We start from the raw sequence: 56,423 nt of genomic DNA, 5'->3' as shown, positions 1-56,423 counted from the left end.
CGCCACCGGCGATCGCACCCGTCCGACCCGCGCTGCCGCAGAACGCGGTGGTCGGCATCTGGTTCGGCTTCAACGGCGATGTGCTCGCGCTGAACGGTCGGACGGGCGACGGGAGTTGCGTCGGCGGGGCACCGGGCGGCCAGCCCTTCGGCCAGTTCGCCTACTGCAACGCGCCGGCCTTCTTCACCGCCGCCAACACCGCCGAGCAGGCCGGGAAGCTCACCGTCCCGCCGCTCGGCACCGGCAAGGACGGCCAACCCTGCCTCACCACCCGGGACTTCGGTCTGGTCGACCAGGACCAGAGCGACAACGTCACCGCCGAGTACCTGGCCACCCCGCAGGGGCGGACCGCCCAGAAGACCAAGCGGAACGCCGCCCGGCTCGGCCGCACCCGGACCATGGGCAACACCACCGCGCTGCTGAACGGCAGCGACAACCTGCTGCTGGACAACTTCGAGGACCCGGCGCTCGGTTGCACCCCCTGGACGGCCCCCGACCTGGCCGACCCCGGCAGCAGCGTCACCGCGCTGGCCCTCAACGAGCTGCAGGCGGCCAAGGACCAGGCCGCCCCGGTCGCGGTGGTGCCGCTGAACGACCCCATGGTGCTGGAGAACGGCAGGCAGAGCCGCAGCAAGACCAACCTCTACCGGGTCGGAGTGGACCAACCGCAGCTCGGCGCGGGCGCCAACGGGGACCCGAGGGCCTACTGCGCCGCCATCGCCACCGTGGGGGCCAGGCGCATCGCGTTGGACCGGCCGTTCACCGCCACCGCCGCCTCGCCGCAGGCGGGTCAGAGCCTGTTCGACTTCCTCAGCCAGCGGCTGGCCGCCTCGCTCACCAACCTGGGCTGCCCGCAGGCCGGTTCGCCACCGAAGGGACAGTAGTGCGGGTTTCCTAGTGCCGCGTCAGGCAACCTTCGCCCCGTCGCGACGCCCGGCACGCCCTCTCGCCGCACCGGCCGAAAGCCCAAGTACGTCCAGTACGAGGACTTCCGGCCGGCACGCCGACAGCACGCACCGGGCGCCGCTCCTTGACGGGCAAAGGCTGCCTGACCCGGCACTAGGGCGGTCCAGGCGGCGGAGTCAGCAGACCATGAACCAACCCTTAGCGGAACCGAAAATCGCCTGAGACCGCTGGCCCCCCCACCCGACCGCGGCCTACGCTCGTCGCTACCCGGCCGGCGGAGCCCCTCCTCGTGCCGCGTTCCCACTGCGGCCCTTCTGATCGACAACTTCCAACAGAGAGTGGACCGTTATGCCCGATGACATCGAGACCGCTGCGATCGCCGAGAGCTCCCCGCAGTCCCCGGGCGCCCAGCCCCTGGTCACCACCCGCCGTGTCGTGCTGTGCGGAGCGGGTGGTGCGGCCGCGCTGGCGCTGGCCGGGTGCTCCTCCTCCGGATCGACGGCCTCCGGCTCGTCGGCCGCCTCCGCCGGGACGATGACCTCGGGCGCGGGAACGGGTGCCGACCCGGGCTCGGGAATGGCCTCCGGCGCCGGCTCGGGCGCCGGCTCCAGCTCGAGCTCCGATGCGGGCTCCGGCTCGGGCGCGGGCACCGTGCTGGGCAAGGCCGCCGACGTCCCGGTCGGCGGCGGCACCGTCTTCGCCGCCGCCAAGGTGGTCGTCACGCAGTCGACGGCGGGCCAGTACAAGGGCTTCAGTGCGGTCTGCACGCACCGCGGGTGCACCGTCTCCCAGGTGGCCGACGGGGTGATCATCTGCCCGTGCCACGGCAGTCAGTTCAGGGCCGAGGACGGCTCGGTGGCCAAGGGCCCGGCGACCTCCGCGCTGGCCCCGGTCCCGGTCAAGGTGCAGAACGGCACGCTGGTCGCCGGCGCCTGACCCCCACAGCGACCGACCGGCGCACCCCACTGCGCCGGTCGGTTCCCCCCCGCCGTGCCCAACTCCCGCCCCGTGTCCCCCTGGAAGGCAGACCCGTGACGACCCCTCGCCCCGTGGACGGCACCGCCGCCCGCCTCCTCCGGCGCCGCCGCCCCGCCGCCCGCGTGGCCACCGCCCTCCTGCCCAGGTTCCTCGCCGCCCGCCCCGACGTCGCCTACCCGCGGTTGCGCGGCGACGAGCCGTGCCGGCGCCGCGACGTCAACCCCGACGTCTTCTGGCCCAAGGGCGCGGACGCCCTCGCCCGGACGGCCACCGCCAAGCGCCTGTGCTGGGCGTGCCGGCCCACCACCCGCGCCGAGTGCCTGCGCTGGGCGCTCGCCAACCCGGTCCTGGCGGGCGAGGCGATCTGGGCCGGCCTGACCGAGCCGGAGCGCCGCGCGGAGGCGTCGGCCGCGCCGGCCACGTCGACCGCCCCGACGATCTGACGAGCTGACGCAGCGTGGGCAGGGGAGGGGAATCAGCGCTCTTCGCGGAAGAGGGTGTGCTTGCGGGCGACGGGGTCGTACTTGCGCAGGACGAGCCGGTCGGGGTCGTTGCGGCGGTTCTTGCGGGTGACGTAGGTGTACCCGGTGCCCTCGGTCGAGCGGAGCTTGATGATCGGGCGCAGTTCGTTGCGGGCCATGCGGTGTCCCTTCCAGGGCGTGGTGGGTCGGTGTGGAGCCCACCATAGCGTAATGGTTTTCGTTTTCATCTAGGGTAGTGTCAGGTCAACGCCGGCGGCAGCCACGGCATTCCCCGCTGCCGCCGTTCTCCTCACGCTGCTCGGAGTCACCATGTCCGCACACTGCCAACTGACCGGTCGCAAGCCCGGCTTCGGCAACGCGATCTCGCACTCGCACCGCCGCACCAGGCGCCGCTTCGACCCGAACATCCAGTCCAAGCGCTACTGGCTGCCGAGCGAGGGCCGCTTCGTGCGCCTGACGCTCAGCGCCAAGGGCATCAGGACCGTCGACAGGCTCGGCATCGAGAAGGCCGTCGTCGTCGTGCGCGCCCGGGGCGGGCGGGTCTGATGGCCAAGCGCAGCAAGATCGCCAGGAACGACCAGCGCCGGGCCGTCGTCGCCCGGTACGCCGAGCGCCGCGCCGAGCTCAAGCGCGTGATCGCCGGCCCCGCCACCTCGCCCGAGGAGCGCCGGGCCGCCTTGGACGAGCTGCAGCGCCAGCCCCGCGACGCCAGCCCCACCCGGGTGCGCAACCGCGACGCGGTCGACGGCCGCCCGCGCGGCTACCTGCGCGCCTTCGGGCTCTCCCGGATCGGGGTGCGTCAGCAGGCGCATGCCGGGTTCCTGCCCGGTGTCCGCAAGGCCAGCTGGTAGCGCCCACGAAGCCGGCCGCGTCCCGCGTCGCCGCGTTGGCTCTCCCGGTCCGCGCGACCCGGGGCGCGGCCCCGAACCTGCTGAACACCCGATCCCGAGGAGGGAAGAACCGGTGCCCGAATCCGGTCTGTTGCCCGTGGTGGTGGTCGGCGGCCTGCACGAGGCCGCGCGCCGCCAGGCGGTCCTGGAACTGCTCGAAAGCCGCGAGGGCGCTGTCGTCCTGCACCACGACCTGGCCTCGGCCGCGCACGGCCGCGTGCACCGCCGGGTCCGCGACGCCGCGGGCTCGCTGAACGAGACCCACGTGCCGCTCACCAACGACTGCCCGTGCTGCGCCCTGCGCGAGGACCTGCTGCCCGAGCTGCTGCGGATCGCGGACGCGGGCCGCCACCGGTTCGCCGTGGTGGAGCTCTGGGGCGGCAGCGACCCGCATCCGCTGGTGGAGGTGATGGCGGGCGGTGAGGTCGGCGACCGCTGCATGCACGAGGCGGTGGAGGTGATCGCGGTGGTGACCGCCGTGGATCCGCTGCGGATCGTCCCGCAACTGTCGGTGGCCGACCAGCTCCTGGAGCACGGCCTGCACACCTGCGCCGAGGACGAGCGGACCCTGGCCGAGGCCCTCTCCCACCAGATCGAGTACGCGGGCGTGCTCGCCGTCGCACCCGCCCAGGAGGCGGCCGGCAGCGCCGAGGTGCAGGCCGGACTGGCGATGCTGCGCCAGCTCCACCCGACCGCCCGCCTCGTGGGCCTCGGCTCTGGAGCGCTCGCGGGCGCGGTGCTCGCGGGCTTCGACGTGGCGGCCGCCCGGGACCGCGTCAACCCGGCGCTGGCGCTGCTGCCGCAGTGCGCCGACGAGGCGGGCGTGGCCACGCTGGTCTGGGAGCGGCGCCGGCCGCTGCACCCCGGGCGGCTGTACGAGGCGCTCGACGAGCTGGTTCCGGCCGCCCAGCGCAGCCGGGGGCGCTTCTGGCTGGCCAACCGCCCCGAGCTGATGCTGGCCTGGGACGCGGCGGGGGCCAGCCTGGCGGTGGAGGAGTGCGGCCCCTGGCTGGCCACCCTCCCGGACGCGGTCTGGGAGCTCTACCCGCCCTCCCGCCGGGCCGCCGCGGCGCTCGACTGGGACGTCGAGCACGGCGACCGGGTGCAGCAACTCATCTTCACCGCCGAGGGGCTGGACGCGGACGGGATCACCGGGCTGCTCGACTCCTGCCTGCTCACCGACGCGGAGCTCGCGGGCGGCGAGTCGAGCTGGAGGTCGCTGCCGGACGCTTTCGAGGAGCTCCTCGACCCGGTCGCCTGACGATCCCCGCCGACTCCACCGAACGACCGAACGACCGAACGACGCTGAACGTCGTCGAGCGACGTCGAGCGACGTCGAGCGACGTCGAGCGACGTCGAGCGACGAAGGACAGCAAGGACAGAAGGACGCCATGACCAAGATCGCCGCGGCCCGCCGGGACCGCAAGCCGCGCCCCAACCCTCCCCCAGCCTTCGGCCGGGGGCGCCCCCATCACGAGGCACGGATCACGTACATCGACTACAAGGACACCAACCTCCTGCGGAAGTTCATCTCCGACCGAGGCAAGATCAGGAGCCGCCGGGTCACCAGGCTCACCGTCCAGCAGCAGCGCGCGATGGCCCGGGCGATCAAGAACGCCCGCGAGATGGCCTTGCTGCCCTACGTCTCCGGCGCCACGTCCGCCGCGAAGGCGGGCCGGTGAGCGGGCGGCTCCCGGTCACGGTGCTCTCCGGGTTCCTCGGCGCCGGCAAGACCACGTTGCTCAACCACCTGCTGAACAACCGGGACGGGCTGCGGGTCGCGGTGATCGTCAATGACATGAGCGAGGTCAACATCGACGCGGCCCTGGTCCGCGAGGGCGGCGGAGCGCTCTCCCGGACCGAGGAGCGGCTGGTCGAGATGACCAACGGCTGCATCTGCTGCACGCTGCGCGACGACCTGTTGGAGGAGGTCGACCGCCTCGCCCGCGAAGGCCGCTTCGACTACCTGCTGATCGAGTCCAGCGGCATCTCCGAGCCGATGCCGGTCGCGGCCACCTTCGCCTTCGCCCGCGACGACGGTGCCACGCTCGGCGACCTCGCCCGGCTGGACACCATGGTCACGGTGGTGGACGCGGCCAACTTCCTGCCCGAGCTGCGCGGTGGGGACGAGCTGGCGGCCCGCGGGCTCGACCAGTACCAGGACGACGAACGCACGGTCAGCGACCTGCTGATGGACCAGGTGGAGTTCGCCGACGTCCTGGTCCTCAACAAGACCGACCTGGTCACCGCCGCGGAGGCGGACCGCCTGGCCGCCGCGCTCGGCCGCCTCAACCCCGCCGCCCGGATCGTGCGGGCGACCGGCGGCCGGGTCGCGCCCGCCGAACTGCTGGGCACCTGGCTCTTCGACCTGACCAAGGCCCAGCAGGCCCCCGGCTGGGTGGCCGAACTCAACGGTGACCACGTGCCGGAGACCGAGGAGTACGGCATCAGCAGCCTGGTCTTCCGCGCCGAACGGCCCTTCCACCCGGGCCGGCTCTGGGAGTTGGTGAGCAGGCGGCTCGACGCGGGGGAGTTCGGCACGGTGCTGCGCTCGAAGGGCTTCTTCTGGCTCGCCTCCCGGCCGGCCGTCACCGGGCTGTGGTCGCAGGCCGGTTCGGTCGCCCGCTTCGAGCCCGCGGGCCTGCGCGCCGCCCTGACCGCTGCTCCGGTGCCGGTCGACGTCCTGTGGCCGTTCGCTCCGACCGACGCCTCGCTCCTGACCGGCGTCGGCCGGCAGGACGTGCAGAACGGTCAGGAACTGGTCTTCATCGGTACCGGCCTGCGCGAGGCCGAACTGCGCGCCGCGCTCACCGGCTGCCTGCTCGACGACGCCGAGCAGGCAGCCGGCCCGGGCGGCTGGACGGCCTTCGCCGACCCCTTCCCGGAGTGGGACGAGTCCGCGCTCCAGGACGACCTCCACACCCACACCCACACGCACGCCCACACGCACGCCCACGCCCACGCATAGTCCCGCACCGAACAGCAGGAGAGCCCCGCCATGGCCGTACCCAAGCGCAAGACCTCCCGCAGCAACACCCGGCACCGCCGCGCCCAGTGGAAGGCGAGCGCGCCCCAGCTGGTCCCGATCACGGTCGAGGGCCGCGAGCACCTGGTGCCGCGCAACCTGGTCCGCGCCTACGAACGCGGCCTGCTGACGCCGGCCCCGTAGGTCCCCGCGCCCGAGCTCCCCGTACCCGGGCAGTGCCGCCGGGTGCCCCGCAGTCGTGCGGGGCGCCCGGCGGCACTGGCGTTCCCCGGGACTGACGCCTGGTCAGGCGCGCCGCGAGGCCGGGTCAAGATTCGGCAATGATTTTCATCTCGGCGACGATCGGGGTGGTTTTGAAAATCATTTCCGACTAACGTGCTGCCCGTCCAACCGAGGCGGAGCCCTGTCACAGGGCTCCGCAGCTCTCAGAGGAGTACCCGCACCATGCGCTCCGTCCTTCCCCGCACCGTCCGCAGGCACCCCGCCCGCCTCGTGCTGAGCACGGCGGCCGTCGCCGCACTCGCGCTCACCAGTGCCTGCTCCACCGCCTCGACGACGAAGACCGGCTCGGCCGGCTCGGCGGCCGGCTCCAAGGTGATCCAGGTGGTGGCCGCGGAGAACTTCTGGGGCAGCATCGCCGCCCAACTCGGCGGCGCCCACGTGAAGGTGACGAGCATCATCACCAACCCGGACACCGACCCGCACGCCTACGAGCCGACCGCGGCGGACGGCCGGACGATCGCGGGCGCGGACTACGTGATCACCAACGGCATCGGCTACGACGCCTGGTCGGACAAGCTGCTGGCGGCCAACCCGGCGCCGAGCCGCACCGCGCTGAAGGTCGGCGACCTGGTGGGGCTGAAGGAGGGCGACAACCCGCACCAGTGGTACTCGCACGACAGTGTGGACAAGGTGATCGACCGGATCACCGCCGACTACAAGAAAATAGACCCGGCCGACGCGGCCTCCTTCGACGCCCAGAAGCAGACCTTCCTGATGCAGACGCTGGCGCCGTACAACCAGTTGGAGTCGGACATCAAGGCGAAGTACGCGGGCACGCCGATCGGGGCCTCGGAGTCGATCGTGACGCCGCTGGCCGAGAGCGTGGGCCTGAAGATGCTCACCCCGGAGAGCTTCCTGGACGCGGAGAGCGAGGGCACCGACCCGACCGCCGCCGACAAGTCGACCATCGACCAGCAGATCGCCGGCAAGCAGATCAAGATCTACGTCTTCAACACCCAGAACTCCGACCCCGACGTGATGGCCCAGGTCAGCGCGGCCAAGGCGCAGGGCATCCCGGTGGCCCAGGTCACCGAGACCCTCGCGCCGGCCGGTGCCACCTTCCAGGACTGGCAGGTCAAGGAGTTGCAGGGCATCGAGGACGCGCTGAAGCAGGCGACCGGCAAGTGAGGGCCCGCCCGACGGGATGACGGGACGCCCGGCGGGCTGCTATTCAAAACGGTTGTCGTTTCCATGTGGCCGCTACGATGGGGAGCCGGAAGAATCGGGTCCGGCGACTTGAGGAGTGGTGCATGGCTGTGGGAACGGCACTGGCGGACACCTGGGTGCGGCGCTGGGAGCGCCAGCAGGAGCGGTACGCGGTGGACCGCGAGGAGCGCTTCACGGTGATCGCCGACGTGGTCGAGTCGGTGACCGGGGGACAGCAGGCGCCGCTGGTCGTGGACCTCGGCAGCGGCCCCGGCTCGCTCGCACGGCGGATCGCCGCCCGGCTGCCGCAGGCACGGATCCTCGCGGTGGACGTCGATCCGCTGCTGCTGGAGCTCGGCCGCAGCCACGCGCCGGACGCCGCCCGCTACGTCGAGGTGCTGATCGGCGAGGACGGCTGGCTGGCCGAACTGGAGCTGGAGCTGGACGGGCCGGTGGACGCGGTCGTCTCCACCACAGCTCTGCACTACCCGGCGCCGGAGCGGCTGCGCGAGATCTACCGCGAGCTGGCCGCCGTGCTCCGGCCGGGCGGCGTGCTGGTCAACGGCGACCACCTCGCGCCCGCCGACCCGGCTCTGGCCCGCCTCACCGCCGCCGTCGGCCGCGCCCGCGCGCAGCGCCAGGGCACCGGCGGCGGTGAGGACTGGGGACGCTGGTGGGCCGAGGTGCGCCTGGTGCCCGAGTTCGCCGAACTGCTGGCGGCCCGCGAGCTGCGGCCGGCCCCCGCGAGCGGCGACGGCAACGGTCTCTCGGCGCGGGAGCACGAGGAACTGCTGCGCGAGGCCGGGTTCCGGGAGGTCGGCCCGGTGTGGCAGTGCGGCGACAGCTGCGTCCTGGTGGCGGTGCGCTGACGCGTGGCGCCTGCGGGGCGTGGCACGGGCAGCCGGACGGCCTGACGTTCGGACGGCTGGACGGTTCTGGCTCGACGATCCGACGGGCTCCGGCGCGCCCTCCAGCGCCTACGCTGGAGGGGGAGCGTCCGAGCAGTCGGGAGCAGAGCTCATGAAGGTCGTCGGCGCCGTCATCCTGATCGGCTGGGCCGCGTTCTGGCTTTACTGGCTGCTGGCGTCCTTCGGTGTGAAGCGGGGGGCCGGTGGCGGGTGGCGCCGCGGGGCGGCCGTCCGCCTGCTGGTCCTGCTCCTCGCCGCCGTCCTGCTGCGCACCCGCGCGCTGCGCGGCCTGGGAGTCGACCGCGATCCGTGGCTGGCGGGCGTCGGCCTGGTCGTGTTCCTGCTGGGGCTGGCGCTCGCCGTGTGGGCCAGGGTGCACATCGGCCGCAACTGGGGGATGCCCATGACGCACAAGGCCGAACCGGAGCTGGTGACCACCGGTCCCTACCGGACCATCCGTCATCCCATCTACTCCGGGGTCCTCCTCGCCCTGATCGGTACGGCGATCGCGATCAGCCTGTACTGGCTGGTGCCGGCCGCGCTGCTCGGCGGGTACTTCGTCTACAGCGCCGTGATGGAGGAGCGCTACCTGACGGAGCGTTTCCCCGACGCCTACCCGGAGTACAAGCGGTCGACCAGGATGCTGATCCCGTTCATCCTCTGACATGATCGCCTGCGATATGTGCAGTGGTGACTTCGGCCGACCCCGCCGCCGCCGACCTGGCGCTGCCGAGGAGCGCCGCACCGCGTCCTCCCCCGATCGGAACACGCTGTAACCGGAGCCGGGAGCGGGCGTTCATCGGCCGGGAGGAGGAACTCGGCCGTTTCGCCGGGGGCAATCCGCTGGCTGCGGGACCTTCCCTTCATGGAGTCCGCACTGCGCGGGTTCTCTCCCCACGACGCCGCGCGCAAGACGCTCGCCCCAGCGAGGCGGTCTTCGCCCGCCGCCGGAGCCACCCGCGAGGACGACGGCTACCCGCTCACCGTTCAGGCTTGTCGGCCGGTCGGCCGGTCGGCCGGTCCGTCGGTCCGTCGGTCGTCCGGGCGGTCCGTCGACGAGCTGCGCGGATCACACCGCGGCGAGCAGTGCGCGGCGCAGGTCGGCGGCGTGCCGGAAGCCGCTCCCGGGCTGCTCGGCGAGCGCGTGGTCGATCACCTCGGCGAGCGGGCCGGGCAGCTGCGGCGCCCGCTCGCGGATCGGCACCGCGGGGGACTGCAGCACGGCCAGCCAGGGGTCCTGCTTCGGCGGGAAGTCGCGCGGGACCAGGCCGGTCAGCGTCCAGTAGAGGCTGGCCGCCATGGACCACAGGTCCATGGCGGGGGTGGCCTCGCGGAAGTCGACGACCTGCAGGCGCGGGACGAAGCTGGGTTTGCCGGCGGTGGCGCCGGTGAGGGTCAGCCCGCTGAGGCCGGCCAGGTCGAAGGCCTTGGCGATGCCGAAGTCGCTGATCTTCGGGGTCAGGGCGCCGTCGGCCGCCCGGTGCAGCAGGATGTTGGACGGGCTCAGGTCACGGTGGACGACGGAGCGCTCGTGCGCGTGGGCCAGGCCCTCCAGCGCCGCGGCGAACAGCCGGACCGCCTCGTCGACGGGCAGCCGGCCGCCGCGGCGGGCCACCAGCTGGTCCAGGCTGCCGTCCGGGCAGTACTCGGTGGTGAGGTAGAACGTCCCGCCGGCGAAGCCCGCGTCGTGCAGGGTGGCGATGTTGGGGTGCCGCAGCTCCTGGGTGATGACCACCTCGCGCAGGAAGCGGCCCCGGGCGACCTGGTTGGTGGCGACCTTCGGCAGCATCACCTTCAGTGCCACCTCGCGGCCGGTGACCTGCTGGCGCGCCAGGTAGACGGCGCCCATGCCGCCGCGGCCGAGCTCCCGCAGCAGGGTGTAGCCGGTGATCCCCGCGAGCGCGGGGTCCGACGAGCGCGCGAGGTCGAGCAGCAGCTCCGCCGCGGCCTGCGGATCGGTGCGGCAGCTCGCGCAGAGGTGGTCGCCCGCGCGGGCGTTGAGCTCCGCGCTGTCCTCGCGGCCGCACTTGACGCAGCGCAGCACCGACGGGCTGCCCTGCTCGGCCGTGATGGTCACCCGGAAGACCGTGTTGCCGATCCTGATCTCGTCGCCGTCCCCGAGCACGTGCTCGGGGAACGCGGTGGCGGCGCCCTCCTCCGGCGTCTGGCCCTGCTCGCGCTGCCCGATCTTGCGGTCGTTCAGGAAGGTGCCGTTGCGGCTGCCGAAGTCCCGCACGCAGGCGTCGGGCGGGTTGATGTCCAGCAGGCAGTGGTGGCGGGAGACGGTCTGGTGGTCGGTGTCGCCAGGCAGCTTGGGGTGGCAGTCGCGGGACCGGCCGATCACGCAGGTGGTGCGCTCGTCGAAGACGAACTCGGCAGGCTCCAGCGGCCCTTGGATCACGGTGAGCGTCACGCTGGCCGGTCGGGTCATCGGGCGGCCCTCTCCTCGTCCGTTCCGATCGCCGCCGCGGGTGCGACGGTGAAGGTCAGCGCCTCGCCCGCCGTCCCGACCCGGACGGTCGCTCCCCGGGCGAGCCGCTCGTCGGCCAGCAGCATGCGGCCCAGTGGCTGGACCAGCAGCCGGTCGACGGCCTGTTCGAGACCGCGTGCGCCCGCTCGGCCGACCTCGCGGCCACGGCGCAGCAGCAGCTCGCGGGCGGCGGGGGAGAGCTCCAGCGTGAGGGCCCGGTCGGTGAGCCGGGCCTGCACCTGGCCGATGATCTTGTCGAGGATCCGGCCCGTCGCCGCGTCGTCGAGCGGCTCGAAGACGACGACCTGCCGGATGCGGCCCAGCAGTTCGGGCCGCAGCCGCTCGCGCAGCGCCGCCATCACCCGCTCGTGCGCCGCCGGATCCCGCGGGGGCGCCGCCGCAGGGGCGAAGCCGAGGGTGCGCCGGTCGGGTTCGCGGGGCGCGGCGCCGAGATTGGAGGTGAGGATGACGACGGCGTCGTTGAACGGCACCCGGCGCCCGTGGGAGTCGGTGAGGGTGCCCTCGTCGAAGATCTGCAGGAACAGGTCGAGGACCTCCGGGTGCGCCTTCTCCACCTCGTCGAACAGCACCACGCTGTGCGGGTGGTCGCGCAGCGGGCCGCTCAGCTGGCCGTCGCGGTCGTGGCCGATGTAGCCGGGCGGCGCGCCGAGCAGCCGGGAGACCGTGTACCGGTCCTTGTACTCGGACATGTCGATGCGGATCAGCCGCCGCTCGGTCCCGAACAGGAACTCCGCCAGGGCCTTGGCCAGTTCGGTCTTGCCCGTGCCGGTGGGACCGGCGAAGAGGAACACACCGAGCGGGCGCCGCGGATCGGCGAGCCCGCTGCGGGCGGTGCGCACCGCGGCAGCGACGGCGGCCACGGCGGCCTCCTGGCCGATGACCCGGGCGCGCAGCAGCTCCTCCATCCGGAGCAGCCGCTGCGCCTCGTCGGCGCCGACCTGCTCCAGGGGCAGCTTCGCCCGCCGGGCGACCACCGCGCTCACCTGGGCGGGGCCCACCCGTGACGCACCGTCAGAGGCGGAGTGGCCAGCAGACCGGTCGGCGGAGGCCTCGGGGGGCTGCGTCCGGATCCGCACCGCGGCACAGGCCTGGTCCAGCACGTCGATCGCCTTGTCGGGCAGGCGCTGCTCGGGCAGGTACCGGATGGTGAGGTCGACGGCGGCCGTCACGGCCGCCGGATCGATGGTGACGCCGTGATGGCCGGCGAGCGAGCGCGCGGCCCCGCGCACGATGGCGATCGCCTCCGAGCGGGTGGGCTCCTCCAGCCAGACCACCTCGAAACGGCGCTGCAGGGCCGGGTCGGTCTCGATGCTCCGCCGGTACTCGGCCGGAGTCGTCGCGCCGATGCAGCGCAGGTCGCCGCGGGCCAGCGCGGGTTTGAGGATGTTGGCCGCGTCGCTGGCGCCGTGGCCCCCGGCGCCGAGCACCGTGTGGACCTCGTCGACGAAGAGGACCACCTCGGTGCCGCAGGCCTCCGCCAGGACACCCTGCAGGCGTTCCTCGAACTCGCCCCGGTACTTGGTGCCCGCGACCAGCGCCGCCATCGGGAGCTCCACCACCCGCACCCCGGCCAGGCCGGCCGGTGCCTCGGGGGAGGACAGCCACCGGGCGAGCTCCTCCACGAGGCTGGTCTTGCCGACTCCGGCCTCGCCGACCAGGACGCAGTTGGGCTTGTGCCGGCGGATCAGGGTCCGCGCCATCGTGCGGAGCTGCTCCTCGCGGCCGATGAGCTCCGGCAGCTCTCCGGCCAGCGCGAGCGCGGTCAGGTCGCGGCCGAACTTGTCCAGCAGCGGTGTCGGGCGGGCGGCCTCGTTCCTCGCTGCGGCGGCGTTCTTCGCTCCGACGGCTCCCTTCGCACCGCGGGCGGGGGCCTCGGCCCGGGAGGCGGGCGGCTGCTCCTTGCCCTCGGGAGCCTCCGGAGCCTGCGGGAAGAGCGCCGCGAGCGGGTCCTCGACGCCGAACTCCGCGAACAGCGCACGGGTGGCCGAGCTGGTCCGCTCCAGGACCGCCTGCAGCAGGTGCACCGCGGTGACGCCCGCGCTCCCGGCCGGTTCGGCGCCGTCGGCGAGTTCGGCCGCGCGAGTGAAGACCGCCCGTGCTGCCGGCGTGCGGCGCGGCGTGGCCGCTGCGGGCCCGGCGACCCGCTCGCCGAGGCCCAGCAGGGCACGCAGCCGGCGGCGGAACCGGCGCGGATCCACGCCGGCGAGCAGGAAGTGCCGCTGCGTCAGCAGCAGGTCGAGCGCCAGCGCCTTCCGTGCTTCGGGGGCCAGCCTCTGCCGGTCGAGCAGCTCCGTGAGGTCGGAGCGGGACAGGACGGCCAGCCCCAGCAGCAGGTGGTCCGGCCCCACCTGGGCGGCGCCGCCCGCCCGCGCCTCCTGCCGTGCCACGGCCAGCGCCAGCACGGCGCTGTCGGCGTAGTCGGTCACGGCCGCTGCTCCCCCCTGGTTGCCTGTGCGCGTTCCCTGCTCCACTGTAGGCAAGCTCCGGTCGCGGGGGTAGATCGTTTGCCAGCTTCTCGCCCCCCGCTCCTGACGCCCCGCTTCTGACGCCCCGCGATCAGCGGCCGATGTGCTCCAGGCGGCGGAACCTCGCGGCGCTCCACGCCTGGTCGACGGAGACGAGGCTCACCCCGTGCCAGCCGATGCCGGTCAGGGCCGGCATCAGGGCATCGCGGCTCAGGTCCGAGACGCCCTTCTTGCGGTAGACGATCCACACCTTGGTGGCATCGGTCAGCGGCGCGAGCAGCCCCGGGGCGTCGCGGTGCAACTGGGCGGCGTCGTGGGCGAAGAGCACCAGGACGTCCGGCACCTCCTCCCCCCGCTCCCGGAGGACGGTCACCTCCGCGGGCAGCTCCGTGAGCAGCGGCGTGTCGGCAGCGGCGTTGACGACGGTCACAGTCGCGCCGGGCCTGATGCCGAGCTTCTCCGCGGCGGTCTTCGGCATGGTCGCTGGCTCCCTGGTCGGACGAGTACGTGCCGGTCATTCTAGGAACGGGCCGCCGTCGGACGCCGCCGCCACCCGTCGCCCGCGCGGCCCGCGGAGCCCGGCCCGGGCGCCGCGGCCGTCAGGGGGAGGTCAGCCTCGCGTCAGGGAGGTGGGCCATGGTTGGTGACACAGGGACGGGCCACGGAGAGCAAGGCAGCCGAAGCGGGTCGGTCCCGGGGAGAGGTGCCCGGAGTGGTTGATCGGGGGCCGGGACTCTGGTCCCGGTCGGGCGCAAGCCCACGCAGGTTCGAATCCTGCCTTCTCCGCCCCGGCGGGAACCTCCGTCGCTGGACCGAGGACGGGTTCCCGCTGCCGTCTGTGCGCGCGCCGAGGCGGCTTCTAAGGTCGTTGCATGAGTGATCGCGCCGGGGGAACTCCGGATCCGTTGGGTCGGACACTGCATCACCTCATGGGTGACGCGCTCTGGGACGGCATGCTGGCTGAGGCGTACGAGCGTCGGCATCCGATCGGCAGCACGCTTCTGAGGCAGGCGGAGCCTGGCACCCATGTGCTTGCGCTGCTGGCCGGGGTGGCCAAGGTGATTCGGCAGGAGCGCAGTGGAGACCTCACGCTGCTGGCGTTCCGAGGTCCCGGCGAAGTGCTGGGAGAGGTGGCGGTGCTGGACGACGGGGTGCGTTCAGCGAATGTACAGGCCATATCGGACTGTTCGGTCGCGGTCCTGAGCAAGGCGACGTTCCTGCGGTTCGTCACGGAGCACGACCTGTTCCCCGTCATGGTCCGCTACGCCCTCGGCCGGCTCAGGGAGTCGGACCTCGCCCGTGGCGGTGGAGACATCGTTGCCCGCCTGTCAGCCGCTCTGGTCACTCTGGCCGAGGTCTCGGTGTCGACCGGCCCGCAGCACACGGGCATCGAGCTTGCGCTGACCCGCGATGAACTGGCCCAGTACCTCGGGGTGTCCCGCAACACGGTCAGCGCGGGCCTTGTCGAGCTCGGCCATCGGAAGGTCCATAGCGCACGAAAGCGCATCGTCATCGGCGACTTGGCCGCCCTGCGGCAGCTGGCCTCGGCGTCACGCGGCTGACAGACCGTCAGTCCATGTGACGCCCATCACGTGGTTTCCGCACTGAGTGAGCACACCGCGGCACGCGTTCTCGCGAAGCTTGGGGCACAAGGTTCGCCCTGAAGGACACCGAGGAGTTCGGATGCCGCCGTTCGACCAGCACTTGCCCGAGGTCAGCGCCCTGCCCCACAGCCGAAGCCGACACCTCCCGCCGTACCGGGGGATCGTGGCCGTCGACGCCAAGGACTTCACCGGCTACCCCGCCATCGAGCACGGCCTGATCAGCCGGGCGATCCCGCAGTTGCTCCAGCAGTCCTTCGAGCGGGCCGACCTCGCCGATGTCTGGGAGGACCGGAGGTTCCCCGCCTCCACCGGGGACGGGTACGTCTTCGGCTTCGAGCCGGCCTGGATGCCGTTCCTGATCCACCCCTGGCTTCACACCCTCCAGGAGGTGCTCAGCGAGTTCAACGTGCACTCCATGGGTACCGTGAGCATCCGTCTGCGGGTCAGCCTCCACATCGGGCCGCTGCCTGACTCGGGCGGGGAGTTCGACGGCAACGGGACGCCGCGCAATGACACCCACCGCCTGCTCGACTCCCGTCCCGTCAAGGCGATGCTCGCCGCTTCCAACGCGAGCATCACCCAGGTCGCCGCCATCCTCTCCGACCGTTGCCACCAGGACGCCGTGGCCGGCGGCTACACCGGTCGGCATCCCGACCACTTCATCGAGGTGCCGGCGACCGTCGAGGGCAAGCGGTTCGACCAACGGGCCTGGCTCTACGTGCCCGCGCCCTCGGGCAACCTCTACGACCGCCGCATCCTGGGCGACCACGTCGTCGACGATCAGGAGGCGGGGCGCGAGTCCGCCGACGCCGAGAAGCAGGCGCCCGGCGGGAGGAAGGCTCGTCGGGCACCGCAGACGCTGGTGACGCAGCGCGCCGACCGGGGAAACCTCAACAGCGGCACCGTGCACGGCGGCCAGAGCGTCACCAACACCGGCGGCGGCGACTACGTCGGGGGCAACAAGGCCGGCACGGTCCACGGTAACCAGGGCGACACCGTCCACGGCGACAAGAACGAGCACGGCCGGTGAGCGCCGTCGAACCCAGCGGCGGCGGGGCGGAGGGTGAAGGCGGGCCCGGCGACCAGGCAACCGGCCAGGGAAGCGATGACCACGGCACGCCGGACGTCGACGACATCGACGACCTGCTCGAGATCGACGACGACTTCGCCCCCCTGTACGGCAGCCGGGCAACCGGCGGTGTGGTCAACTTCTTCAACGTCGCTCACGGCAACATCAACGCCGGCTCCGTCCACGGCGACCAGCGCGTCGAGAACACCGGAGCCCCGGGAACCTCGGGCCCCTACGGCGGCCGACGAGTGGAGGCGCATGAGGGACCCGTCTCGGCGCTGGAGATCCTGGAAGCCCGAGCGGGATTCGCGGAACCGGAGTGGTTCCGCCCGGCCCTGGCCAAGCTCGACACCCGCATTCTCTTCCTCTACGGGGAGCTCGGCACTGGGCGTCGCACCGCAGCTCTGAATCTGCTCCATCGCCACAGCGGGTACAGCATGAAGCTTCGCGCGCTCGACGGCGACGAGAACCTGTCCACGTGGCGCCCCAGCGACGCCGAGGCCCGCGGTTATCTCGTGTACGGTCTGCTTCCCCAGCACCCTCTCGGCCCGGCGGTCATGGCGAATCTCCGCCGGTTGCTGACCGACGCCGACGCCCGCATGGTCATCGTGCTGCCCCACGATCCGGAGAGGATCCGAGTTCTCTCCCGTGATCTGCACGTCTCCCCGGTCCACTGCGTGCCCCCGCCACCCCGTGCGGTCTTCGATGCACGCTTCGAGGCCGCCGTGCCCGACACGGCCCGCCGTGAGCGGCTCCTGGCCCGGATGGAACCGGGCGCACTGGAGACACTGCTGCCTCCTGAACTCGTCCCGGCCCAGGTCGCCGAACTCGTCGCCGTGATCAGTAGGGCGAGTGATGACGGCCCGGACCTGACGGACCTTCGTGAGCGCCTGAGCTTCCTGGCGGAGGGGGAGGTGCCCGAGTTGCTGGGCGAGCTCCGCGACGACCCTGACGGGCTCGCCTTCCTCCTGGCCATCAGCGTCTACGAGGGCCTCGACCACAGGATCGTCAGGGAGGAGGCCGAGCGGCTGCTCGCGCTGGCCGACGGGCGGCTGAACTCCGTCCTGCCGGAGAGTGGCGACGACGACGGCCAGGGGCGGCCGGGACGTCGGGACGATCCTCGACCGAACCCGCGATTCGTCTTCCGCCGGCCGCTTGAGGAACTCCTGCGCGCCGTGCGCGCGCAGTGCATGCCGCGGGAGATCCGGGCGAACACTGGTTTCACCTACACGGTGGAGCCGGTGCGCTTCACCCGGCACCGGCAGGCGGAGGCGGTGCTGCGGCATGCATGGCGGCAGTACGGCGAGCTGTCCAAGCTACTGACGGAGTGGATGGACAGCCTCCCCGACAGGGAGAATGAGCTGACCGAGCCTGTGGGCCGGGTCATGGGGATGGCCGCAGGCTGGGGCGGTGGCCGCCGCGCGCTGGAGCATATCGGCGAGCTGGCCAGGTCGCCGCAACCGCACAGCCGCACCACCGCTGCGTTCGCGCTCGGGATCGCGGCTCAGGATCCGGTCCTGGCCAGTGAGGTCAAATACCTCCTCAGCCGCTGGAGCCGCGAACGTGGTTCGCGGCTGCGGTGGACGACTGCCTATACCTGCGGCACGGACTTCGGGACCTCCCGGCCGGAACTGGCGCTGAGACTGCTCCGGCGCTCCTACCGAGGCGCCGACGGCGACGAGGCGAGTGTCGCCACCGCCGTCCAGGGTTCGCTGCGGGCTCTTTTCGCTGCGGGAAACCAGCAGACCGTCTTCCGCCAGATCGCGGAGTGGGCGGTTCGCCAGGGGCCCGAGGCGGAACTCTCGCTCAAAGTCTTCCCGCAGCTGCTGCGAGACGACCCTTCCTGGTTCCAGGAACAGCTGGTGACCGTGGGCGAACACACCGAGACCGTCATCGCCCTGGTCCGTCGGGCCCTCGACGACGAAAGCCTCTTCGACGAGACCAGCCGCTCGCTGATCGGGTGGTGCCGTCGAGCCGCCTGGGACGAAGCACTGCGCAGCGCCCTGGAGACGCTGCTCACCGTGCTCGCCCAGGACCTGCGCCTCGGTGTCCTGCGCCTGTTCGTCGTGATCGACGGCGACGAGACCCCCGAACTCGCCGGTCGGCAGATCTCCCACCGCGCACTGGAGGCCTGGCGGCGAGGCGATCCGCAGACCCACAGCTCCACCCACCCGCATGGAGGACGCGATGACCGCGGAGAATGACCAGCCTGTCTACACACGCGCCGCGCATGCCCCCTGGCGCGAGATCCTGCGCCAGCGCTGGTCCGGCCGGCGCGACCGCGCCCTTGTGCTGAGAGACCGGGACGGGGTCCACCAACTGCTGGGGAAGCGCCGCCGTCCGCCTGCCGCGGAAGACTTCGAAGCGGGCCCGGCCACTGCGGCGACCGGTCGCTTCGGACTGCGCGGATACGACGGCGCATACCTCGTCCAGCTCGACGAACGGCCGGGGACGCGGATCGTCACCTTCCCGACGCAGTACGGCGCCGAAGCACTGGACCTCCATCTGCTGTGGTGGGTCCACGATCCCGTACAGGTGGTGCAGACCCGGACCGTGCGTGGCTGGTACCCGGTCCGCAAGGACCTCGACCGGCGCCTGCGGCACCTCAAGGACCAGTACGCCGCTGCCGGACACGGCTTCGGTGCGTCCGAGATGATGCAGTACCTGGCCGCTCCTCACCGCATGCCGGATTGCGGTCTCAGCTACCGCATCACCGACGTATCCGAGCGGGAGAGCGAGACCGAACTGCGGCTGGGGGAGCCTGACGGCGCCGGACCGCCCTTCGCCTGGACCGACAAGAGCCGCGAGGAGTACGACTTCTGCCAGCGCGCCGTCCGGGAGGGCCCACTGGAACTCGCGGGGCTCTGGCTCGCCAGGCACCCGGAGGAGGTCAATAAGGTGCTGAACTGGGCGGTCGACCATGCCGACCTGCTCCGTGGCTCGACCACCTGGCAGGACTCGGTGGCCGGCCTCCTGGGCAAGTTGACGGAACAGGAGCGGCAGGAACTCTCCCGGCTGCTGCGCGATCGGCTCGTCGCGCTCGGACGGTCGGTGCCCGGGCCGCAGGGCCGCGGAGTCGAATTCGAGAAGATCCGCTCCCAGGCCAATGGCTGGGCGGGAGGCGTGGTGAACGGAAGGTCCGCATGACGCCGGCGACCACGATCCGCCGCGCGGCCCGGCGGCCACCTCGAAGCAGCATGGCCCGTCCTCAGCGGTCATCCCTGCGCCGCCGTCACCGGTCGCCACAAGGGGCGTTGTGCCGGGGACTCGACGCGACTTCTGCATCGACCGCACCGAACCCGCGGACCGTGGCGGCGATGGAGCGCCTCATGGCTGCCAACAACGCGGAACTGACCCGGGCGGACACCAAGGCCGCCGTACTCCTGGGATTCAGCGGAGCAGCTCTCGGCACTTTCATTCCCCTGGCTCGAATCGGCGGCAGCGGATCCGCGTCCCATGGCTGGGATGCCCGGCTCCTGTGGTGGACTGCCGTCCTCAGCGCGCTGCTTGCTGTCGTCTGCTTCGTGTGCGCCATCGCCCCACGGCGCCGCAAGGGCCGACGCCAAGCCATGGCCGGCCCTGGCTACTTCGAGCACATCACGCAGGAGACGGGCAACGGCCGACTGAGCCGCGCCCTCGAGCGCGCCGGACGCGACCCGGTCGGCCCGTTGTTCGCCTCGCTCGTCGGGACGAGCGCGATCATCCGCGCCAAGTACCGCTGGATCGAGGCAGGTACCGTCTTGTTGCTCATCATACTCGCAGAAATCGCTACCAATATAAGGCTGTTGTGAAACGGTCTCTGGGCAGCGACCCACGGCGAGGGGCTCCGGCCGCCATGGGTCGGAGCCCCTCGCCGTGGGTCGTGACGCGGATGGTCCGCCACCTCGGTGGTCGTCGTCATCCCGGGTCGTGTCAGCTTCTCGGGATCGCGAGTTCGATCTCGTGGAACGGGGTGTCGCCGGGGACGAGGACCGTGATGCCGGTGTGCTCGAAGCCGACCTTGCGGTAGAAGGACTGGGCGCGGAGGTTGTCCTCGTGGACGTGGAGGCGGACCCGTTCGATGCGCGGCTCGGCCAGTGACCAGGACCAGGCCAGGGCGGCGCGGAACAACTGCTCGGCGACGCCGGTGCCGCGCCGGGCGGGCTGGACGAAGACGCCGATGACGTGGGTCTGCGGCACCTTCGGGAGCTCGCCGAAGGCCGTTTCGTCGCCGGGCAGTTCGACGCGGGCCATGAGCGTGCCCAGCCAGCCGCCGTCCGGGGCCTCCGCCACGAACTGACGTAGCGTCGTGCCCTCGGCGGAGGCCTGCGCGCGGTCCTGCCAGGCCTCGTCGGTCCGGGCGGTGGCCTGCTCCAGCGTCTCCAGGAAGGCGAGGCGCGCGATCGGGTCACGCAGCGCGGTGAGCCGGAACTCCTTGACCTTGCGCCAGTCCTCGCGTCGCACGGTCTTGATGGTGTAGGTCATCCGTGGATCCTCGCACCGGGCCGTACGGCCTTCGCAACCGGATTTCGCCGCGCCTCAGGGGAACGGGTGGGGGTGCGGGTTGACCTCCTCCGGGGTGAGCGGGCGGGCGGTGTGGCCGAGGGTGTGGGGGGCGGTGCGGACGCGGTCCAGGCCGGTGATGCGGCGCAGGTGGTGGCCGAAGGTCATCGGCAGCAGGCCGGGGACCAGGGTCTTGACGCAGGAGAGCCCGGCGGCGGCGTGCACCGGGGTGGTCTGGTCGACGACGATCGCTTCGAGGCCGGTCGCGGCGAAGCGGGCGACGAGTTCGTCGAGGTCGGCGCGCAGGTCGGGGTGGCGGGGCCAGGCGTAGCGGTCGGCGAGATCGCCCAGGTCCCGGCGGTCCTGGGGTGGTTGGCCGCCGGGGGCGAGGAGGAAGTCGAGGCGGCGGGCGGCGATCGGGTCGCAGTGGAGGAGCGCGTGGTCGTCCATCAGCCGGACCTGTTCCGCGTCCTCGCGCATCCGGGCCGCGTCCGCGTGGCGCTGCGGGTAGATGAGCTGGTAGGCCTCGATGGCGGTGACCAGTTCGTGCAGCGCGCCGAAGACGCCGCGTTCCGGGTCGAGCCCGGAGCCGCCCGCACAGAGCACGCGGGGGCGGTGGGCCGTGGCGGTGGCGGGGGAGGTGTCCACGGCCGCGGCCCAGAAGCTGGGGATGCCCTCGGCGCCGGTCACGTCGAAGACTTCGACGCGGTAGCCGGTGCGCGCGTGGATGCGGTCGGCGAGCAGGCCGATCCGGCGGTCGCGTGCGCTGTGCAGGTCGAGGGCGGGGGCCGGCAGCCGGGCGTACCAGGTGAGCAGGAAGGCGTCGCGCTCGGCGAGTTCCAGCAGGCCGTACAGGGCGGCCTCCTCGATGCAGCCGCCGAGCGCGCAGCCGTTGGAGATCTCGGAGACGAAGGGCCGGGTCCCCGGGGTGTGCCGGCCCAGGCGGTAGTAGGCCAGGCTCTCGGGGACCAGCACCGGCCGCTCGCGGGTGAGCGAGTAGCCCCAGACCCAGGGCATCACCAGCTCGGGGTGGTACGGCTGGAACGGGAAGCCGGGCTGCCGGTAGCGGTGCGGCTCGTGGCCGCCCACGCTCGCCGGGTCCAGGACGCCGGCCGGGTCCTGCGCGGCCAGCTCGCGGTGGCTCGCCCGCACCGCGGTGCGGTGGCCGCCCGGGCGGCCACCGCCCAGCCGCTCCAGGGCCTCGGCGATCGCGGTCACCTTGGCGGTGCGGAAGTCGAGGGCGCGCCCGTAGCCGCCGTCGACCGACTCCGGCGGGCCGACCTTGGCCTCGGCGAAGGGCAGCGTGTGCAGGCCGCGGGTCTGCAGGCCCTTGATGACGCCGGTCTCGTCGTCGGCGAACCGGGCTTCGAGGTCGGCTGTCTCGGTGCGCAGGTCGCGCACCCGCAGGACGGCGGGGTCCGGCTTGGGGCGCGCGACGCGGGGGATCACGGCGTCGGCCCGCGAGTCCTCGGGCAGGGTGCCGCAGTGCGGGCAGTGCGGATCGGGCAGGAAGGTGTGGCGGGTGACCTGCAGGTCGGCCAGGCGGAGCACGGTGACGACGCGTCCGGCCGGCTGCCCGGTGCCGGGCCCGGTGCTGGTGCCGGTGCCGGTGCTGGGCTCGGCGGTGATCTCGGCGCCGAGCCGGTGCAGCGTCAGGGCGGCGGCGAGGTCGGCGGCGAGCGGGGTGAGCAGCGGCGAGGCGCTGCCGGTGAGCCGGGCGCCGTGGGTCGCGCGCAGCGCGGCGTCCTCGGCCGCGTCCGCCCGCGCCCCGGCACGGCGGGCGGTGAGGCAGTGGTCGCAGCCCGGGACGCCGGGCCGGACCAGCGGGCCGATGACCACGCGGTCGAGCTCGGCGACCACCGGCAGCCGGGTCGCTCCGGTATCCGTACCGGCTGCGGCGAGCAGGTCTGATCCGCCGTCGGGAGTGTCGGCCGCCAGCAGCAGGACGTCGGGCTGCGGCTGCAGCTGTGGTGCTTCGCCGAGCCGTTGGGCCAGGGCCTGGCCGAGCAGGCCGCCGTCGTGCCGCAGCCGGGTGCCGCTCGGCAGGAGTGTCTCAGTCATCGCAGTGCACGGCCTTCACGAGATAGGGCAGGACCTCGGTGGCGGCCGGGTCGTGGTCGAGCGGGACGATCAGGACGCTGCGGGCGCGGGCCGACGCGGGCAGGCTGCGGCGGGCCGCGGCCACCGCCTCGTCGAAGGTGGCGCCGGAGCCGAGGCCGCGCACCGCGCGCCGGCCGCGCCCGTGGACGGCGGACACCGGCACCAGCCGGGCCGTCCGCTGCTCCGGGGACCAGGCCCACTCGGCCGGGCCGTCGGGCGTCGGGACGGACCGCCGTGGATCGGCGGCGAGGTGGGCGTAGTGCGCGAGGGCGCGTCGTGCCGTTCGCAGGCGGGCCGTGGTGAAGTCCGTTCCGGTGGCGTGGACGCGGTGCCCGGCCCGGCCGGTGAGCGGGTCGCGGACCAGGGCGCTGGAGCTGTGGCGGGGGAACTGCGGCAGCCCGCCCTCGTCCAGCTCGGCGATCAGCCCGCTGCGCGGGTCGATGCAGAGCGCGGCCCGCCGGGAGAACTCCTCGGGGTCGACGGCCGGACCGCCGCGCAGCGCTTCGATCTTGGCCAGGAACGCCGCCTCGCTCTCCGGCGCCGCGGGCCGGGTCGCGGGGTGGGGCCGGTAGCGGTGGTGGGTGGTGGTCAGGGTGGTCGGGTCCAGGCGGACGAGCCGCTCGCCCTCGGCGGTCGGATCCTGGGCGAGGACGGCCTGTTGGAAGTGGTGGGCGAGCAGCGCCGCGACCACCTCGGCGCCCTCGCCGGTGTGCTGGGCGCGGCCGCCGGGCGTGCTGCCGTGCACGCGCAGCCAGCCGCCCAGCCAGCCGCCCTCGGCCCGCCCGGCCCCGGGGCCGAGGACCGGGCCGAGCCACCAGGCCTCCGCGTCGCTCACCGCGGCACCGAACCAGAGGCCCTGCTCGCGGCAGTGCTCGTCGAGTTCGGCGACGCGCAGCGGATCGTCGCCCGCGGTGAGCAGCAGCAGGGCGTCGTGACGGTCGGTGGTCGCGGCGGCCAGGGCCTCGGCGGGGTCGGTGACCAGCGTGGTGGTGCGGATGCCGGTGAGCCGCAGCGCGCCGTCCAGGGCGCGAGCGGCGGGCTCGGCGGCGAGGAGCAGCACCCGCAGCCGCGGGTGGGCCGCGGCGCGCCGGGCCGGACCGGGATCGGCCAGGTCCTCCAACAGCCCGTGGGCGTCGAGGCGTTGCAGCACACCGAGGACCAGCGGGCGGCGGGTGTCGTCGAGGCCGTCGAGCAGCTGCGCCACCGTGTGGCTGCCGTCCAGGAAGGGGGCGAGCCGGTCGAGCCAGCCGGCGATGCCGGGGGTGGCGATCAGGTCGGTGCCCCGGCTGGACCGCACGTAGGCGGTGCCGCTGCCGCTCGGCACCAGGAACACGTCCGGGCGCAGGCGGGGGGCGGAGTTCGGTGAGATCACCGGTGGCCTCCGGTGGCGAGGAGGTGGTGGGCGGGTGTGCCGGAGCCGCGCTCCGGCCCGATGAGGACGGTGAGGAGGGTGGTGCGGCCCGGGAGCGTCGCCAGGGCCGGTCCGAGCAGGCGGTCGGTCCCGGTGGTGACGAAGTCGCAGCGGAGCCCGGCGCCGAGGCCGACCCGCGCGGCGGCCAGGCCGATCCGCTGGCCGAGGATGCCGGCGCGCAGGTTGAGCATCCGGTACCAGCGGTCGCCGTGCTCGGGGTAGCCCTGCTCGTAGTCGCCGACCACGAGCAGGGCGCAGGCGGCCTCGAAGCCGGCCAACTCGCCCGGCCCGCCGGGCGGGAAGAGGTCCCGGGGCGTGGCGCCCGGGGTCGGCGCGACCAGCTCCCCGGTGCGCGGATCGCGCCGGTGGCAGCCGGGAGCCAGCCCGGTGACGCGGCCGGCCACGACGTACAGCTCGCAGCCGGGGTCGTCAGGGGCGTTGGGGCCGTCGAGGGGGAACGGGGCCGTGGCCCGGTCGAGGAGTTCGACGAGTCGCGCCAGGGGAACCGGGGCCGGTTCGAAGCCGCCCCGGGCCGAACGGCGGTTCAGCAGCTCGGCGGTGGGCGCGAGCGGGCCGACCGGGTCGGCGGTGACGACCGCGTGGACGCGCTCCGCCCCGGGATCCAGGCCGAGCAGCCCGCCCAGCGCCTGCTCGGCGAAGAGTGCGTGCGCGGTCGGTTCGGCGCCCGCCGCTGCCAGCAGGGTGAGTGCCTCTCCGGTGAGGACGCCGGTGTCGAGTGCCTGCAACCGGTGGCCGAACGGCCCGTAGCGGGCCAGGTTGGCCTCCTGCCGGGTGGTGATCAGCAGGACCAGCTCCGGCCGCCGGACCGGAGGCCGGCCCAGGGCGCGCACGACGTCGGCCCGCAGGTCGGCGGGGGAGAGGAGTTCGAGGGCGTGGGCGGCGGGCAGGTAGTGGCAGAGCCCGGACGCGGTGGCCGCGTAGACCTCGCCGGGGTAGGCGCCGCCCCCGGAGGGCACCGGCCGTCCGCCGCCGACCCCGGCACCGGTCCAGTCGATCCGGGTGACGCCGCACAGCAGAGCCAGGAGCGTGCCGAGGCTGTCGAGGGCGGCCGGATCGGACCCGTTCCCAGGTGCTGCCGGGGAGCCGGGCGGGAAGGGCAGCGGGACGACCCGGGCGCCGGGGTGGTGCTTGGGCGGGGTGTTGCTCGCCGTGAGGTCGATCGCGGGCAGCACGCTGCCGTACCGCGCGTGGTAGCGGCGCGCGGCGGTGCCGCCGGTGTCGGTGCCGGCGAGCGGGGGGTAGGCGGCGGGGTCCGCAGCCGCCGTGGTGGCGGGCCTCACCCGCGCGCCTGCGGTGCGGCGGCGGCCACGCCCGGCGCGGTGGCGTCGTTCGCGGCGGTGGCGAGCACCAGTTGGAGCGCGCTGACGCCGTACACCTCCTCCACCGCGTTCGCGGCGAGGTGGCAGAGCAGGTAGCGGGTCAGGCCGGGGACGCCGAGCCGGGTGAGGTGGAGGTAGGTGTAGTTGAGCATCAGGCGGTAGCGCAGGAAGCGCGGATCCCGGTACATCATCTGCTTGTACGTGGCGCTTCCGGCGACCGCCTGGTGCAGCGGGCTCGCCGCGAGCAGGTCGCCGATGCCGTTCTCCTCGTCGTCCGGGATCGGCGCCTCGGGGATCTCGCCGGCCTCGTACAGCGCGGTCCACCGCCCGCCCAACGGGTCGATCGCCGCGACCCAGCGGCGCTCCGCCTCGCCCTGCGCCGCGCTCGGGGCATCGGCGGCGCCGGGCTCGAAGGCGGCGACCACGGCGCGGACCTGCGCGGTGAGCACCTCGCGGTTGGCCGCGTACCGCTGCTCGAAGGCCTCGCGGACCTGTGGTCCGGCCGTGCTCAGGTAGCCCTCGGCGTGCGAGCGGAAGGAGACGAAGCCGCGCCGGATCGAGGCGTCCTCCGGGTGCCGGCAGAGCGTGTGCGCGGTGGCGAGCATCAGCCGCAGCGCCAGCGTCTCGCGCGGGACGCCGCCCGCCACGGCTGCCAGGTGGTCGAAGAGCAGCCCGTTGGTCCGCTCGTAGAACAGGGCGAGTTCGTCCGCGCCGACCGGGCAGCCGAGCACCTCGACCCGGCGGTCGTGCTCCTCCCAGCTGATCGAGTTGTCGCGGTGGAACGGCGTGAGCGGACCGGGTTCCCGCTCCGCCTCGGCGAGCCGGCGGTGCAGCGGCAGCAGGGCGGCCTCGTCGGGCGTGGGGGCGGTGGACGGGTGCTCGCGCAGCCAGCCGCCGACGAGTTGGGCCACGGCGGGTTCCACCAGTGCGGCGAAGGTCTCGGGGGTGGCCTGGACGACCAGGCGCAGATGCGGCCCGCGGCGCCAGTGCCGCAGCACGTAGACCGACTGGACGTGACCGGTGCAGCGCTCGATCACCGGCCGCACCGCCTGCAGGATCAACTCGTCGGTGCCGTCGCCGAAGTACGCGATGTGGGCCGCGCGCCACTGCGGTTCGGCCGCCGGTGCTGTCTGTGCCATGGCAAGTCCCTCGTTCTTCTCAGTCGTTGCGGTCGGCGTCGTTGCGGTCGACGTTCTCGTGAACGGCGTCGCCGTGACCGTGGTCGTCGTGACCGCCGTCCTTGTGACCGCCGTCCTTGTGACCGCCGTTCTCGTGACCGCTGTCCTCGCGGTCGGCTTCGTCGGCCGCCTCGGCCGCCGCCAGCCGGGCCAGGCCGCGCAGCATCGCCTCCTGGTCGAGCCGCACGCCCAGGCGGTTGCAGGCCAGGTGGGTCAGGTGGCCGGCCAGCCGGGCGGCGGGGGCGGCGGCGCGGCTGGTGGCGGCAGCCCGGGTGCTGTCCCCGGCGCTGTCCCGGGTGCTGGGCTGGGCGCTGCTCTCTGCGCTCTGCTGGGCGTGTCGCAGGGCGGCGAGCCAGCGCGTGACCGGGTCCGCGTCGGTGCCACCGGCCGCTGCCGCTGCCGCTGCCGCTGCCGCCGTGGCCGTGGCCGTGGCCGAGGCGGCGCGTGCCGCGCGGGCGACGGGGAGCAGGGTGGCCCGCCGCTGCCGGTACAGCTCGGCCACGCCCTGCGGCGCCCGCACCGCCGGACCGGCGCCCGGCTCCTGGCTGCCCACCAGCAGGGCGAAGCAGTGCGCGAGCCGCTGCGACGGGCTCCAGTCGGCCAGGACCGCGGCCACGGCCAGCTCGCTGCAGGTCGCGAAGCACTCCTCCACCGCCCGCAGCGCGGCGCCGTCGCCGTACTTCCCGTGCTCGGGCCGGTAGGGGAGGAAGGCCAGACTGTCGTTGGCGGCCAGCGTGCCGGGCTCGCTCTCCGGCTCCAGCGCGGCGAACCGCTCGGCGAGCTCCTGGTACTGACGCTCCGTCATGGAGGCTTCGGACGGCAGCGCCTGGAAGAACGCCGTCGCGCGCTCAGTGAGCGCCGCGCGGACCAGCGGCTCGGCCTGCGGCCCGGTCAGCCGGAGCCGCAGGCGCAGGTGCGGCCCGTACTGCCAGTGCCGGAGGAAGAAGAAGCGGTCGGCCAGTGCGCGGTGCCGCAGGTCCTCGACCACGTCGGGCAGCAGCCGGCGCACCACGAGGTCGAGCGGGTGGGCGGTGAACACGTGGGCGCTGACCCAGGAGTTCTCGGGGTCTCGGCTCAGCACGTTGCGGGTCGCCGTTCTGTCGTCGGATCCGGCAACAGGGCCGTCGCGGGGGGAAGTTCGATCAGGAACTCGGCCGCGTGGCGCCGGCCGTCCCGGTGCGCGGGGGCGTCGCGGAGTTCGGGGAGGGCCTCGGTGAGCAGCAGCGGCCGTCCGGTGGCCGCCGCGTGTTCGAAGACGCGCAGCAGGTGGGGGTGGGTGAAGTCGACGTACACGGGCTTGCGGTCCTTGTCGTGCAGCGCCGGGCCCGCGAACCCCTCGGCGGGCCGCGGGGTGAGGGTCCGCAGGAAGCAGCGCAGCGGCACACCGTGCGCCTCGCGCCACGCGTGGACCCGGACCAGGTACCCCGCGTCCGGCTCCCCGGCGGCGCGGGCGGGTGCCTGGCCGCGGTCCGCGAACCAGCCCGCCCGGCGCAGCACCACCGACCCGAGGGCGAGCCTGGCCACCCGCCGGACCAGACCCGGGGTCGGGGCCGCGTCCGCCGTCGGTTCCGGTACCGGCGCCTTCTGGTCGCTCTGCCACAGCTGCGGCCAGTCCGACCAGAAGGCGTAGGAGGTCTGCCCGAAGGCCTCCACCAGGAGCCGGGCGGGCAGCGGCAGCAGGGGAGTTGCCAGCAGGCCCAGGTGGAGCGGTCGCACCACCCGGCCGGTGTCGCGGTGGACGAGGTGGAGCCGCTGCGCCTGCCGGTCGTGCACCACCTCCAGGTCGGCGGGCCGGAGCAGGTGGCCCGCCGGCCGGTCGGGATGGGAACCGTCCAGGTCGATCGCGTCAGGCGTCGCGGGCACCCGCTGGTTGAGGGCACTGCCGAAGGCGGCGTCGAACTCGGCGTACAGCGGGGCGTCGGCGTCCTGCGGGACGTCGAAGGTGGCGTCAGACGTGGCGTCAGTGGTCCCAGTGGTGCCAATGCTTCCAGCGGTGTCAGAAGTACCGCCGAGGGTGCTGCCGAGCAGCCGCGCGATGCGGGTCCGGCCGGTGCCGTGGCCGCAGGTGACCGTGTTGAGCACCAGACCGAGCCCGGCGGGTGTGCCGGGCAGCGCCTGGACGTAACAGGCGTGGCGGTCGCCCGCGGTGTGCGGGTCGGGCCAGTCGCCGCACAGCGCGCGCACGGCCTGCGGGGAGAGCCGGACCGTGCCGTCGGCGTCCTCGGGCGTGTCCGCGATGAGGCCCCGCAGCGCGGCCTGGCGCCGCGCGTCGCGCTCGGTCGGGGTGGCCGTCGTGGCTTCGGCCCACCAGGAGCCGAAGTCCTGCAGGAAGGCGGTGAGCGGTCGCCGGAAGCCCGGGCCGTGCAGGGTCACCGCGCGCTGCTGGAGCGCCGCGCGGCGTGGGCCGAGCGTGTCGAAGGGGGCGAGCAGGCCGGGGACGAGGGCGAGGTCGGCGAGCGCCGGGCGCCAGGCTTCCCGGTCGAGGGTGGCGGCGGTGCCGGTCACGACGGTGTGGTGGAAGTACCCGGTGCCGCGCTCCGGTTCCTCCGCCGGAGCGAGCAGGCCCAGGCGCCGGGCGGCGTCCGCGGTGCGTGCGTGCAGGATCGCCGCGATGCCGCGGTGCTCGGTCGGGGCGGCCGACCGGGCGGCGTCGATCTGGTCGCGGATCGCCCGCAGGTCGTCCAGCAGACCGGCCAGGCGCTCGCTGCGGACCTGGCCGGGGACCTGCTGGTCGAGCCAGGCGCTCAGCGTCGACGCGGTGAGGCCTTGGTCCGGCAGGTCGGGGTGGACCTCCAGCAGGCCGAGCCGGACGAGCTGCGCCACCACGGCGTCCGCCCGGACCACCCCGTCGGTGGATGCGTCAGGACCACCGAGCAGCGCGCGCAGGCCGGCCGGGGTCCGCGCCTCCCGCGCCGCCGCCAGGATCGCGGTGAGCGCCGCGGTCGCCGGCAGCGAGCGCACCTCGCCCGAGGGGCCCGGGGTGGTGAAGAGCCACCGGTCCCCGTCGGGGGAGGGCACCAGGGTGGCGAACGGATTGACGCGCAGTCGGACCGTCGCGCCGAGCTCGGGCAGGTGGGCGAGGGCGGCGGCGATCCGGGCGAGCGGGAGCAGACCGGCCTCGACCACGGTGGCCCGGTCCGTGCTCTCCAGGCGCACTGCGGCGCCCGCGGCCTCCGCCCAGCCACCGAAACCACTGGCGGCGAAGGTGGTCAGCGGACTGGGCTTGGCCACCGCCCTGGCCGCGTACTTCGCCAGCCGCACGGCCGCCCGGTCCAGCGGCCGTCGCCCGGGCGCGAGGCGCTCGCGGTCCAGCCAGCGCAGCACGTCGTCGTAGAGGTCCGGGCTCGCGTAGCCGAGGCCGACGGCGAACGCGGGGTCCTGTGCGAGCCGGCCCAGGGCCGCGGCGGCGGAGCGCGTCTCCGTGGCCAACTCCGCGGTCAGCTGCGCGAGGAGCTCGCCACGGGCGTCGCGGCGGGCGGCGTGGCGGCGGATCCGCCCGGTGAGCTCCGGACCGATCACCTCCGGTGGCGCCGCCGCGTCCAGCAGGGCGCCGACCCGGGCGCCTCGGTGCACCGCCCGGCGCAGGCCCACCAGCCGCGACTTGAACGGGCGCGCCCCTTCGGTGGCGATCAGCGCGTGCAGCGCGTCGCTGATCCCGGCGGCGTCGGCGCGCATCGTCTCGTCCAACGCGACGATCCGCAGGGCGAGTTCGGTGCTCAACGGGATCCGGGAGCTGTCCAGGGCATCGGCGGTCAGCCCGGCCAGGCGCACGCCCACCGGGCCCGTCCCGGCCCCCGCCGTCAGTGCGTCCGCTGTCAGTGTGACCGTCGTCGGCGCGTCCGCTGTCAGTGTGACCGTCGTTGGCGCGTCCGTGGTCGGCGCATCCGTGGTCAGCGAGCGTGCTGCGCGGGCCGCCATCAGAACACCACCGGGAGTCGGAAGCCGGCCGCCGGTCCCGCCGCGCCGATCGCCACCTGGAACAGGACGGTCTCCTCGTCCGGGGCCAGTTGGAGCAGCCGCTCGGCGGTGGCGGCGTCGTAGCCGTTGTGCACCCGGGCACTCAGTCCGTGGCGCGCCGCGACCACACTCACCAAGTGGGCGGCGGCTCCGGCGACCAGGTGCACCTGGCGGAACGCGTCCGCGCCGAACCGCGCGAGGGCGCTGCCGCGCCGCACGGCCAGGTAGGCGGTGCAGGCGACGCTGCGGAAGTTCAGCGACACGCGCCCCTCGGTCTGCCCGATCTGTTCGAGCATCGGCAGCGGGTCGCCCGCCCGCACCGACTCCAGCCGCTCGCCGGTGTGGACGTAGTGCCCGGGTGGCGCGCCGGTGACCCGGCGCACCAGCAGGTGGCAGGAGAAGTCCGCGAAGGGAGCGGCGGCGAGGGCGGCGCCGAGGTCGACGAGCAGCGCCGCTGGGGCGGCCACCGGGGCGGGGTCGAAGATCGCGGCACCGGAGTGGCGGGCACGCAGCACCGCGGCCAACTCCGGGGGGAGCCACGGCACGGGAGCGCCGGGCTCCGCGGCGCTGTCGATCTCCAGGTATCCCATCGGGTGCTCGGCTTCGCCCGGGGTCCAGCCGTCGCAGAGTTCGAGCAGGGTCTCGCGGTCGCGGCCGGGGCGGGTGCGCAGCCCGAGTGCGGCGGCGACCAGGTGGACGGCGCCGAGCAGCATCCCCGCCTCCTGGGCGCAGAGCCGTGGGGCGTAGTCGCCGTAGAGCTGGGCCGTCCGGGCGAACCGGCTGGTGATCACCAGGAATCGGGCCGATCCAGGGCCGCCGGCCGGCTCCGCCGCAGCGCCGTCTGCCGCAGTGCCGTCCAGTGCAGCGCCGTCCGCCGCAGTGCCGTCGACTGCCCGGTGCAGCAGGGCGAGTTGGTGGTGCACGGGGTCGAAGCGGTACACCGCAGCCGGCCGGTGCCCGTCGGCTGCGGCGGGCACGACCAGCGACAGCTCGCTCGGGTAGCGGCAGCGCGCCGAGGCCACGGCGCGGTGCAACGGCCAGCCGCCCGGAGTCAGGTCGTGCTGGAGCAGGCCGTAGGAGTAGTGCAGCAGCGCGGCGAGCACGGACGGATCGGCCGGCCCGGCGCCTGCGGGCCGCAGGCGCAGCGGCGGCGCGACCAGGGGGAAGCGCCGCTCGTCGGGGAGCGCGACGGGCACGGCGGGCTCGGCGGGCGCGGGCGCGGCTGCCTCGGGGGCGTAGGCACCCGCGGCGAGTGTGGCGGGGATCGACCGGCGGGAGTAGACCGCCTCCGACCACAGCTCCAACGGGAACGGGCTCCGGTGGTTCGTCGCGGTCACGCCCGCTCTGCCCGCCCCGCCCGCTCCGCCGCTGATCACGCCGCCTCCGCCGGCGCCGGTCACGCCGCCTCCGCCGGTGAGGCGCTCAGGAAGCGCCCGGTGGCCAGCTCCAGCACCGCCGCGCCGGAGGACGCCGACAGGCCGCCCGCCTGCTCCTGATCGTCCAGCCCCGCCACCCGACGCAGCAGGTGCAGGCAGAGCTGGTTGGCCGCGAGCGCCGCGACCGGGCCGCCCAGGTAGGGGCTCGGCTGCTGTTCCGTGCCCTTCCGGGCAGTTCCGTCCTCAGAACCGTTCCTCGGCCGGGAGGCTGACGTATCGTCGACCCTGTCCACCGAACTGATCAGCACCTGCGTCCCCGAGGCGACCGCCTGCCCGTACCAGGCCCGCGAACGAGCCGCCACCGAGCGGACCCGTGCCGACCCGTCCCCGTCGGACACGTCCGCGCCGAGGAGGATCACACCCGTATCCCCGGGCAGTTCTGAAACCTCTCCGTACAGTTCTTCGTAGCGAAAGCGCCCCCCCGCTTCACGGAGGAGTTCGACGCATTCGCGCAGGCGCGGCAAATCCAGGCCTCCTGGTCCGCTGCGGTCGTCGTTTCGTGCGACGAGGAGACGGACGTGCTCAATTCCCGAAGCGAGCAGAGCAAGAACCAGCGCACTCGCCAGTCGGCCGGAGCCGGTCACCACGGGTGCGCATTTCCGATAGCGCTCGAAACGGTACTCGGGGGAGTCGGTGCGCAACGCGATGAAGTCGATCATCGAGGCGTGCCGGGTGCGGACCTCCGGGCTCAGGGTGTGCGGCAGATCGGCGGCGGCATCACGCACGAACCCTTCCCGCGCGAGCAGTTCGACCAGCGTGCGGACGTGCTGCGCCGCCTGCGGCGGCAGGTCGGCGACGAGTTCGCCGGTGCTCCGGCTGCCGTCCAGGAACGGTCGCAACCGTTCGAGCCAGGGGTAGAGGCCGGGCGCCGGAAGCGCCACCGTGTGCCGCGGGCCGCGGATCACCACACCCTGATCGCTGGGCAGCAGATGCGTGTCGGGAAGCAGCCTGGGCCTCATCACCACTCCCCTCGGGATTACGGCGGTATTGCGCGAAGGCGCGCACGGGAACACCGGCCAAAGCTCCGCTCATGGCCTCTCGGTGACCGAGACTAGCCGAGCAAAATGGTCTAGTCCATGCCCTTCCCAGAGCCCGATTCCTCAACTACTGTCCCAACCGGACGCCATTCCGGCGCCCGGTTGTTGACACCACGTCACATAAGAAAAGGAGGGTTCTGATGAACGAGTTCAAGCCGTCGTTGGCCGCTGCGGTCGCCGACCTCGCGTTGGAGCTTGACCTGGCCTCGCTGGCCGGCGACGAGCAGAGCCAGTCGCTCACGGCGGGCCACGGTATGACCGAGGCCAGCGCGTCCTTCTGCTGCGCCCCGCCGCCGAACTGCTGCAACTGCAGCTGTTCCTGATCCGGCTGCGTGCCGGGCGGGGTCAGTCCGCCCGGCACGCGCTGATCCAATCTAGGGCCTGGGCCCGCCCGCTGTCGCGGGTGGGGCCCAGGCCCTGCGGCATGCGCCCCGGGTATCGGCAGGGGTCCCGTTCAGGACCCCGCGCTGCCGCGCCGCCAGTGCTCGGCCCGTCCGGACGGATCCGCGAGTCTCGCACACCCGTCGGCGCCCGGGCTGGTGTCAGGGGGTGGGCAGGCCGCCCGGGCGGGCGGGGCGGCCGAAGCGGACCGGGACGCCGGGGGAGTGGAGCACGCTCACCGGCGGCCCGACCGGTGCCGGCAGCCCGGCGGCGGTCACCAGCTCGTCCTCGCAGTGCAGGAGTTCGGCCCGGTGGAGCGGCCAGCGCGGGTGGGTGTTGGGCAGGTACACCGGCCGGCCGAAGAAGGCGTTGTGCATGCCCCAGCGGGCGGTCAGGAAGTGTTCGAGCTCGGTCGGCTGCCCGATCCGCTCACCGATGCGCACCGCGATCCGCGAGCGCGTGCCGCGCGGCCCCGGCCAGCGCCGGCTGCTGGTGTAGCTGATGGTGTCCGCCTCGCGGTCGATCGCCATCTTCGCCCACATGTAGGGCAGTCGGAAGGCGCTGCGGGCGACGGCCACCGGCAGCAGCCGGGAGGCCTCCAGCGAGCGGAACACCACTCCGCGCCGGCCGTGGCGGTCCACCGAGTAGAGCCGCACGTTGGTCTCCGGGAACGTGCCGAGGTACGGGATGCCCGGGACCTTGAACCAGCCCACCCGGTACATCCGGAACGCCACCAGGCCGATGTAGGTGAGGCCTTCGTGGGTGTCCGGCACGGTTCCGGGCGGCAGCAGCGGTGCCACGACCGCGGGGTCGGCGGCCCAGTGCACGAACGACAGGTCGAGCCAGGACTGGGTGAGCAGCGTGTCCGGCACCTCGCGCACGGCGTCGGGCGTTATCGGCTCCGCGGGGGCAGGGGCGAGCGACATCGAAGCAGCATCGCACAGACTGCCGGACGTCGGAACGGGCGCTGCCGCGCTGCTGGTCAGGGCCGCGGCTGCGGCTGCCCGTGGGTCATCCCGGTGATCGTCGCGGTCAGGATCCGGGCCAGGCGCGGCTCGACCTCGACGACCGCGTGGGCCAGGCGCGGGTCGCTGCGGTAGAGGGCGGCGACCTCCGCGGGCGGCGTCGCGATCTGCCACAGCGCCCCGGCCAGCGCGACGGCGGTCGCGATCAGGTCGCCGGTCTCCCGCTCGCCGAGGGCGGGCAGCCGTTCGCGGACGACGGCGGTGATCGGCACGCGGGCGGCGAGCGTGCCGAGCTTGAAGTCGCGCACCACGTCCAGCGAGACGTTGCGCTCCAGGGTGAGCGGCGCGTGGGCGAGCAGGTCGCAGAAGAGCCCGCGGGCGGCGAGGGTCGCCGCGAACGCCTGCGCCACGCCCGCGGGGCCAGGATCGGGCTCCGCCCGCAGCCGCTCGGTGAGCGCCTGCGACCACTCCTGCCAGCCCTCGGCGGTCAGCAGCAGGAAGATCTCCTCGCGCGTCTCGAAGTAGCGCAGCAGGGCCGACTTGTGCATCCCGACGGCCGCGGCGATGTCGGTCAGCGTGACGCTCCGGATGCCGCGCTCACGGCCCAGAGCCCGGGCGGCCTCCAGGATCGAGGCTTCGCGCAGGCGCTTGGCCTCGGGCGATCGGGCGCGCTGGAACTCGGCGGCGTTCATCCCACGATAGTAGCGGAACGTCGTTGCGTTATTACCGGAACGCTGTTGCGTTATTAGCGCAACGGCGTTTTACTAAAGCCATGCAGCAGACCTGGTTCATCACTGGTTCCTCGCGCGGCTTCGGTCGCGCCCTCGTCAACGCGGCCCTGGAGGCCGGTGACTCGGTGGCGGCGACGGCCCGGCGGCCCGAGCAACTGGCCGACCTGGCCGAGCGCCACGGCTCCCGGATCCGCCCGATCGCCCTCGACGTGACCGACCCCGCGGCCGCCCGCGCCGCCCTCGCCGAGGCGCGGCAGCACTTCGGCGGCATCGACGTCCTGGTGAACAACGCCGGCTACGCCAATGTCTCGCCGATCGAGACCACCGAGGAGAGCGACTTCCGCGCGCAGTTCGAGACGAACTTCTGGGGCGTGTACAACGTCACCAAGGCCGCGATCCCGTTGCTGCGCGAGCAGCAGGGCGGGCTGGTCATGCAGTTCTCCTCGGTGGGCGGCCGGGTCGGCGGTTCCCCCGGCATCGCCTCGTACCAGGCGGCCAAGTTCGCCATCGACGGGTTCAGCCGGGTGCTGCGCGCCGAGCTGGCCCCGTTCGGCGTCAAGGTCCTGGTGGTCGAGCCCAGCGGATTCCGCACCGACTGGGCCGGGCCCTCGATGACCGTCCACGACATCCCGGCCGCCTACGCCGAGACGGTCGGCGCCGTCAACGCCCGGCTGCGGCAGAACGACGACGGCGCCGCCGGCGACCCCGTGCGCGCCGCCGAGATCCTCGTGCGGATGGCCAAGCGGGGCGACATCCCGCACCACCTGCCGCTGGGGGCCGGCGCGGCCGAAGCCTCGATCGCCCTGGACCGCCGACTCCTCCAGTCCGACCTGACCTGGCGCGAGGTCTCCCGTTCCGCGGACTTCACCGAGCCCTACCCCGCGCCGTTCCCGCCCGACGACCCCGCCGCCTGAGCGGGCCGGGCCGCGACCCCGGTCACCGCACCCCGCCTCCCCGCACCCCGCCTCCCCGCACCCCGCCTCCCCGCACCCCGCCTCCCCGCACCCCGCCTCCCCGCACCCCGCCTCCCCGCACCCCGCCTCCCCGCACCCCGCCTCCCCGCGCCCCGCCTCCCCGCGCCCCGCCTCCCCGCGCCCCGCCTCCCCGCGCCCCGCCTCCCCGCGCCCCGCCTCCCCGCGCCCCGCCTCCCCGCACCCCGCCTCCCCGCGCCCCGCCTCCCCGCGCCCCGCCTCCCCGCGTCACCCGGCGACGGCGGTGCGCGGGGGAGGCGTGCCCACCCGGAACTCCACCCGCTGCGGCGCCGATCCGGTGCCCTCTACCGCATCGCAGCGGCCACCCGTAGGTAACCGGACAATATTTGTGGAAACCGCCACCAACCCTTGGTCAAGGGTATTTAATCGCGGTGGAGAGCGGGCCGGTCCGGGGCGGGCGTCGGCGGACGGCGGGTGGCGAATGGGGGGAAGGTGCTGAGTTCCTTATTCATGATCGCGATATCCGGGATCCTGTTCTGGATGGCGGCCCTCACCCTCTGGTGGATGCTGCACGCGTGGCGGACGCCGGAGACCTTGGCCGGCACGAGCTTCGGCGCCGCGGACGGCCGCTGCGGCCTGAACTTCTCGCTGCTGGTGCCCGCGCGGCACGAGCAGGAGGTGCTGGAGCACACGGTCAAACGGCTGTTGGAATCCAGCCACACCGCCTACGAGATCATCGTCGTCGTCGGCCATGACGACCCGCTGACCGCGCAGGTGGCGGCCCGGCTGGCCGAGCAGGCGCCGGGGCGGGTGCGGGTGATCACCGACACCCACGTGGTCAAGAACAAGCCGAAGGCCCTCAACACCGCCCTGCCGTACTGCCGGGGCGAGGTGGTCGGTGTCTTCGACGCCGAGGACCAGGTCCACCCCGAGCTGCTCCGGCACGTCGACCACGCCTTCCGGGCCAGCGGCGCCGCCGTGGTGCAGGGCGGCGTCCAGCTGATCAACTTCCACTCCAGCTGGTACAGCCTGCGCAACTGCCTGGAGTACTTCTTCTGGTTCCGCAGCCGCCTGCACCTGCACGCCCGGCAGGGCTTCATCCCGCTCGGCGGCAACACCGTCTTCGTCCGCACCGAGGTGCTGCGCGCGGCCGGCGGCTGGGACCAGAACTGCCTGGCCGAGGACTGCGACCTGGGCGTGCGGCTGTCCAGCCAGGGCGCCAAGGTGGTGGTCGCCTACGACTCCTCGATGGTGACCCGGGAGGAGACCCCGGACACCCTCTACAGCCTGCTGCGGCAGCGCACCCGCTGGAACCAGGGCTTCCTGCAGGTCTACCGCAAGAAGGACTGGCAGCAGCTGCCCTCCCTGCGCCAGCGGCTGCTGGCCCGCTGGACCCTCACCACGCCCTTCCTGCAGGCGTTCTCGGGCGTGGTGATCCCGATCGACCTGGCGCTCGCGCTGACCGTGAAGCTGCCGGTCTCGGTGGCGCTGTTCTCCTTCGTCCCGGCCGTCCCGGCGCTGGCCACCTTCGCCTTCGAGGCCGTCGCCCTGCACGACTTCGGCGTGCAGTACGGCCTGCGGGTGCGCCCCGCGCACTACGTCAAGCTGATCGCCGGCGGACCGCTCTACCAGGTGGTGCTGGCAGGGGCGGCGCTGCGCGCGGTCTGGCGCGAGCACCGCGGGCAGCGCGGCTGGGAGTTGACGAGACACGTCGGCGCGCATCTGGGCTGACGGCCCGCGGAGAAATCCGCCGCTGCCGGCCCCGGGAATTCCACGGTGCGGGTACGGCAGATCGTCCGCGGGCCGAAACATCCCGCCGAATCCTCCGGGGCCGAACCTGTCGCACCAGCTATTCCGGGCCCCCTTTCGCCCGTCTTTCGTCCACCGGCCCTGCCATCCGTCGAGAAGGAAGAACCCTTGACCGCGCTTGTGGGCACGGCCTCCCGCGCGCCGATCACCCCACGGGAGATCCGGCCACCCCTCCTGAAGCGCCCGCTGCGCCGGCTGCGCTCGCTGCGAAGGCTCGGCCCGGACGGCCCGCTCGCCCTGGTCGTCACAGCCGCCGTCCTCGTGGTGCAGGCGTGCAACATCGCCGGATTCCCCGCCGTCAGCGACGACGAGGGGACCTACCTGGCCCAGGCCTGGGCCGTCCAGCACCACCACGGACTGGCCCCCTACACCTACTGGTACGACCACCCGCCGCTCGGCTGGCTGCAGTTGGCCGTGCTCTCCTGGCTGCCCGGCCTGTTCGCCCCGCCGGACCACCTCTTCACCGCCGAGCTGCGCATCGCGATGCTCCCGGTCACCGCGGTCAGCGCCCTGCTGCTCCACCTGCTGGCCCGCCGGCTCGGCCTGCCCCGCTGGTCCGCCGCGCTCGCGGTGCTGCTCTTCGGGCTGAGCCCGCTGGCGGTGGGCCTGCAGCGCGAACTCTTCCTGGACAACTTCGCGGTGCTCTGGCTGCTCGCGGCCTTCGTGCTGGCCGCCTCCCCGCGCAAGCACCTGTGGCACCACGTCGCCGCGGGCGTGTGCGCCGGGGTCGCGGTGCTCTCCAAGGAGACCGTCGCGGTGGTGCTGCCCGCGGTGGTGCTCCTGCTGTGGCAGCACTGCGACCGGACCACCCGCAAGTTCTCGCTGGTCGGCTTCGGCACCGCGCTGGCCCTGGTGGGCCTGGGCTACCCGCTGTACGCCCTCCTCAAGGGCGAGCTGATCCCCGGGCCGGGCCATGTCTCGCTGCTCGGCGGGCTGCTCTTCCAGCTCCAACGGGCGGGCTCCGGCTCGGTGCTGAGCCCCGGCTCCGGGGCCCACCAGGTGCTGGAGTCCTGGCTCTACTACGACCGGGTGCTGCTCCTCGGCGGCCTGGCCGTCACCCTGCCGCTGCTCTGCTCGCGCCGGCTGCGCGCCCCCGCGCTGGCCGTGCTGCTGCTGGCACTGGTGGTGCTGCGGCCGGGCGCCGGCTACCTGCCGGCGATGTACGTGATCCAGGCGCTGCCGTTCCTGGCGCTCGCGCTGGCGGGCGCGGCTCACCTGGGCGTGCGCCTGGTGCTGCACGCCGTCCCACGCCTTCGCCTGCGCCCGGTGCGCTGGGCCGTCGTGGTGCTGGCCGCCGCGCTCGCGGCCGGCTGGACGGTGCCGCGCTGGTACGCCGGCGACCGCACCGCGCTGACCGCCCACGCAAACGCGCCGTACGACGCCGCGGCCCGCTGGATCCGCGCCAACGTCCCCGATCCGGCGCACACCCGGATCACCGTGGACGACGCCCTCTGGCTGGACCTGGTCCACGACGGTTTCGAACCCGGCACCGGGGTGATCTGGTTCTACAAGGTCGACCTCGACCCGGCGGTCTCCCGCACCCTGCCGCAGGGCTGGCGCAGCCTCGACTACATCGTCTCCACCCCCACCCTGCGCCAGGACCCGGGCGACCTGCCCACCGTCCGCGCGGCCCTCGCCCACTCCACCGTCCTGGCCTCCTTCGGCGACTCGGCGGCGGACCGGGTCGAGGTCCGACGGATCGTCAAGGACGCCTCGCCGTAGTGGAACCGGCCGTCCGACCGCCCCCGACCCCCGGAGGAGCCCGCCTGTGACCCACCCGTCCGTGACACACCCGCCCGTGACCCGCCCACCGCTGGCACGCGACCGCCGCCTGCGGTCCTCCGTGCCGATCCACGTCGCGGTGCTCGCGCTGCTGGCGCTGATGCTCGGCGCGCAGCCGGCCTTCGCCGGCGCCAACCTGCTGGTCGACCCCGGACTCGAGACGCTGGACGCCAACGGGTTCCCGGTCTGCTGGGAGCAGTCCGGCTGGGGCAACGGCACCGTGAACTACTCCGTCACCTCCGACGCGCACAGCGGCACCCGTGCCATGCGGATCACCGTCGCGGGCGTCACCACCGGCGACCGCAAGGCGATGATGGTGGAGAACCCGTCCTGCGCGCCCTCGGTGACCCCGAACCACCAGTACGACCTGGGTCTCTGGTACACCACCACGACCCCCAACACGGTGGTCACCGCCTTCCGGCACGACATCGCCGGCGGCTGGCAGTACTGGACCGACCTGGAGACCCTGCCGGTCACCGGCAGCTACACGCACACCAGCGTGCGCACCCCGGCCGTCCCGCCGCACACCGACCAGATCAGCTGGGGCGTCACGGTCTACGGCAACGGCACGCTGACCACCGACGACTACACCATGGAGGACGCCACCGTCCCGGCCACCGGCACCGCCTGCACGGCCGGCGACGCCTGCACCGCCGGCTCCTGGCAGGTGATGCCGTTCCTCAACCCGGTGCGCAGCATGCACGCGATCGTGCTGCACAACGGCAAGGTGCTGCTGATGGCCGGCTCGGGCAACGACCCGATGGCCTTCGCCGCCGGCACCTTCACCTCGGCCGTCTACGACCCGGTGACCGCCACCTTCACCCAGGTCCCCACGCCCGCCGACATGTTCTGCTCCGGCCACGTGCAACTGCCCGACGGCCGGGTGCTGATCGTGGGCGGCACCAAGTCCTACCCGGCCGCCGACGCCAGCCACGGCTACGAGGGGCTCAACACCGGGTACGTCTTCGACCCGGCGACCCAGACCTACACCCGCACCAACGACATGAACGACGGGCACTGGTACCCCTCGGCCACCGAGATGGGCGACGGCGACATCATCAGTTTCGGCGGCCTGCGCGGGGACTCCAGCGGCAGCGTCACCACCGAGCTGTACTCCACCGCCGCACAGGCCTGGCAGCCGACCTCGCAGGTGCACCAGAGCTGGAACTTCTGGGGCCTGTACCCCTCGATGGTGCTGATGCAGGACGGGCGGCTCTTCTACACCGGCAGCCACGTCTTCGGCAACGGCACCCCCGGCAGCGGCGCCTCGATCTACGACTACAACGCCAACACCATCACCGACGTCCCCGGCCTGCAGAGCAAGGACACCCGCGACCAGTCGATGAGCGTCATGCTGCCGCCCGCCCAGGACCAGCGGGTGCTCACCGTGGGCGGCGGCAACATCGTCAGCAACGTGGACGCTGGCCGGCAGACCGACATCATCGACCTCAAGGCCGCCAGCCCCGCCTACACGCCCGGCCCGCTGCTGCCGCAGGGCAGGATGAGCGACGGCAGCATGGAGACCGGCAGCCAGGGCAAGATGTACGTCTCCACCGTGCTGCTGCCCAACGGCCAGGTCTTCGAGACCAACGGCGGCCTGCACAACCGGGCCGACCCGGTCTTCGAGGCCTCGATGTTCGACCCGGCCACCAACACCTTCACGCCCGCGATGGCCACCGACCCGATCCCGCGGACCTACCACTCCGCGTCCTTCCTGCTGCCCGACGGCCGGGTGATGACGGTCGGCGACAACCCGGGCAACGGCAGCTTCGACATGCACGTCTCGCTCTACACCCCGCCGTACCTCTACCACGGCGCCCGCCCGCAGATCACCGGCGTCGCCAACACCATGTGGTCCTACGGCTCCAGCCAGCACATCACGGTGGACGCCCCGATCGTGCGCGCCGAGCTGATCCGCCCGGCCGCCGTCACGCACTCCTCCGACCCCAACCAGCGCTTCGTCGACCTGCCGCTGAGCGTCAACGGGGACGGCAGCGTCAACCTCAACGTGACCAGCAACCCGAACCTCGCGCCGCCCGGGTACTACATGCTCTTCGCGGTCAACGCGAACGGCGTGCCGTCGGTCGCGCAGTGGATCCACCTGATGTGACGCCACCCCCCTCCCACGGAAAGGAGAACCGTGTGACCACCAGGACCCCGCGCCGCCGCGCCGCCGGCCCGCTGACCGTCGCGCTCGCGGCGTTGGGCACCGCCGCCGCAGGACTGACCCTGGCCCTGACGCTGCCCGCCACCACCGCCCGGTCCCACCCGGCGCCGTCGGGCACGGTGCTGACCGGTGCCGCACCGGCGGGCGCGGCCGCCCAGCAGCAGGGGCCGCAGCAACGGCCCGCCCCGCACGTCATGGACTTCGCCCAGGGCCTGGACGACCCGGCGAAGCAGCCGCCCCCGCAGGCCGACAGCACGCCCGTGCCGGCCACCGCCGACGGCTGCGACCACGCCTACGGCGACATCAACGTCTGCGTCCCGTGGACCTTCCCGCCCGCCGTGGGCACCGCCCCGGGCGCCGGCTGCCGCTGGCTCCTCGCCCACGGCTACCCGCCGCTGGCCGTCCACGGCCGCGACCGCCTCGGCCTGGACACCGACCATGACGGCACCGCCTGCGACCACGGCGACGCGGGAGCCGCCGGCTGAGCCGCTGCTGATCCGGCCGAACGAGTGGTGCCCCGGGCGCAGTTGCCCGGGGCACCACTCGTCAGCGCCCCGGGGCCCTTCCGAAGCGGCGAGAAGTATGATCGACTCCGTGCCTGCGCAGCCGAACGTCGCTGCCGGACACGGAACTCCTGGGGGTACTCGTCACATGGTCCAGCTCTCCGGTGAACCGATGACCTGGGTGATGACCGGCGACAGCATCACCCAGGCCGTCCTGCACACCCACGGCGCGCGGGGCTGGGTGGAGCACGTCCACGAGCGCGTCCGCTGGCAGCTCGACCGGCTGACCGACATCGTCGTCAACACCGGGGTGTCCGCCTGGCGCGCCACGGACGTCCTCGCCGCGTACGACCACCTCATCGGCCGCTTCGAGCCCGAAGTCCTGTCCATCTCGCTGGGCACCAACGACGCCCGCGCCGGGCTGGCGGGCCTCGCCGAGTTCCGCGAGTCGATGAGCGCGATCATCGCCAGGGCGGACGGCGCGCAGATCGTGCTCCACACGCCCGTCCTGGTCAGCCTGGCCGGGCGCGCCGCCCGGGCCGAACTGCCCGCCTACTGCCAGGCCGTGCGCGAGATCGCCGCGGAGACCGGCGCGCTGCTGGTCGACCACGAGGCGTACTGGCTGGCCCGGTTCCCCGACAGCGACCCCATCGCGTGGCTCGACGACCCGGCCCACCCCAACGCCGTCGGCCACCGGCACATGGCCGACCACACCCTGCGCACCCTGGGCCTGGGCGAACTCACCGAGCTCTGAGCACCGGGCCCCATCGGCCCGAGCGCCCGCCCGGCTCACTTGCTCTGCAGCGTCCCCAGCGGCTCGGGGTCGTCCGCCAGCGCGGTGGCCGCCGCCTGCCAGCCGCTGTCCCCGGGGTGGAGGGCGCTGCGCAGGAAGGCCGTGGTGAGCCGCTGGAGCAGGGCGACGCGGGCGGGGCTCTCGTCCGTCGTCTCGGCGGCCTCGTAGCCGGGGATCCCGCCGAGCGAGTGCTCCGCCCCGAACAGCGTGAGCAGGCTCTTGTCCCCCGGGCTGTGGGTGTAGGGGTCGGTGAACCAGTCCGGTCCGCGGGTGGACAGGTGGGACCGGTCGTTGTCACCGGCGACGATGAGCGCCGGGGCGGTCATGGTGTCGAAGGACGGCCGCATGAAGGGGAAGTGCTCGGCGGCGAACGGGGTCAGGTCGTCGCCCAGGCCGGTCAGGGCGAGCAGCACACCCGCCTTGACCCGGGGGTCGGAGAGGTCCTCGGCGGCCACGCCGTCGGCGTCGAGGACGCGCGCGCCCAGCAGCGTGCTCGCGCTCTGGGCTCCCCAGGAGTGGCCCGCCACGGCGATGCGGTCGCGGTCGAGGCGCCCGGCGAGGCCCGGCACGGCGGCCTCCAGCGTGTCGAGTCCGTCCAGCACGCGCTTGAGGTCCTCGATGCGCAGGCGCCAGATCCGCGGCGTACGGGGATCCTCGGCAGGGAGGCCGAGGGTCCTGGAGTCGAGGTGGGTGGGCTGCAGGACCACGAAGCCGTGGGCGGCCCAGAAGTCCGCCAGCGGGGCGTAGCCGTTCATCGAGGAGCCGAAGCCGTGCGAGAAGACGACGACGGGCAGGCCGTTGCCGGTCGCGGGGGCGGATATGCGGACCTGGAGGTCCTCGCCCCGGCCCGGGGCGGACAGGACGACCGGCTTGGCGGACAGCACCAGCGCGGGTGCGCCCGCGGTCTCGTGCGGGTTCGGGGTGTTCGAGTCGGACATGGAAGTGCCTTCCATTTCTTCGCGCTCGTGGATCGGTGGGCCCGGGGACGGCAAACAGTGGCAAGGGCGGCAAGGGGCGGCCCGGTCCTCGGGTCTGCCATCATGGGCTAAACGGAACCTTGCTCCGCTCACGATACGGAGCACTGTTCCGCTTTGCAACCTCGTGGTGGAACCCCCGTATTGGCACCCTCGTGGAAGGAGCGTCGCGTTGGACGACAGCGGACAGAGCACGGCAAGCGCAGCCGGATCCAGGCGCAAGGACGCCCAGCGCAACCGCCAGACCCTGCTGGAGGCCGCCGCGGCGGTCTTCGTCACCTCGGGCGTGGAGGCGCCGGTGCGCGACATCGCCGCCAGGGCCGGCGTCGGGATGGGCACGATCTACCGGCACTTCCCCACCCGGGCGGACCTCGTCATCGCCGTCTACCGCCACCAGGTCGACGCCTGCGCGGAAGCCGGGCCCGCCCTGCTCGCGGCCGGCCCGACACCGCACGCCGCCCTCGGGCGCTGGGTCGACCTCTTCGTCGACTTCCTGGTCACCAAGCACGGCCTCGCAGCCGCGATGCAGAACGACAACGCCGGCTTCGAGACCCTGCACGCCTACTTCCTCGACCGCCTCGTGCCGGTGTGCGCCCACCTGCTCGACGCCGCCGTCGCCGCCGGCGAGATCCGCCCCGACCTCGACGCCCTCCAGCTCATGCGGGGCATCGGAAACCTCTGCATCGGCGCCGACAGCGACCCGCGGTACGACGCGCGCCGCCTGGTCGCGCTCCTCGTCGCGGGACTGCGCAAGCCGTGCGAGCGCGAGGACTGACGGGACCGGCGCCGCGCGCCCGGCGGGAGCCGTCGGACAGGCCCTATGCCCGGTCCGCGGTCCGGGTCTGCTGCCCGGCGGCGGGGGCCCAGCGGTGCTCGGTGACCGCGCCGCCGTGGATGGTGAGGGTGCCTTCGGGCGTGTCGGCGGTGCGCCAGAGGGTGTAGTCGCCCTCGGGCAGCGGGGAGATGACCGCGCAGTGGACGGTGCGTCCGGCGAGGTGGCGGGGGCGGACGGCGGCGTGGGTGCGGGTGGCGTCCTGGCCGATGGGGCTGACCTCGATCTCCAGGCCGTCGGCTTCGGGCCCGGTGTGGATGATCAGCGCGCCGAGCGTGCCGCCGATCTCCAGGACGACGCTGCCCTCGCGGGAGGGCGCGGGCAGCGGGGCGTGGGGGTGGTCGGGCAGCGGGGCGTGGGAGTGGTCGGCGTGCGGGGCGTCGGAGTGCTGGTGCTGGTGCTGGTGCGTCATGGGGGGCTTTCGGGTTCCGTGGGAAGGCAGTTGAGGTACCGCAGGCGCTGCCGCGGGTGCGGGACGCGCCAGGCGCTCGCACCCGCGGCGGTCGGTGTCAGCTGGACGGGTTGTGGTAGCCGTCGTAGGGCAGCCCGAGGTACGGGAAGGTGGTGAGGTACGGGTTCTTGACGTCCGCGGGCGTGAGGCCGTCGGTGATCACGCTGGTCGCGCCGTCGGGGGTGAAGCTCGCGTCGACGAGGTGGTAGATGAGACCGGCGATCACGCGCAGCTCGATGGTCACGACGTCGTCGAAGACCCGGCGCCCGTTGGGGAATCCGGCGGCGTCGCCGGCGACCAGGCCCAGGATGTTGGGGTTGCCGGCCGGCGGGACGGCGACGTTCAGGCGCAGCATGTCGGCCTGGGTGTCGCCGGTGTAGTTCTGGAAGCCGGGGACGATGCCGCTGGGGATGCCGGTGAGCAGGACGGCGAGCAGGTCGGCGCGGGGCTTGCCGGAGGCGTCCAGGGCCGCGAGGTTGGGGAAGACGCCCGGGTAGAGCGCGGGCAGCAGGTTGGCGAGCTCGGGGTGGGCGACGTACTGGGCGAAGTTCTTGTCGTCCGCCGGCGGCTGGGTGTTCCACAGGTCCTTCTTCCCCATCGGGATGATGACCTCGTTGACGAGCGGGTTGCCCAGCCGGGAGACCTGGACGAAGGGACCGGAGGCGGCGTCGCGGCCGGCCGGGTTGAACACCCGGGCCTGGCGGCGGGCGGCGGTGGTCCACACGCCGATGGTGGCGTGCGGGTCCATCACGTCGGTGGGCTTGCGGTGGTCCCGGGTCAGGTCGGTGATCGGGACCTGCAGGGCGATGCTGTGGACGTTGAGCGCCTTGGTGGTGTTGACGCCGGGAGCGGGCTGGGTGAAGGCGGGCATGACGTGCAGCTGCTGGAAGGGGCGCAGCGTGGCCAGGTCGAAGATGGCGCCGAGGTCGACGTAGAAGCCCTCGGCGCGCTGGCCGGCGAAGACGTGGCGGTTGCCGTCGAGCTGGTGGACGGCCATGCCGGCCAGCGAGGTGTAGTCGGGGGTGGAGAGCGGGCCGATGTTGCACGGCGGGCAGGCGAGGTTCTCGGCCAGGACGCGGCGGCGCTCGCCGGCCTCGACGCGGGTGACGCTGTAGGTCTGGCGCCGGTTCCAGTGGGGGTCGTCCAGTGAGGTGATCGGCCCGGTGTTGTACAGGAAGGAGTCGGGGTTGCGGACCTCGACGCTGAAGCGGAACTCGTAACTGACGTCCGGGCGGCCGTCGTTGTCGTTGTCGATGTGGATGCTGTAGAGGACGTCCTCGCCGAACTCGTAGAAGTTCGGGCCGCCGGCCGGCCCCTGCAGGGGGATGTAGTTGGCGATCAGCGTGACGGTGTCGCAGTTGTCGGGACTGACGAAGGCGTAGACGTCGGTGCTGTCGGCGACCGGGTCCTTGGAGATCTCGGGGGCTTCGCGGTGGGACGACAAGGGAACCTCACAGGGTTGGTGCGTGGGCGGGACGGTGGGCCGGCCGCCCCCGGCGGGTGCCTGCCGGGGACAGCCGGGGTCTTGACGGTGCGTCAGCCGAGCGCGCGGACCAGGGCGGCGGCCAGGGCGGGGTCCTGGACGCGCTGGTGGCGGTCGCCGCTGTACAGGTCCAGGTCGCCGCTGCGGGCGTCCCGCAGGTGGACGATCATCGGCTCGGCGTGATCGGCCCGCACGCCGGCCGGTGCGGGCGCGCCCTCGCCCGCGGCGTGCTGCTCGGCGGGCCGGGCGAGGGCCGTGCCGGTGCCGGCGAGCAGGTTGACGGCCAGGCCCGCGGCTCCGACGGCGGCCGCCTGGCGCATCAGGTGCCGGCGGGAGAGGTTGTCGGGCGGGGTGTCGGCCGCTTGGGCTTCCAGGGACATGGTGTTCCTCCGAATCGATGAAGGGGACGGGGCGCCGCCGGCTCAGCCTGATCTGCCGCGTGCGAGGTGGCCGATCCCACCCCTGGACGCGCCGGGGTGGGAGTGACGATCGAAGAGGCGACGGCCATGGCACCAGGAAATGGCGGGCGGTCAGGGGGAAGTGAAATGCTGCCGGGCCGTCCGCGTCCAGGCGACACGCACCCGGCCGACCGGTGAGCCGCTCAACTGGCCCAACTCTCCGGCGGATCGGCGGCGTCGTGCCCGACCGTTCGAGTGAACCTCGCGGTCGGCGGCGATCAGGAGCAATCCGCACCGCGGTCGGTGCCGAATTCACGATGCGCGGCGAACTCTCCCGGGCGGTCGGGACAGACCGCCCGCAGTACCTCAACTCTCGCTGCACGAAAGGGCCACGGATGTCGACCGTGCAGGACACCACGACCGGTACGGACTCGATACCGCCCCCGGGTCCGGCCGCACGGATGCCCGGGCGCGGGGGAGTCGACCTTCGCGCCCGGGCGGCTGGGTGTGTCGTCAGACGGTCAGCAGCGAGGGGCTGGCGGCCTTGTCGACGGGCAGGAAGTCGTCGGGGACGGGGTATTGGCCGAGCACGTAGTTGAGGATGGCGGCGTGCATGGCCTCCACCGGCGCGATGGTCGCGGCGGTGGCGATCCCGGCCGGGCTGGTGACGTTGTAGGTCGCGAAGAGGTAGGTCTGCGCGGCCTGGTCCTCCAACTGCAGGGCGAGCTTGGCCACATCGCCGACGTTGGCGGCCTTGCCGAGGGCGGCGAGGGTGGCCGGCTGGTTGGACAGCGGCACGTCGGTGATGGCGGGCTTGCCGGCGCTGGTGAGGACGGCGTTCCAGGCCTGGGCGTGGTCGGCGTGCTGGGCCATCGCGGTGGTGACGAAGCCGGCGACCGCCGGAGGGACGGTGCCGAGCTTGCCGGCCTTGGCCGCGGCCAGGGTGGCCTGGTAGGCGCCCACGGCCTGGTTCTCCAGCGCGGTGGCCAGCGCGACCACCTTCAGGTCGCCGGTGTAGCGCCCGCCGGCCGCAGCGGAGGACGCCGTCGAAGCACCGCCGGCGGCGGACGAGGAGGAACTGGACGAGGTGCTGCCGGAGGAGCAGGCGGCCAGCGTCAGCGCGACCGCCGTCCCGCCGGCGCCGAGCAGGAAGCGCCGCCGCCCGCTGTCGCGCGGCGCGCCCGTGCGGCGTGCACCCTCGCGCGGCTCGCCCGTCTCCCGGGCACCGTCGCGCGGCTCGCCCTGCTGCCGGGCCCGGATCTCCTCGCTGAGGTCCCGGGCGCTCGCCCGCATCGCGGGCAGCGTCTCCTGGTGCGCCTCGTGCAGGTCACGGGTGAGGCGGGTCAGCTCGCCCTCGCTGAGGGGCAGGTCCCAGCCGTCCTTGGTGGTCGTCACTTCACGGCCCCTTCGCTGATCGGGGAGGCGCTGTCGGTCTTGTAGAAGGCGTCGGGGAAGCCGACGCTGCCCGCGGCGGCCGGCAGCTTGGCGGGGTCCACCGGGATGGTGATCAGATCGGCCGCGTTGCCGGCCAGCAGGGCCTGGACGGCGAGCAGCGTGGCCCGGTGCTGCGCCTCCACCGGCGCCACGGAGGCGAAGAGCTTGCGCAGTTGGGCGTCGCCGACCTGCGCGACGTTCTTGGTGTAGGTCTGCGCGGCCACGTCCTCCAGGGTGATCGCCAGCTTCACCACGTCCGCCGGGCCCTGGATGGTGGGCAGCGCCTGGTCGACGACGGCCTTGTACTTCGGGTCGGGGCCGTTCTGCGCCTGCCCGCCGGCCTGGGTCGCGGCGGCGTTGAACGCCTTCGCGTGCGCCTGGTGCTGCATGGTGGTCCTGGCGATGAACGCAGCCACCGTGGGGTTGCCGCTCTTGATGAACGACAGCCCCGCGGCGGTCTGGTAGACCGCCACCGCCAGGTTCTCGATCGAGGCGGCGGTCTGCAGTGCCATGATGTCGTCCGTCGCGACCGAGCCCGAGGTCGAGCCCGAGGTCGAGCCCGAGGTCGAGCCCGAGGCCGCGGCCGACGGGGAGGCCGAGTCGGCGAAGGCACGACCGCCGGCCAGCGCCGCCACCCCGGCGGCACCCGCCAGCACGGTGCCGCGCTGCCACCAGCGGCGCCGGACCGGTTCGTTCGCCTGCCCGAAGTCGATCAGGGCGCTGCGCGTGATGCGCACCGCGTCGCTGTTCAAGTCCTCGGACTGCTCGGTCAGTTCCTCGAGCAGCCGGGTATCGATGTGCTCTGTGGCCATCATGTCCCGTCTCACGTCGTGAACCCGCGATCGGTGCGGGCTCTCACGCCGTCGATTCGGTGTGACCCCCGGGGCGGATTGGTCGCCGGGCCGACCGGTTCCGGATTCACCCAGGGGGGTGACACGAGCGGACACGCATCCGAAGAGGCGGGCGAGAGCATCGCCGTACCCTGGGCGTCGACCACCACGATCAAGGAGCTCCGAGCATGCCGGTCCACCCCTACGACGCCGTGCTCTGCGACATCGACGGTGTGCTGCGGCACTGGCCCGCCCCCGGTCACGCCGATCTCGACCGCGCCCACGGCCTGCCCGCCGGCACGCTCGCGGCAGCCGCCTTCGCCCCGTCCCGCCTGCACCCCGCCATCACGGGGGAGACCACCGACGAGCAGTGGCGCGCAGCGGTGACCGCGGACATCGCCGACGCCTGTGGGTCGGTGGACGTCGCCCGGGCGATCGTCGCTGCCTGGTCCGAGCTCATGCCGCGCGTCGACCACGAGGTGGTCTCCCTGCTCACCCGGGTTCGCGACGTCATGCCCGTCGCCCTGGTCTCCAACGCGACCACGCGCTTGGAACAGGACCTCGCCCGCCAGGACCTGCACAACCTCGCCCACATCATCGTCAACACCGCCCGCATCGGCGTCGCGAAGCCCGACCCGCAGGTCTACCTCATCGCCGCCGAACGCGTCGGAGTCCCGGTCGACCGCTGCCTGTTCGTCGACGACACCGCCGCCAACGTCGCCGCCGCACGCGCCCTGGGCATGCCCGCCGTCCACCACCGCCGACCCGAAGACCTCCGCGACGCCCTCGCACCCGTCCTCGACCCGAAGCGCCCACGCACACAGGGGTGTTGACCCGCCAGTCGGCTCACCGACGGCCGCCGGCGTTGCGGTCCGGGCGCACCGGGTGCACCGGGCGGACTCCGGTACGGGTGGCGACCGTTGCCAGGTCGGTCCGGCCGTGGGGGTGGAAAACAGTCGACACCGATGGTGAGGCCGGCCGCGCCCGTGCCCTGGCCGAGGCGGACCTCCGCGCGGGGCCGCCGCCGCTCGGACCGGAGACGGTCGAGACGAAGAGGTACGCGCTGACGGACGCTCTGGACGATCTCGCCGATGCGGGCGACCCCGTCGAGTGCCTGGCGGTGGCGGGGTTCGTCCTCAACGCTGCGGCCGATCTGCTCTGCGACCACCAGCGCGCGTGGATCGGCGGCGGGAAGTGGCTGCCGCGGCGCCTTCTGGAGGCGGACGCCGAGCGTGGGGCCGCCCTGCTCGAAGCGCACCTGCACCTGTGCAGGTCGGGCGAGCCGGGGCCGATGATCGACGCGGCATCAGAAGTCCTCGACCTGGTCGGCGGGCCTCTTCGCGAGGGCTATCGCAGGACCTGGCACGGTGTGATCGAATCGCTTGCCGCGACTCCCAGGAGCTGACGGGCTGCGCTGGTGACCACCTCAGTCGCGCGGCCCGGCCGCGCCACTCACGCCTGCGGCAGCACCAGGCGGAAGGTGCAGCCCTGGCCGGGGCGGGTGTCGAGTTCGAGGCGTCCGCCGTGTCCTTCGGCGATGGAGGCGGCAATGGAAAGGCCCAGGCCGCTGCCGCCGTGCAGCCGGGAGCGGGAGGGATCGGCGCGGTAGAAGCGTTCGAAGACCTTCTCCGCATGGCCGCGGTTCATGCCCGGGCCTTCGTCGGCGACCTCGATGACGTTGATGCGGGTGTCCGGCGGCAGACCGGGCGAGGCGCTGGTGCGGCCGGGGCGGTCGGTGCCGCCGGTGCCATCGCCGGACCGGGTGGTGCCGACCCGCAGGTGGATCCGGGTGCCGGGCGGCGTGTGGGTGTGGGCGTTGGAGAGCAGCGCGGCGACCACCTGCCGCAGCCGGTGGCCGTCGCCGACGGTCTCGACCACCTCCAGCTCGCGGCAGCCGGTCGGATCGCCGGGCGTCCGCAGCGGGCCGAGGTCGATCGGGTGGGAGGGGCGGTGGAGCGCGGCGGTGCTCACCGCGTCCGCGCCGACGGAGAGCAGGTCGACCGGCTCGCGCTCGTAGCTGGGCTCGCGGTCGAGGGTGGCCAGCAGTTGGAGGTCGTCCACGATCAGGCTCATGCGCTCGGCGTTCTGGGCGACCAGGCGGTGCGCCTCGCGCTGCTGGTCGGGTGGCTGCGGATGGCGCAGCGCGAGTTCGGCGAAGCCCTTGATGGCGGTGAGCGGGGTGCGCAGCTCGTGCCCGGCGTCGGCGACGAAGCGGCGCAGCCGGTCCTCGGAGGCCTCGTGGGCGCGCAGGGCCTGTTGGAGTCGGTCGAGCATGGTGTTGAGGACGTGGCCGAGCCGGCCGATCTCGGTGCGCGGGTGGGTGTCCGGCAGCCGCAGGTCCAGTTCGCCGTCGGTGATGGCCTGGGCGGTGGCCTGCATCCGGGTGAGCGGCAGCAGGCCCAGGCGCACCACCCAGCCGCCCGCCGCGATCAGCACCAGGGCGGTCACGCCGAGCACGGCCACGTCCAGCCACCGCAGTTTGGACATCGCGCCCTCCACGGTGTCGAGCGGGAGGGCGGCCAGCCGGCTGGAGCCGTCGGGGCCGTTCTGCAGCAGGACCCGCCAGTGACCGGAGCCGGACTCCGCGGCCAAGGTGGTCGGCCGGCCCACGCTCAGGTCCAGGTCCGTGCGCCGGTCGGGCAGCCGGGGCCCGGCCTTGTCGGGGTCGCCGATCTTCTGGCCGAGCAACTGGCCGGAGGCGTCGTAGAAGTAGATCCGGAAGTCGGAGGGCAGCGGATCGCTCGCGCCGGTGGCCGGCGGCCCCGGCGGGTGGGCCGCCAGGGCCGACGGGTCGTGGAACATGGTGGGCGGCGGCTGCAGGCCGCGCAGCTGCTGGTCCACCCGGCCGGTCAGCCAGGAGCCCAGCACCTGGTAACCGATGAACTGGGAGACGAGCACGGCGATGGTGGCCAGCAGGGTCACGCCGATGATCAGACGGCCGCGCAGCGAGCGGCTGACGGAGATGCTCACGAGGGTTCCGTTCCCGCCTGGTCCCGGGGCAGCCGCAGGCAGTAGCCGACGCCCCACACGGTCTGGATCAGCGGGGGATCGAAGCAGTCGATCTTGCGGCGCAGGTACTTGACGTAGGTGAGGACGATGCGGTCGTCCCCGGCGAAGTCGTAGGACCACACGTGGTCCAGGATCTGCGCCTTGCTCACGACCCGCCCGGCGTTGGTCATCAGATACGCGAGCAGCTTGAACTCGGTGGGGGAGAGCGGGATGTACTGCCCGGCCCGGTGGACCTCGTGGGCCTCGGTGTTCAGGTCGAGGTCGGCGTAGCGCAGGATCTCCGGGGCCGGCGCGGTGTCGCCCTCGGCCCCGGAGACCCGGCGCAGGATGGCGTCGATCCGCAGCAGCACCTCCTCGATGCTGAACGGCTTGCTCACGTAGTCGTCCCCGCCGACCCGCAGCCCGGCGATGCGGTCGCCGAGGTCGGTGCGGGCGGTCAGGAAGAGGACGGGCGTGTCGTCGCCGGTGGCGCGCAGTTGCCGGGTCACCTCGAAGCCGTCCAGGTCCGGCAGCATCACGTCCATCAGGACCAGGGCCGGGGCCTGGCGCTCGATCTCCACCAGGGCGGAGCGTCCGGTGTCCGTACTGCTGACGGTGTGGCCGGCCAGGCGCAGCGCGGACTCCAGCAGCGCCCGGATCGCGGGCTCGTCCTCCACCACCAGCAGGCGGTACCCGTTCTTCTGTGCGTGGTGTTCCGCCATGCCCGGCGATGACCTCCTCGTGCCCGTACATCTGACAGGATCCGCCGGACCGGCCGTGGTTCTGGCCCTGATCATGGCCCCGGCCCCGGCCCCGGCCCCGGCTGTGGCTCCGGCTCCGGCCCTGACCGGGCCGGCAGGGCCGGCAGGGGCCGCGGCGAGCCAACACTGTAACCGCACGATCTGAGGACGGGCTGTGCGTGCGGCGGGTGCCGACCCGGGGTGGGTCGGCACCCGCCCGTGCGCCTCAGGCGCCCGCGTCGCAGCGGTAGAGCGTGCCCGCACTGTCGCCGCCGAACAGGCCGCCGAAGCCGCCCGCCGCCCCCGCCCGGGCGCTGCCCGAGGCCGTGGCGCCCCCGTAGTCCTGCGCGGGCACCTCGGTGCAGTGCGCCTTGGCCCACGTGGTGATCTGGGCGCTGCTGCTCTCGGCCGCCGAACCGCCGCCCATCGCGCCCATGCCTCCCATGCCGCCCATTCCCGCTCCGCCGGTCAGCAGGAAGTGGAGCTTGCCCTGCTGGACGAGGGCGGTGAAGGCGCCCGGGGTGGGCTGCGGAATCTGTCCGGAGAAGCCGCCGATCGGCAGCACCTTCTGGCCGGTGGCCAGGATGTAGGGCTGGGCCTGCGACCAGCCGGTGGTGGCCAGCGGGTACTCGGCGCCGTCCTGGTGGGCCTTGACGTAGTTCCACAGCTTGAGCTGGTCGCCGGTGAGCGTGCCGGTCGGGTCCATGCCGCCCGGGCCGCCGGGACCCCCGAAGCCACCGCCGCCGCCGGAGCCGCCGCGAGCACCGGTCCGGGTGCTGCCGTCCGCGCCGGAGACGTCCTTGAACTCCTTCGCGAGGGCGCTCGCCATGCCCGGACCCATGCCCATGCCCGAACTCTGCGGGCCGGCACCGGCGTCGAAGGCGCTGCCGTCGTACGTGGCGTCGAAGCCCGAACCGGCCCACGTGGCCGAGCCGATGCCCACCGTGGCCAGGCCGAGTACGGCGCCGACCGCGGCCACCCGGGCACGGGTGCGCCCGCCGATCCGGCCGAGGACCAGGACCGCGACGCCGGCCACCGCGGCGAGCAGGCCCAGCCAGCGCAGCCACGGCGCGAAGCTCGTGAAGCCGGACCACAGGTGCCAGGTCCAGGCCGCCTGCGCGGCGACGGTGGCGGGCAGCAGCCAGGCCGCGCGTCCGCCCTCGCGGTAGCTGCGCCACAGCAGCACCATCCCGGCGCCGCACAGCGCCGCGATCGGGGGCGCCAGGGTGGCCATGTAGGCGGTGTGCGGGATGGTGGTCATGTCGCTGAAGATCAGACCGACCACCACCAGCCAGGCGCCCCAGGTGACGAAACCGCCGCGCAGCACGTCGGTGCGCTCCGCCCGGCGCCGCTGGAGCAGCCCCAGGGCGATCATCAGGGCGGCGAACGGCAGCAGCCAGCCGATCTGCGGAGCGAACCGGCCCTCGAACAGCTTCAGCCAGCGCGAGCCGCCGCCACCGGGACCGCCCGGCATCCCGCCGCCGCCACCGGTGCCACCGCCGCCCGGCAGACCCCGCCCGCCGAACCCCGGAGCGCTCCCGTCGCCGGGCTGCGCTGCGCCGGGCTGCGCCCCGTTGGCCTGCGCACCGCCCGCCTGCGCCCCGTTGGCCTGCGACCCACCCGCCTGCGCCCCGCCCGGCATCCCCGAACCGCCGCCGAACCCGGGCCCCGAGCCGCCGCCGAAGCCCGACGCCCCCGCGCCCGCCGAGCCCCCGGGAACGCCACCGGCACCCGTACCGCCCGTACCACCCGTGCCGCCGGTACCACCCGTGCCGCCCGGCACCCGCCCCTTGGGGGAGCCGCCGGTGAACCCGCTCTCCACCGCGCCCGGGATGTGGATCCCGAACCGGTCCAGGCCGTTGTAGCCGAAGACCATGGCGATGGCGCTGTTGTTGGTCGAACCGTCCACGTACGGCCGGTCCTTGGCGGGCACCAGCTCCATCATGGCCACCCAGGTCACCGACACCGCGGCGCAGACCGCGCCCGCGACCACCGCGTGCCACACGCGACGGCGCAGCCGGCCCGGTGCGACCAGCAGATAGGCCAGGCCGAAGGCGGGCAGCACCATCCACGCCTGCATCATCTTCATCTGGAAGCCGACGCCGACCCACACCCCGGCCCACACCAGCGACCGCAGCCGCCCCTGCGCGACCGCGACCTGGAACCGGTCCACCGCCAGCACCAGGCAGCAGGTCAGCGCGCCGTCCTCCATGGAGTGCCCGAACATCGAGGCGACCACCGGTGTGAGGGCGAAGACGGCCGAGGCGATCAGGCCCGCGGCCGGCCCCGCCCAGCGGCGCACCACGCGGTAGAGCACGAGCACCGCGATGACGCCCTCGATCACCTGCGGCAGCGTCACCGACCACTGGTGGAACCCGAAGAGCCGCACGAACAGCGCCTGGACCGCGAACGAACCGGGGATCTTGTCCAGCGTGATGGTGGCGCCCGGGTCCATCGCCCCGAACAGCCACGCCTTCCAGCTCACCGACATGCTCCGCACGCTGTTGCTGTAGAAGAGCGCGTAGCCGGCGGTGGTGATGTTCCAGGAGTACAGCGCGGTGGCGAAGGCCGCGATGGCCAGCAGGACCGGCCGCGCCCACCGGGGCTGCTCCTCGGGCGATCTCCAGAACTCCCAGCGGGAACGGCCACCGCCGCGCGTCACGGAGGTGCGGGGCAGGGGAGGGGAACCGGAGGCGGCCACGTCCGTGGCCTCGGCGCTGTGCGTCATGACGTCCTTCGCAAGTGGGGAAGACGAGCCGGCGGGCCGTGCGCGGGAATCCCGCTGCCGGAACGCCGGACCACTCTCGCCGCTGCCCCTGAGCGGGGTGGGGGAACGTGATGAGAAATCTGGGGGAGTTCTGGCGGGTACCTGCCAGGCCCATGGCGGGTACGCGCCAAGCCAGTTGCACGGGTGCCCCTGCGGTCAGCCGGGCGCGAGGCCGGATCCCGCCTGCCACCGGGGCGGGAGCCGACACGATGTCAGCGTCGTCTGGGATGTTCGTCCACGACGGTCACCGCACACCTTCGCCGCACACCTTCGCCGACCGCCGACCGCCGACCGCCGACCGCCGAGCACCGAGCA

51 protein-coding genes and 1 tRNA gene (1 of these 52 running past the window's edge) are annotated in these 56,423 nt (G+C 73.4%); 28 read left to right on the top strand and 24 right to left on the bottom strand.

The annotated features are described in order from the left end of the window. The 3 genes from OG500_RS03540 to OG500_RS03530 form a co-directional block, all read left to right on the top strand. On the top strand, positions 1 to 884 hold the 3' portion of the coding sequence (locus OG500_RS03540) for a hypothetical protein (RefSeq protein WP_329576443.1). 370 nt of this gene lie to the left of the window's left edge; the window shows 884 of its 1,254 coding nt (coding positions 371-1,254); its start codon lies beyond the left edge, outside the window; it ends in the stop codon at positions 882 to 884. A 370-nt stretch (positions 885 to 1,254) separates the two neighbouring features. Further along, the gene (locus OG500_RS03535) at positions 1,255 to 1,842 is read left to right on the top strand and encodes a Rieske (2Fe-2S) protein (RefSeq protein ID WP_329576440.1); all 588 of its coding nucleotides are present in this window, start codon (positions 1,255 to 1,257) and stop codon (positions 1,840 to 1,842) included. A gap of 95 nt (positions 1,843 to 1,937) precedes the next feature. Then, positions 1,938 to 2,327, top strand: coding sequence for a WhiB family transcriptional regulator (locus tag OG500_RS03530; RefSeq protein ID WP_329576437.1), 390 nt, complete (start codon positions 1,938 to 1,940; stop codon positions 2,325 to 2,327). A gap of 32 nt (positions 2,328 to 2,359) precedes the next feature. Here OG500_RS03530 and rpmG read toward each other — a convergent pair whose 3' ends face one another. Beyond that, positions 2,360 to 2,524, bottom strand: a complete 165-nt coding sequence (gene rpmG, locus OG500_RS03525; RefSeq protein ID WP_327064875.1) for a 50S ribosomal protein L33 — start codon at positions 2,522 to 2,524, stop codon at positions 2,360 to 2,362. A gap of 151 nt (positions 2,525 to 2,675) precedes the next feature. Between rpmG and rpmB the strand changes: the two genes are divergently transcribed. The 9 genes from rpmB to OG500_RS03480 all read left to right on the top strand — a co-directional run bounded on the left by rpmB (position 2,676) and on the right by OG500_RS03480 (position 9,242). Further along, positions 2,676 to 2,912 (top strand): 50S ribosomal protein L28, encoded by a 237-nt coding sequence (gene rpmB / locus OG500_RS03520; RefSeq protein ID WP_329576434.1) that lies wholly within the window; start codon positions 2,676 to 2,678, stop codon positions 2,910 to 2,912. Beyond that, complete coding sequence (gene rpsN, locus OG500_RS03515) at positions 2,912 to 3,217, top strand: 30S ribosomal protein S14 (protein ID WP_327064873.1); 306 nt, start codon at positions 2,912 to 2,914, stop codon at positions 3,215 to 3,217. The genes rpmB and rpsN overlap by 1 nt, the downstream gene beginning before the upstream one ends. A 112-nt stretch (positions 3,218 to 3,329) precedes the next feature. Then, on the top strand, positions 3,330 to 4,517 hold the full coding sequence (locus tag OG500_RS03510) for a CobW family GTP-binding protein (protein WP_329576430.1): 1,188 nt from the start codon (positions 3,330 to 3,332) through the stop codon (positions 4,515 to 4,517). 130 nt (positions 4,518 to 4,647) lie between these two features. Next, on the top strand, positions 4,648 to 4,938 hold the full coding sequence (gene rpsR / locus OG500_RS03505; protein WP_327064871.1) for a 30S ribosomal protein S18: 291 nt from the start codon (positions 4,648 to 4,650) through the stop codon (positions 4,936 to 4,938). Then, the gene (locus tag OG500_RS03500; RefSeq protein ID WP_329576427.1) at positions 4,935 to 6,224 is read left to right on the top strand and encodes a GTP-binding protein; all 1,290 of its coding nucleotides are present in this window, start codon (positions 4,935 to 4,937) and stop codon (positions 6,222 to 6,224) included. The genes rpsR and OG500_RS03500 overlap by 4 nt, the downstream gene beginning before the upstream one ends. Before the next feature lie 30 nt (positions 6,225 to 6,254). Then, complete coding sequence (rpmF, locus tag OG500_RS03495) at positions 6,255 to 6,425, top strand: 50S ribosomal protein L32 (RefSeq protein WP_327064869.1); 171 nt, start codon at positions 6,255 to 6,257, stop codon at positions 6,423 to 6,425. 261 nt (positions 6,426 to 6,686) lie between these two features. Next, positions 6,687 to 7,652: a metal ABC transporter solute-binding protein, Zn/Mn family gene (locus OG500_RS03490; RefSeq protein ID WP_329576422.1), complete on the top strand. Its 966-nt coding sequence runs from the start codon at positions 6,687 to 6,689 to the stop codon at positions 7,650 to 7,652. A gap of 122 nt (positions 7,653 to 7,774) precedes the next feature. After that, entirely contained in the window at positions 7,775 to 8,539 is a 765-nt protein-coding gene (locus OG500_RS03485) for a class I SAM-dependent methyltransferase (protein WP_327064867.1), read from the top strand. A gap of 151 nt (positions 8,540 to 8,690) precedes the next feature. Further along, the gene (locus OG500_RS03480) at positions 8,691 to 9,242 is read left to right on the top strand and encodes a methyltransferase family protein (RefSeq protein WP_327064866.1); all 552 of its coding nucleotides are present in this window, start codon (positions 8,691 to 8,693) and stop codon (positions 9,240 to 9,242) included. Positions 9,243 to 9,647: 405 nt separating this feature from the next. On the opposite strand, the gene OG500_RS03475 is transcribed toward OG500_RS03480, so the two are convergent. The 3 genes from OG500_RS03475 to OG500_RS03465 all read right to left on the bottom strand — a co-directional run bounded on the left by OG500_RS03475 (position 9,648) and on the right by OG500_RS03465 (position 14,012). After that, a complete protein-coding gene (locus OG500_RS03475) occupies positions 9,648 to 11,009 on the bottom strand; it encodes a protein kinase domain-containing protein (RefSeq protein ID WP_329576416.1) in 1,362 nt (453 codons plus the stop codon). Then, positions 11,006 to 13,495 (bottom strand): ATP-dependent Clp protease ATP-binding subunit, encoded by a 2,490-nt coding sequence (locus OG500_RS03470; protein WP_329576412.1) that lies wholly within the window; start codon positions 13,493 to 13,495, stop codon positions 11,006 to 11,008. The genes OG500_RS03475 and OG500_RS03470 overlap by 4 nt, the downstream gene beginning before the upstream one ends. A gap of 130 nt (positions 13,496 to 13,625) precedes the next feature. Then, positions 13,626 to 14,012, bottom strand: coding sequence for a hypothetical protein (locus OG500_RS03465; RefSeq protein ID WP_329576409.1), 387 nt, complete (start codon positions 14,010 to 14,012; stop codon positions 13,626 to 13,628). A gap of 219 nt (positions 14,013 to 14,231) precedes the next feature. Between OG500_RS03465 and OG500_RS03460 the strand changes: the two genes are divergently transcribed. The 6 genes from OG500_RS03460 (at position 14,232) to OG500_RS03435 (ending at position 19,998) form a co-directional block, all read left to right on the top strand. Next, a tRNA-OTHER gene (locus OG500_RS03460) sits at positions 14,232 to 14,320 on the top strand. A gap of 143 nt (positions 14,321 to 14,463) precedes the next feature. After that, positions 14,464 to 15,096: a Crp/Fnr family transcriptional regulator gene (locus OG500_RS03455; protein WP_329576406.1), complete on the top strand. Its 633-nt coding sequence runs from the start codon at positions 14,464 to 14,466 to the stop codon at positions 15,094 to 15,096. A 121-nt stretch (positions 15,097 to 15,217) separates the two neighbouring features. Continuing rightward, entirely contained in the window at positions 15,218 to 16,168 is a 951-nt protein-coding gene (locus OG500_RS03450; protein ID WP_329576403.1) for a hypothetical protein, read from the top strand. Beyond that, positions 16,165 to 18,411, top strand: coding sequence for a hypothetical protein (locus tag OG500_RS03445; protein WP_329576400.1), 2,247 nt, complete (start codon positions 16,165 to 16,167; stop codon positions 18,409 to 18,411). The genes OG500_RS03450 and OG500_RS03445 overlap by 4 nt, the downstream gene beginning before the upstream one ends. After that, positions 18,395 to 19,354, top strand: coding sequence for a hypothetical protein (locus OG500_RS03440; protein ID WP_329576396.1), 960 nt, complete (start codon positions 18,395 to 18,397; stop codon positions 19,352 to 19,354). The genes OG500_RS03445 and OG500_RS03440 overlap by 17 nt, the downstream gene beginning before the upstream one ends. 182 nt (positions 19,355 to 19,536) lie before the next feature. Further along, entirely contained in the window at positions 19,537 to 19,998 is a 462-nt protein-coding gene (locus OG500_RS03435) for a Pycsar system effector family protein (RefSeq protein ID WP_329576392.1), read from the top strand. Positions 19,999 to 20,119: 121 nt separating this feature from the next. Here the strand turns inward: OG500_RS03435 and OG500_RS03430 are convergent, their stop codons facing one another. From OG500_RS03430 to OG500_RS03390, 9 genes are read right to left on the bottom strand one after another with little or no spacing between them, the layout of a single operon-like run. Further along, a complete protein-coding gene (locus OG500_RS03430) occupies positions 20,120 to 20,671 on the bottom strand; it encodes a GNAT family N-acetyltransferase (RefSeq protein WP_329576389.1) in 552 nt (183 codons plus the stop codon). Positions 20,672 to 20,725: 54 nt separating this feature from the next. Then, positions 20,726 to 22,750 (bottom strand): TOMM precursor leader peptide-binding protein, encoded by a 2,025-nt coding sequence (locus OG500_RS03425; RefSeq protein ID WP_329576385.1) that lies wholly within the window; start codon positions 22,748 to 22,750, stop codon positions 20,726 to 20,728. Further along, on the bottom strand, positions 22,743 to 24,161 hold the full coding sequence (locus OG500_RS03420; RefSeq protein WP_329576382.1) for a hypothetical protein: 1,419 nt from the start codon (positions 24,159 to 24,161) through the stop codon (positions 22,743 to 22,745). The genes OG500_RS03425 and OG500_RS03420 overlap by 8 nt, the downstream gene beginning before the upstream one ends. Then, positions 24,158 to 25,501: a nitroreductase family protein gene (locus OG500_RS03415; RefSeq protein WP_329576379.1), complete on the bottom strand. Its 1,344-nt coding sequence runs from the start codon at positions 25,499 to 25,501 to the stop codon at positions 24,158 to 24,160. Before OG500_RS03415 ends, OG500_RS03420 begins: the two co-directional genes overlap by 4 nt. Beyond that, a complete protein-coding gene (locus tag OG500_RS03410) occupies positions 25,498 to 26,679 on the bottom strand; it encodes a thiopeptide maturation pyridine synthase (protein ID WP_329576374.1) in 1,182 nt (393 codons plus the stop codon). The genes OG500_RS03415 and OG500_RS03410 overlap by 4 nt, the downstream gene beginning before the upstream one ends. A 19-nt stretch (positions 26,680 to 26,698) precedes the next feature. Next, positions 26,699 to 27,799 carry a lantibiotic dehydratase C-terminal domain-containing protein gene (locus tag OG500_RS03405; RefSeq protein WP_329576371.1) on the bottom strand — a complete coding sequence of 367 codons (1,101 nt, stop codon included), beginning with the start codon at positions 27,797 to 27,799 and terminating at the stop codon, positions 26,699 to 26,701. Then, complete coding sequence (locus OG500_RS03400; protein WP_329576368.1) at positions 27,793 to 30,636, bottom strand: hypothetical protein; 2,844 nt, start codon at positions 30,634 to 30,636, stop codon at positions 27,793 to 27,795. Before OG500_RS03400 ends, OG500_RS03405 begins: the two co-directional genes overlap by 7 nt. Further along, on the bottom strand, positions 30,636 to 32,012 hold the full coding sequence (locus tag OG500_RS03395) for a hypothetical protein (RefSeq protein WP_329576365.1): 1,377 nt from the start codon (positions 32,010 to 32,012) through the stop codon (positions 30,636 to 30,638). Before OG500_RS03395 ends, OG500_RS03400 begins: the two co-directional genes overlap by 1 nt. A gap of 59 nt (positions 32,013 to 32,071) precedes the next feature. Further along, a complete protein-coding gene (locus OG500_RS03390) occupies positions 32,072 to 33,070 on the bottom strand; it encodes a hypothetical protein (RefSeq protein ID WP_329576362.1) in 999 nt (332 codons plus the stop codon). A gap of 218 nt (positions 33,071 to 33,288) precedes the next feature. On the opposite strand from OG500_RS03390, the gene OG500_RS03385 reads away from it, so the two are divergent. Next, a complete protein-coding gene (locus OG500_RS03385) occupies positions 33,289 to 33,471 on the top strand; it encodes a thiomuracin/GE37468 family thiazolyl RiPP peptide (protein ID WP_327064854.1) in 183 nt (60 codons plus the stop codon). Between the two features lie 219 nt (positions 33,472 to 33,690). Here OG500_RS03385 and OG500_RS03380 read toward each other — a convergent pair whose 3' ends face one another. Then, a complete protein-coding gene (locus OG500_RS03380; protein WP_329576357.1) occupies positions 33,691 to 34,455 on the bottom strand; it encodes a YqjF family protein in 765 nt (254 codons plus the stop codon). Positions 34,456 to 34,511: 56 nt separating this feature from the next. After that, positions 34,512 to 35,186 carry a TetR/AcrR family transcriptional regulator gene (locus OG500_RS03375; RefSeq protein ID WP_329576355.1) on the bottom strand — a complete coding sequence of 225 codons (675 nt, stop codon included), beginning with the start codon at positions 35,184 to 35,186 and terminating at the stop codon, positions 34,512 to 34,514. Positions 35,187 to 35,266: 80 nt separating this feature from the next. Here OG500_RS03375 and OG500_RS03370 point away from each other — a divergent pair, with 80 nt between their 5' ends. From OG500_RS03370 to OG500_RS03345, 6 genes are all read left to right on the top strand, one after another. Next, entirely contained in the window at positions 35,267 to 36,139 is an 873-nt protein-coding gene (locus OG500_RS03370) for an SDR family NAD(P)-dependent oxidoreductase (RefSeq protein WP_329576352.1), read from the top strand. A 558-nt stretch (positions 36,140 to 36,697) separates the two neighbouring features. Continuing rightward, complete coding sequence (locus tag OG500_RS03365; protein ID WP_329576349.1) at positions 36,698 to 37,888, top strand: glycosyltransferase; 1,191 nt, start codon at positions 36,698 to 36,700, stop codon at positions 37,886 to 37,888. 186 nt (positions 37,889 to 38,074) lie between these two features. After that, on the top strand, positions 38,075 to 39,688 hold the full coding sequence (locus OG500_RS03360; RefSeq protein WP_442906994.1) for an ArnT family glycosyltransferase: 1,614 nt from the start codon (positions 38,075 to 38,077) through the stop codon (positions 39,686 to 39,688). 160 nt (positions 39,689 to 39,848) lie between these two features. Beyond that, positions 39,849 to 41,858: a galactose oxidase early set domain-containing protein gene (locus OG500_RS03355; protein WP_329587380.1), complete on the top strand. Its 2,010-nt coding sequence runs from the start codon at positions 39,849 to 39,851 to the stop codon at positions 41,856 to 41,858. Between the two features lie 32 nt (positions 41,859 to 41,890). Then, on the top strand, positions 41,891 to 42,400 hold the full coding sequence (locus OG500_RS03350; RefSeq protein WP_329576347.1) for a hypothetical protein: 510 nt from the start codon (positions 41,891 to 41,893) through the stop codon (positions 42,398 to 42,400). 190 nt (positions 42,401 to 42,590) lie between these two features. Continuing rightward, positions 42,591 to 43,172 (top strand): SGNH/GDSL hydrolase family protein, encoded by a 582-nt coding sequence (locus OG500_RS03345; protein WP_329576346.1) that lies wholly within the window; start codon positions 42,591 to 42,593, stop codon positions 43,170 to 43,172. Between the two features lie 35 nt (positions 43,173 to 43,207). On the opposite strand, the gene OG500_RS03340 is transcribed toward OG500_RS03345, so the two are convergent. Next, positions 43,208 to 44,149, bottom strand: coding sequence for an alpha/beta hydrolase family protein (locus OG500_RS03340; protein WP_329576343.1), 942 nt, complete (start codon positions 44,147 to 44,149; stop codon positions 43,208 to 43,210). A gap of 208 nt (positions 44,150 to 44,357) precedes the next feature. On the opposite strand from OG500_RS03340, the gene OG500_RS03335 reads away from it, so the two are divergent. Next, a complete protein-coding gene (locus tag OG500_RS03335) occupies positions 44,358 to 44,960 on the top strand; it encodes a TetR/AcrR family transcriptional regulator (RefSeq protein WP_329576340.1) in 603 nt (200 codons plus the stop codon). Between the two features lie 43 nt (positions 44,961 to 45,003). On the opposite strand, the gene OG500_RS03330 is transcribed toward OG500_RS03335, so the two are convergent. The 5 genes from OG500_RS03330 to OG500_RS03310 all read right to left on the bottom strand — a co-directional run bounded on the left by OG500_RS03330 (position 45,004) and on the right by OG500_RS03310 (position 49,598). Continuing rightward, positions 45,004 to 45,429, bottom strand: a complete 426-nt coding sequence (locus OG500_RS03330) for a hypothetical protein (RefSeq protein ID WP_329576337.1) — start codon at positions 45,427 to 45,429, stop codon at positions 45,004 to 45,006. A 97-nt stretch (positions 45,430 to 45,526) separates the two neighbouring features. Continuing rightward, positions 45,527 to 46,912, bottom strand: a complete 1,386-nt coding sequence (locus tag OG500_RS03325; protein ID WP_327064844.1) for a DUF4331 domain-containing protein — start codon at positions 46,910 to 46,912, stop codon at positions 45,527 to 45,529. 92 nt (positions 46,913 to 47,004) lie between these two features. Beyond that, a complete protein-coding gene (locus OG500_RS03320; RefSeq protein WP_327064843.1) occupies positions 47,005 to 47,331 on the bottom strand; it encodes a hypothetical protein in 327 nt (108 codons plus the stop codon). A 531-nt stretch (positions 47,332 to 47,862) separates the two neighbouring features. After that, positions 47,863 to 48,744: a ferritin-like domain-containing protein gene (locus OG500_RS03315; protein ID WP_329576333.1), complete on the bottom strand. Its 882-nt coding sequence runs from the start codon at positions 48,742 to 48,744 to the stop codon at positions 47,863 to 47,865. Next, positions 48,741 to 49,598, bottom strand: a complete 858-nt coding sequence (locus OG500_RS03310) for a ferritin-like domain-containing protein (protein WP_329576330.1) — start codon at positions 49,596 to 49,598, stop codon at positions 48,741 to 48,743. Before OG500_RS03310 ends, OG500_RS03315 begins: the two co-directional genes overlap by 4 nt. Positions 49,599 to 49,801: 203 nt before the next feature. Between OG500_RS03310 and OG500_RS03305 the strand changes: the two genes are divergently transcribed. Both OG500_RS03305 and OG500_RS03300 read left to right on the top strand, forming a co-directional pair. Continuing rightward, positions 49,802 to 50,446: an HAD family hydrolase gene (locus OG500_RS03305; RefSeq protein ID WP_329576327.1), complete on the top strand. Its 645-nt coding sequence runs from the start codon at positions 49,802 to 49,804 to the stop codon at positions 50,444 to 50,446. A 77-nt stretch (positions 50,447 to 50,523) separates the two neighbouring features. Next, positions 50,524 to 51,018: a nucleotidyltransferase domain-containing protein gene (locus OG500_RS03300; RefSeq protein ID WP_329576324.1), complete on the top strand. Its 495-nt coding sequence runs from the start codon at positions 50,524 to 50,526 to the stop codon at positions 51,016 to 51,018. A 47-nt stretch (positions 51,019 to 51,065) separates the two neighbouring features. On the opposite strand, the gene OG500_RS03295 is transcribed toward OG500_RS03300, so the two are convergent. From OG500_RS03295 to OG500_RS03285, 3 genes are all read right to left on the bottom strand, one after another. Continuing rightward, positions 51,066 to 52,583 (bottom strand): sensor histidine kinase, encoded by a 1,518-nt coding sequence (locus tag OG500_RS03295; RefSeq protein WP_329576321.1) that lies wholly within the window; start codon positions 52,581 to 52,583, stop codon positions 51,066 to 51,068. Further along, positions 52,580 to 53,323 (bottom strand): response regulator transcription factor, encoded by a 744-nt coding sequence (locus OG500_RS03290; RefSeq protein WP_329576318.1) that lies wholly within the window; start codon positions 53,321 to 53,323, stop codon positions 52,580 to 52,582. Before OG500_RS03290 ends, OG500_RS03295 begins: the two co-directional genes overlap by 4 nt. A 244-nt stretch (positions 53,324 to 53,567) precedes the next feature. Beyond that, the gene (locus OG500_RS03285) at positions 53,568 to 56,069 is read right to left on the bottom strand and encodes an ArnT family glycosyltransferase (RefSeq protein ID WP_329576316.1); all 2,502 of its coding nucleotides are present in this window, start codon (positions 56,067 to 56,069) and stop codon (positions 53,568 to 53,570) included. Positions 56,070 to 56,423 lie beyond the last annotated feature (354 nt).

The sequence above is a fragment of the Kitasatospora sp. NBC_01250 genome (assembly GCF_036226465.1).
GTDB lineage: Bacteria > Actinomycetota > Actinomycetes > Streptomycetales > Streptomycetaceae > Kitasatospora.
This window is presented reverse-complemented; position numbering and strand designations above follow the sequence as displayed.

Bases quoted from the DNA above. Each gene is read 5' to 3' on its own strand.
- OG500_RS03535 (WP_329576440.1), top strand. From the start codon at position 1,255: ATGCCCGATGACATCGAGACCGCTGCGATCGCCGAGAGCTCCCCGCAG.
- rpmG (WP_327064875.1), bottom strand. From the start codon at position 2,524: ATGGCCCGCAACGAACTGCGCCCGATCATCAAGCTCCGCTCGACCGAG.
- rpmB (WP_329576434.1), top strand. From the start codon at position 2,676: ATGTCCGCACACTGCCAACTGACCGGTCGCAAGCCCGGCTTCGGCAAC.
- rpsN (WP_327064873.1), top strand. From the start codon at position 2,912: ATGGCCAAGCGCAGCAAGATCGCCAGGAACGACCAGCGCCGGGCCGTC.
- rpsR (WP_327064871.1), top strand. From the start codon at position 4,648: ATGACCAAGATCGCCGCGGCCCGCCGGGACCGCAAGCCGCGCCCCAAC.
- rpmF (WP_327064869.1), top strand. From the start codon at position 6,255: ATGGCCGTACCCAAGCGCAAGACCTCCCGCAGCAACACCCGGCACCGC.
- OG500_RS03490 (WP_329576422.1), top strand. From the start codon at position 6,687: ATGCGCTCCGTCCTTCCCCGCACCGTCCGCAGGCACCCCGCCCGCCTC.
- OG500_RS03485 (WP_327064867.1), top strand. From the start codon at position 7,775: ATGGCTGTGGGAACGGCACTGGCGGACACCTGGGTGCGGCGCTGGGAG.
- OG500_RS03480 (WP_327064866.1), top strand. From the start codon at position 8,691: ATGAAGGTCGTCGGCGCCGTCATCCTGATCGGCTGGGCCGCGTTCTGG.
- OG500_RS03475 (WP_329576416.1), bottom strand. From the start codon at position 11,009: ATGACCCGACCGGCCAGCGTGACGCTCACCGTGATCCAAGGGCCGCTG.
- OG500_RS03465 (WP_329576409.1), bottom strand. From the start codon at position 14,012: ATGCCGAAGACCGCCGCGGAGAAGCTCGGCATCAGGCCCGGCGCGACT.
- OG500_RS03455 (WP_329576406.1), top strand. From the start codon at position 14,464: ATGGGTGACGCGCTCTGGGACGGCATGCTGGCTGAGGCGTACGAGCGT.
- OG500_RS03450 (WP_329576403.1), top strand. From the start codon at position 15,218: ATGCCGCCGTTCGACCAGCACTTGCCCGAGGTCAGCGCCCTGCCCCAC.
- OG500_RS03440 (WP_329576396.1), top strand. From the start codon at position 18,395: ATGACCGCGGAGAATGACCAGCCTGTCTACACACGCGCCGCGCATGCC.
- OG500_RS03435 (WP_329576392.1), top strand. From the start codon at position 19,537: ATGGCTGCCAACAACGCGGAACTGACCCGGGCGGACACCAAGGCCGCC.
- OG500_RS03430 (WP_329576389.1), bottom strand. From the start codon at position 20,671: ATGACCTACACCATCAAGACCGTGCGACGCGAGGACTGGCGCAAGGTC.
- OG500_RS03425 (WP_329576385.1), bottom strand. From the start codon at position 22,750: ATGACTGAGACACTCCTGCCGAGCGGCACCCGGCTGCGGCACGACGGC.
- OG500_RS03410 (WP_329576374.1), bottom strand. From the start codon at position 26,679: ATGGCACAGACAGCACCGGCGGCCGAACCGCAGTGGCGCGCGGCCCAC.
- OG500_RS03400 (WP_329576368.1), bottom strand. From the start codon at position 30,636: ATGGCGGCCCGCGCAGCACGCTCGCTGACCACGGATGCGCCGACCACG.
- OG500_RS03390 (WP_329576362.1), bottom strand. From the start codon at position 33,070: ATGAGGCCCAGGCTGCTTCCCGACACGCATCTGCTGCCCAGCGATCAG.
- OG500_RS03385 (WP_327064854.1), top strand. From the start codon at position 33,289: ATGAACGAGTTCAAGCCGTCGTTGGCCGCTGCGGTCGCCGACCTCGCG.
- OG500_RS03380 (WP_329576357.1), bottom strand. From the start codon at position 34,455: ATGTCGCTCGCCCCTGCCCCCGCGGAGCCGATAACGCCCGACGCCGTG.
- OG500_RS03375 (WP_329576355.1), bottom strand. From the start codon at position 35,186: ATGAACGCCGCCGAGTTCCAGCGCGCCCGATCGCCCGAGGCCAAGCGC.
- OG500_RS03370 (WP_329576352.1), top strand. From the start codon at position 35,267: ATGCAGCAGACCTGGTTCATCACTGGTTCCTCGCGCGGCTTCGGTCGC.
- OG500_RS03365 (WP_329576349.1), top strand. From the start codon at position 36,698: ATGGCGGCCCTCACCCTCTGGTGGATGCTGCACGCGTGGCGGACGCCG.
- OG500_RS03355 (WP_329587380.1), top strand. From the start codon at position 39,849: ATGCTCGGCGCGCAGCCGGCCTTCGCCGGCGCCAACCTGCTGGTCGAC.
- OG500_RS03345 (WP_329576346.1), top strand. From the start codon at position 42,591: ATGACCTGGGTGATGACCGGCGACAGCATCACCCAGGCCGTCCTGCAC.
- OG500_RS03340 (WP_329576343.1), bottom strand. From the start codon at position 44,149: ATGTCCGACTCGAACACCCCGAACCCGCACGAGACCGCGGGCGCACCC.
- OG500_RS03330 (WP_329576337.1), bottom strand. From the start codon at position 45,429: ATGACGCACCAGCACCAGCACCAGCACTCCGACGCCCCGCACGCCGAC.
- OG500_RS03320 (WP_327064843.1), bottom strand. From the start codon at position 47,331: ATGTCCCTGGAAGCCCAAGCGGCCGACACCCCGCCCGACAACCTCTCC.
- OG500_RS03310 (WP_329576330.1), bottom strand. From the start codon at position 49,598: ATGATGGCCACAGAGCACATCGATACCCGGCTGCTCGAGGAACTGACC.
- OG500_RS03305 (WP_329576327.1), top strand. From the start codon at position 49,802: ATGCCGGTCCACCCCTACGACGCCGTGCTCTGCGACATCGACGGTGTG.
- OG500_RS03290 (WP_329576318.1), bottom strand. From the start codon at position 53,323: ATGGCGGAACACCACGCACAGAAGAACGGGTACCGCCTGCTGGTGGTG.
- OG500_RS03285 (WP_329576316.1), bottom strand. From the start codon at position 56,069: ATGACGCACAGCGCCGAGGCCACGGACGTGGCCGCCTCCGGTTCCCCT.